This window comes from Roseibium alexandrii DFL-11 (assembly GCF_000158095.2).
GTDB lineage: Bacteria > Pseudomonadota > Alphaproteobacteria > Rhizobiales > Stappiaceae > Roseibium > Roseibium alexandrii.
In genome coordinates this window covers 5,242,775-5,300,256 of record NZ_CM011002.1, presented here as the reverse complement: position 1 = coordinate 5,300,256, position 57,482 = coordinate 5,242,775, and the positions used below count along the sequence as shown (strand labels likewise).

Here is a 57,482-nt window from a genome sequence, read left to right as displayed (position 1 = left end):
CGCAGGACGTGTAGGTATAACTTCAGATGTCGATCGGCTCGAGTTGCTCCTAAATTCGGGACATGATCCAATCCGTAATAACAATCTTTGGTGGGCTCGGCCTGTTTCTGCTGGGCATGCACCTTATGACCCGGGGATTGCGGCAGCTCGCGGGAAACCGGCTCCGCCAGTACATTCAAAATTCAACCAGAACACCCGCAACCGGTGCCCTTTCCGGCGCATTGGCAACAGCCTTGTTACAGTCGTCCAGCGCAACCACTGTCGCGACAGTCGGTTTCGTCAGTGCGGGATTGATGACATTTCCGCAGGCCCTTGGGGTCATTTTCGGGGCAAACATCGGCACGACGATTACGGGCTGGATGGTCGCCCTCCTCGGCTTCAAACTCAAGATCGGCCTGCTGGCCCAGCCGTTGATCTTTTTTGGTGTTCTTTTGCAACTGTTCGGCCGCGGCCGCTGGCAACCGTTCGGCCTGGCGATCGCCGGGTTTGGCCTCCTGTTCGTCGGCATAGATACATTGACGCAGGGCTTTTCTATTCTGGAGGGCCGGATCACTCCGGATGATTTTCCCGGCGATACGTTCCTTGGCCGGCTTCAACTGGTTCTGATCGGAGTGGTGATCACGCTCATCACCCAATCCTCAAGCGCCGGTGTTGCAACAGCACTGGCAGCCCTGACGGTTGGAGCAATTTCCTTCCCGCAGGCTGCGGCTCTTGTCATTGGTATGGACGTTGGAACAACAGCGACTGCAGCGCTTGCAACCGTCGGCGGATCGGTTGCATCCCGCCGCACAGGGTTTGCGCATGTCGTTTATAATCTGATGACCGGTTTGATAGCGTTTTGCCTCCTTGTTCCGCTCGGCTGGCTCTACGCGGCTGCCGGGCCGCACCTTGACCCCCAGATTGCGCTGGTCGGCTTTCACACCGTGTTTAACCTAATCGGAGTACTGGCCGTCGTTGGCGTTACAAAGCATTTCGCACGTTTGATCATATGGCTGATCCCGTCCAAGGGAGCAGACCCGGCCGAGCGGTTGGACGATCGCCTCTTAAAATATCCGCAAGCCGCTTTGGATGCAGCGCGCGCAGCCGTGCAAGATCAGGCAAAACTGCTTTTCGGAGCAGTCTCAGATGTACTTCGGGCAAAGCCAGAAGGAATCCCACTCGTTTCCCCTGATGCATTTGAGCAGACGAACACATCCCTCCGGTCCTATTTGGATCGCATCAAAACAGGGCCGGACGATCCCGCTGCCAATGCAGACCACATTCACCTTTTGCACGCACTCGACCATATGGACCGGCTGACCGACCGGCTCCGCCAGAGCGACCGGATCGAGACGATCCAAACAACAGAGCACCTCACTCGGTTCGGGCATCAACTTTCCGGCCTTGCGGGACGTTTCGTTGAGGCTGACGGTAGCCCTGCCCTTCCCACTGAGTTTGATGCGCTTCGGCAAGCATTTAGAGAAGAACGCCGGCTGACCCGGGAAAATACCTTGAACCAGGCCGCCAACGATCAGGTTGGTCTGGAAGAGGCCATCGCCCGCGTCGACAGCATCCGCTGGCTGCATCGTACAACCTACCATTTATGGCGGATCTCGGTGCATCTCGTGGACGGAAGGAACAGCGAAGCTCCCAAGACCGAAGCGCGTCTTGAGATGGAGATGGAGTTGGACCAAACCTGACCACATATCCGATCAGGCTTCAGTTTAGGCGCGCGCTCAACAGGTCGGAGAGAGCCCGAACACCGCCGCGAATTTGATCCTCCGTTGCCCCGGCAAATCCGATAATCAATCCAGGCTCAGGTGCTGCGTCCAGATAACAGACGGACAACGGTGACACGGAAAAACGGCGGGCTTGCATGCCGCGCGCAACATTCCGATCATCCAAGTCTTCGTTAAAGCGGACAGTCACCTGCACGTTGCCGAGCGGCGGCTCGACTGACACTGCATTGCCCAGCACTTCTTTAAGCGCCGCGACAAGGTCGTTGCCCCGTTGCTGGTAGACGGACCGGATACGTTTCAGGTGCGCCCGGTAATGTCCGCTGTCGATGAAGTCGGCGAGCGCGATCTGGGCATGCACATTGGCCAGTTGCCCCATGTTCCGGAAAACTCCGGCTAACGGACCACAAAGGTCCTCCGGCACAACGGCATAAGACACCCGCAGCCCAGGCAACAGGCTCTTTGAGAAGGTGCCGAGATAGATCACCTCTCCACCACCTGCGAGCCCTTGAAGAGCGGCAACCGGGCGGCCTTCGAACAGAAACTCGCTGTCGTAATCGTCTTCGAGAATTGTCGCGCCCATTCGGGAAGCGTTCTCGATCAAGGCGAGCCGCCGGGCGAGCGGCAACCGGGCCCCGAACGGATACTGATGGGACGGTGTGACGTAAATCAGCCTCGGGTGTGGGCTGTCCTTCTGGAGGCCATCCGGCAGGACCCCATACTCATCCACCGGCAAACCCCGGATATTCAATCCTGCCCCATGAAAGGCCGTCCGCGCGCCCATATAGCCCGGATCCTCAATCCAAGCTGTATCGCCAGGATCCGAGAGTGCCTGGGAAATGCCCGCGAGCGCCGCCTGCATTGATGGAACGATCAGGATCTGGTCCGGTGTGGCACGGACACCGCGCTCACTTGCAAGATAATCCGCAAGGATCGCTTTCAACGGAGGATAGCCTGATGGATGCTGATAGAGCAGATCGGTTGACCGAACCGTTCTCACAGCTCTGCGCAAACAACGTGCCCAGTTTTCATAGGGAAAGATATCCAATGCAGGCGCACCCGGCTGCAGCGCTTCATGGCGCTGACCCCAGCTGTCGCCACGCAGGTTCCTCGCGAGCTGGTTCCCCCGTTTGGAAAGTCCGCGCGGAGGCACAGTGTTGACGCTTTGTATTTTGGCGCCTTCAGGTAAGGTGCCGCCAACAATCACTGGCGCAACGCCTACGCTCACCTCTACGATCCCTTCTGCCTTTAACAGCTCATAGGCCGTGTTGACCGTGTTCCGCGAGATACCTTGCTGCTGCGCAAAACTGCGGGACGATGGCAAACGCATGCCCGCTTTCAAGCGCCCCTGCCCGACCGCCTCGCGCAACGCTCTGTAAATCTGCTGGCTTAGTGGAACAGACGATGACCGGTCCAGGTCACAGACACCTTCGAGCAGTTCTGGTACTTTCATTTTTTCAAAACCGGACCTTTCTATGGAGCCAGATTATCGATCATAACCGGCATACACAAGAACGCGATCCGAGAAGAACACGATGAAACACGAAAAACCCGACCTGCCCCCCTACGCCAAAATCCGGCAAATGAATCGCGGCGGGTATGACAAGGAACTGGCAAACGAAATTCTGGATGCCGGTCTGGTCGCGCATTGCGGCTTCATCCATGAAGGCCGCCCGATGGTTATCCCGATGGTCTACGCACGCATCGGCGACAAGCTCTACATTCATGGGGCCAGCACCACCCGGATTATCAAGGACAACAAGGCCGGTGTCCCTGCAAGCCTCGAGGTAACCCTGTTGGACGGCCTGGTGTTTGGCCGGTCCGCTTTCCATCACTCCATGAACTTCCGGTGTGTGATCGTTCATGGGACCGCGCGTCTCGTAGAAGATCTTGAAGAAAAGAACATCGCCCTTGCCGCGATTACCGATCACATGGCCCCGGGCCGGTGGGCGGAATGCCGCGAGATGTTGCAAAAGGAACTGAAAGCCACCGGTGTGTTGGTTCTCGATGTGGAGCACGTGAGTACCAAGGTACGCACAGGCCCTCCGGTCGACGATCCGATTGATATCGGCACGGACATTTGGGCCGGAATAGTCCCGGTCGCCACCGGTTTCGGCCAACCCTATGCCGCAGCGGATGTACCGGACGGCGTTGAGCCACCGGCCTCCATTCTGGCAGCACGGCAGAAATTTGCCTGACCAAGAAGCTGAAAAAAGAAGAACCCCGCTGCGACTGCAACGGGGTTTTCAATGCCCACGAGTGACCGCCCTGTCACAAGTTAGCTGGACGCCAGGATCCGCTGTACTTTTTTGCAATAGCGGCGGCTGATCGGGTTCATCCGCTTGGCATAGTGACCAGCGTTGTAGCGCAGAATGGTTCCGCACAGATCGCCATTTGCCCGATCATGTGCTCCGGCAAGGTATTTCATCCCCCATTCGAGATTGGTTTCTGGGTGGTAGAGCGCCTTTGTAGATCCGCGATAGCCCATACCGCGCGCTGTCGCCGGCTTGATTTGCATCAGGCCGACTTCGCCGGCAGCCCCGCGCGCCCGTGAATTGAAGTTGCTCTCAACCTCGACAACCGCCTTTGCGATCTTGATCGGCACGCCGTGCTTTTTGGCTGCCTTGCGGATGAGAGACGCATATTTATCTTTGCGGGGATTTCCCGTCTTAGTGGATTTGGCGCCTGAGGAAAGCGATGCAACACTGCGGTTGCCGCCGTATTCATTGAGCACAGTCCGCGGATCAGCAGCGATGGCTTGCGCCGGGATCATAAGAGTTTGGGCGAAAACACACAGCGCCCCAGTAGCTATTTTAATCGACCGTAACATTCGTCCAGCCCGTTTGGTTTTTGATGTAAGGTTTTCGGAGCGGAGAAATGGCCGAGTTATGGGACGAAATTTTGCACTGCAAAATCACGAATTATTACAATATGTTTCAGAATTTTACTGATTTTTGCATCGCAACATCAGAAGAGTCTGCAATTTGTGTCAGAGCTGTGACACATCGCAGACCAAACCGGGGCACAGTTGTGCAGATTGTGCCCGCCACTTTCATCAAGGATTAACGGAAGGAAAGCGCCACTCGGGCGTTCACGAAACTTGGTTCAGCCAGACCTATTTCAAAGACGGCAGCTTGGATAGAAGGTTGTGAAGTGTTTCGATTGTTGAAGCGTCCACCACGCCGTCAACTTTCTCGGGGCGGAAGTGGCGCTGAAAGGCCGTCACCACTTCGCTCGTGCGGCGGTCAAAGCGGCCATTGATGTCGACTTCGTATCCATAAAGCGCCAGCATGGACTGCAACGCTTCAACGGGTTGGCCTTCTTCACCCTCCTGCATGAAGAGCCCGGAACCAATAGGTTCTGGCACCACGTAATGACCAACGCCGGCAGCAGCCAGCTTGTCCCAAGGGAACAATTCACCGGGATCTTCTTTGCGGCTTGGAGCGATGTCGGAATGGGCCAGCACCATCCACGGATGGATTTGATGCCGGGCACACACATCAGCGCAAAGCGCAATGACCGCCTCTATTTGAGGCTCGGCGAAGGACCGATAACCGAATTCATGTCCAGGATTGACCATCTCAACGCCGATCGACCTGGAATTGATGTCCCGCTCGCCCTTCCAGAAACTCTTCCCGGCATGCCAGGCACGCCGGGCTTCCGGGACGCATTGCAAAATAGAGCCATCTTCTTGAACGACATAATGTGCAGAAACCTCAGAACGCGGATCGCACAGTCTTTGCAGAGCCTCTTCCCCGGTCTGCATGCCAGTGTAGTGCAGGATCAGCATGTCAATCGGCGCCTCCGCCGCACGGTCTCCATGGTTCGGAGATGGATGAACGCGTGCCTTGACGCCGGTATCAGTCGCAACGCTCATATGCCCCTTTCCGCGCAGATCTGCGCCCATGCCTCATTCAATGCGGCCAGGCGGTCATTGGCGATCCGGACAAATTCCTCCGGAACTCCGCGGGCAATAAGCCGGTCAGGATGGGTTTCTTGAACTTCCCGCCGGTAGTGAGCTTTCAATTCAGCATCGCTGGCCTGCGCACCAATTCCCAAGACTTCGTAAGGATCCCCGTCTTTGCGGACATGGCGGGCAAGTGCTTTGGAAAACTCACGATCATCCAGTCCAAAAACCTTAGCCACTTCCGAAAGGTAGCTTATTTCGCTCTGGTGCACGACGCCGTCAGCTTTGGCAATGTGAAAAAGGCCATCCAAAATATCAAGCAGTGTCTTCCGGTCATAAGGGAAGAGGTCAGCGAGTTTTTTGGCGTAAACGTCAAAACCCGCGATATCTTCCTGAGCGAGATTAAACAACCGCGCGACGTTCTTTTCTTCGCTCGGGGGCACATCGAAGAGTTCCCGAAAGGCAATCACTTCGTCGGCAGTTACAACGCCGTCAGCCTTTGCCATTTTTGCTGAAAGCGCAATCATTGCCACAGTGAAACCGACTGTGTTCACACCCTCAGGCCGAGCCAACACAAGCTGAACAAGCCTGTCAACAATCTGCGCTCCGCCAGTTCCAATCGCACCGACTATGCTTCCGATGCTGCTCCAGACGCTCACACTTAAACTCCCTTGAGGGTTCGATTGCCGATCATTCAGCCCAAACCCGGAGCAGCTGGAATCGCCGGGATCGACTTCAAAACCCTTCTAACTGCACATCGGGGCTTTGGCTAGCTGGCCTCGAAACCCTGCCTATTCTAGGCATTGGGATCACCTAACAACCTGCTTTTTGACGCAAGCTCGCTGTATTGTTGGAAAACAATGAGATTCATGATGGTTAAAGACTTTTGCCCTACTTTAGCGCAACCGTTTATCCGAAATGGTGCCGAGCTGAATGGCCACGTCATTTGTCAGAAGTAACATTGTTATATTTTTGATATCCATGTCGCTGGTAATGCTTCTGGCTGCAGGCGTCTACGCGAGCAATCGGCTATTGACCCATTGGCTCCTGGTTAAGGGCTTGGAACAGACCTATGCTGCGTGGGCGGATACGGTCTACGACACCTTACAGCCGCGTGAGGTCCGGGACACAGCAGTCTTGCCGCAGACCCTCGATGGCCTGCGTATGACGTTGACAAGTGATGGGCGATCAAACGCGTATCACGAACAAGTCGATACGTTACAGAATTCGTTGCAATCCGGTCATGCGCCGGCCGGAGTCCTTCACTTTTCCATCTTGCCATCTGCCATGGAAACCCGCGAAGGGCCGCAGTCTGCTGCCTGGGCATCGCCCGAGTGGGAGGAGAAAAACCTCTTCCTGGCGCCGCAGACCCTGACAGATGCAAAGGTCGCGGCTTTGAGTTCACCTCGAATTCTGGCCATTCCCGACATGAATACAGTCGGGAAATTCGGGAACAAAGCAGTCATCGTGTATCCGGCCAAGGATGCGAATTCGCGCAGTCTGATTGCCCTGGTAAGCACAGCGACTATCATGAAAAGCCTTGTACCCCTGCTCTTTTCAGTGAGTGCGGCAATCGGAGGCTTGTGTCTCATATCCTTTTTGTTCGCCGGCATTCTGCTCTGGATGCGCTTTCGCGAACAACTGCAGACCAGCAAAAACATTCAGTACCTGGCGCATCATGACACGTTAACCGGGTTGCCGAACCGGGCCGTCTTCAATGCACGTTTGAGTGAAGCGCTCCGTTTTGCCCAGGCGAAGGCATCGAACATCGGTGTCATGATCATCGACGTGGACAAGTTCAAGGAAATCAATGACACCCATGGCCACGGGATTGGAGATGTTTTTCTGCAGATCATTGCGGACCGTTTGAAATCGGTCTTCAGCGGGCATCTGGTTGCGCGTCTGTCAGGGGACGAGTTCGCCGTCATGCTAACCTCGGTCTCGGATACTGGCCGCATGGCACGTTTGGCAGCTGACATGATCAGTGCCACAGATCCGCCCTGCAATATCGACGGCCGGGAAATCAAAATATCCTTGTCCATCGGATTGGCGCGGGCCACCGATGGATCTTGGCGCTCCTCACGTTTGCTTCACTGCGCAGACCTCGCACTTTACCGCGCAAAACACGAAGGTCGGTCCACGTTCTGCTGGTACACACAGGACTTGGATGCGGAAGCTCAGAAACGAAAAGAGATCGAACAGGGTCTGGTCAAGGCTCTCAAGTTCGATCAGTTGAAACTCAAGTATCAGCCTCAATACGCTCTGAGTGATGGCTCATTGAAGGGATATGAAGCACTGATCCGCTGGGAGCATCCCACCAAGGGCATGATGCGCCCGGATTCGTTCATTCCGATTGCAGAAGACACGGGCCTGATCGAAGACATTGGCAATTGGGTCTTGGAGCAAGCTTGCAGGGAAGCTGCGCTGTGGCCCAACTCCAATCGGCGGGTAGCAATCAACATGTCCCCTGCCCAGTTCGCAGCCGGCGACATACAAAAGCGCGTGGCGCGCGCCCTTCAGAGCTCAGGCCTGGACCCGAAACGTCTTGAAATTGAAATCACTGAGAGCTTGCTCATTTCCAATACTGATTCCGTCGTCCACACGCTCCGGCAAATCCGCGATATGGGCGTTTCAATCGCCATGGACGACTTCGGCACCGGTTACTCATCGCTAAGCTATTTGAGCCTGTTCCCGTTCGACAAGATCAAGATCGACAAGGCCTTCATCCAAGATCTTGGCAAGGAAGCCAGCACGGATGCAATTGTTACGTCAATCGTCGGTCTTGGCAGGTCTTTGAATGTCACCATCACCGCAGAAGGTGTTGAAACCGAAGAGCAAGCCATTTTGCTTCGCGCCGCCGGTTGCGATCTGATCCAAGGGTATCTGTACGGCAAACCTGATGACGTAAAGGTTCATGAAACCGTTCAAGCCGATATGACAGCCAAGATTCGCTCAGTGAAAAAGACATGGGCGACACAATCTGCAAAACCGGGTTCAGACCCAGCCACAAATTCTAGCGGGCCGCAGAAAGCCTTCGTCAAATCTGCGAAATCTGACATGGAAAGCAGTAACAGTTTACCGACCGACGCTTCCTTTGGAACACCGGTCGCTGTTCAAGGTTCCTGATACAGTTTGGCTAGGCTGCTCCCTGTTTCTGCCGATCAGACTTACGTTCAGAATATCGATCCACCAAATAGTCAGACCGCCCGCGCACCAACAGTGTGAACTTCATCAGCTCTTCCATGACGTCCACAATACGGTCGTAGAGTGGTGATGGCAGCATGCGTCCGTCATCATCAAACTGGGTATACGCCTTCGGAACCGAGGATTGGTTCGGTATCGTGACCATCCGCATCCAGCGGCCAAGGATCCGCATCTGGTTAACAGCATTGAAAGACTGGGACCCACCCGAGACTTGCATCAAAGCTAGTGTTTTGCCTTGTGTTGGACGGACGGCCCCGGTGCTCAACGGGATCCAGTCGATTTGAGTTTTCAAGATGCCTGTCATAGCGCCGTGGCGTTCGGGCGAACACCACACCTGAGCCTCCGACCAAATGCTCAGATCCCGCAGTTCAGCCACTTTGGGATGACTTGCATCGGCATCATCTGGCAACGGCAATCCTGAAGGGTTGAAGATCCGGGTTTCCGCCCCGAAAGCCGTCAACAGGCGGGCAGCTTCTTCAACCAGCAATCGGCTATAGGACCGCTCCCGTAAAGATCCATAGAGAAGCAGTATGCGCGGCGGGTGATCGAATGCTGCCGCCTGATCCACTTTTCCAGCGGTTACGGGCTTGATGTCCGCAAAGCTCACATTCGGGAGGTCCTCAGGTTTTCCGTCAAACATTTGTGCTCCCGGCGTTGACCACTTCCCCATCTTCCTTTGTGAATGCGCCGATATCGACCGGAAGCAAATCAACGACCCTTTCTGAGGGCCTGCAGAGCCGGACACCCTTGTCGCTCACGACGACAGGTCGGTTGATCAAGATCGGGTGCTCCATCATGAAGTCGATCAACTGGTCATCGGTCCATTTCTCATCGCCAAGCCCCAGTTCATCAAAAGGTGTCCCCTTCTGGCGGAGCAAATCGCGGACTGAAATCTCCATTCTTGCGATCAAATTCACCAGCTCGTCGCGGGATGGCGGCGTTTTCAAATACTCGATCACGACTGGGTCAACGCCAGCCTTGCGGATCATCTCCAGCGTGTTCCGGGACGTCCCACATTTCGGATTGTGGTAAATTGTGATGGTCATTTTAGTGTGTTTCCTGATTGGGGGCGCTGATGGGAAAGCAGCAGATATCGGGATTGTTGCCGCAACAGTCTTCGATGAGAAATCCAAGCAAGGATCGCATCCTCAGATAGTCGACGGAGTAATGGATGTGCCGCCCTTCCCGGCGCGTGTTCAAAAGCCCGGCTTTTTCCAGAGTTGCCAGATGGAAGGACATCCTGGTGGGCGCTACGTCGAGGCGCTCTGCGATTGCGCCGGACGGAAGACCTTGGTCTCCCTCCATCATCAACAGCCTGAAAGCCGCCAGCCGGTCTTCCTGGGCGAGAGCGCCAAGAGCCATAATTGCATCATCTGATCTCATAATTCGATACTACAAGAATTATTGCAGTATTAAAACGAAAAACTGCTTTAGGGGCCGCAGAACCATTTTTACATGGCAGCTGCAGCGCGGGCGGCTTGGTCGTAGTTTCCGGAAACGAGGCGAAGGGTTGCGGCAAGCCGGGAGAGTTCGCTCTCATCGAGCCCAAGCGCTTTCATGGGCTCGACCAGGAGCGCCTCCCGCAAGCGTCGATATTCCATGCATGCGGTCTCACCCTCGGGGGTGATCTCAGCGGTTTTTTCCTTGCCGCGCCGACCAGAGGTAATCAGTCCGGCTTTCTCAAGTTTTTTGAGCGCGTAGGTCACCGTATGCGTGTCTTCGATGTTCAGGACCAGACAAATATCGGACAGTGTCTTAGCGCGCCCGCGGTGATTGACCGAGTGGAGAACCAAGACATCAAGAGGGCCGAGCCCCTCCGAGCCACTGGCAGCCATACAACGGACCATCCAGCGATGATATGCGTTGACCATCATCGTGACGGCAAACTCGATTTCCGAGAGGGCCGGCATGGCACCGGACGCAAGATGAGCGGCCGAAACCACAGGACCAATTTGGGCATCGGAGTTGGGTTTCGGTCGCTCAGTCATTAATCGTTCTCTCAAGTTGTTCTGGAATGCCCTTTTAATTGCTCAACATCGTCTGAGGCAACCACAGGGCCAACCCCGGGAAGGCGACAAGCAGAACCAGCGCCACAACCATCAACAGGAAGAACGGCAAAGCCATACGTGCAACGGAGAAGATGTTGCGCCCCGTCATTCCCTGAATAACAAACAGGTTGAAGCCGACTGGAGGTGTGATCTGACTCATTTCAACGACAAGAACGATGAAAATCCCAAACCAGATCAGATCAAGGCCAGCCTGCTCCACCATGGGCAGGATCACGGATGTGGTTAGAACCACAACGGAAATCCCGTCCAGGAAACAGCCGAGGACAACGAAGAAGATCGTCAGCGCGAATAAGAGCACGTACGGTGACATGTCCATTCCGCCGATCCAGGAGGCCAGCTCCCGAGGGATGCCTGTGTACCCCATCGCGACGGTCAGGAAGGCCGCACCCGCAAGAATGAACGCAATCATGCAGGATGTGCGTGTCGCGCCCAGGAGACCGTCCGCAAAACTCTTGCGGTTCAAGGTCCCGGACACCCAGGACAACAAAAGCGCCAGCACGACGCCGATTGCAGCAGCTTCCGTTGGCGAGGCAAGACCAGCATAGATCGAGCCGATGACGCCAATAATCAGACCAATAACCGGGAAGAGGCGCCGCGTCGCTTTGATCTGCGTCCAGAGCGGAAGCTTTTCTTCCTTGGCCGGCATCTTGTCACGGTTCAGCATCGCCCAAACTGCGACATAGCCCATGAACAAAAGACACAACATCGCGCCAGGCAAGACACCTGCCATGAAGAGCCGCGCAATCGACTGCTCGGTAGCTGCGCCGTAAACGATCAAAATGATCGACGGCGGGATAAGCAAGCCAAGGGTTGCGGACCCGGCCAAAGTGCCGATCGCCAGTTTCTCGTCATAGCCACGGCTTCTCAGCTCCGGCAAAGACATTCGGCCAACCGTTGCGGCCGTTGCGGCGGAAGAGCCTGACACAGCCGCAAATATCCCGCAGCCCAGGATGTTCACGTGCAAAAGGCGGCCAGGCAGGTTCCGCATCCAGGGCGACAATCCGGCAAACATGTCTTCCGACAACCGCGACCTAAACAGGATTTCTCCCATCCAGATAAACATCGGCAAGGCCGTGAGGTCCCAGTGGTGAGACGCGCCCCAGACTGTGGTCGCCATGACCGGCCCGGCTGGAACAGAGACCAGCAGCATCATCGTAGCAAGAGCGACGGCGAACAGCGCAACCGCCACCCATATGCCCGTGGCAAGCGCGGCCAGCATGCCCAAGCCAAGCAAGAAGGATAGAAGAGAAAAATCCATTACTCGCTCCCTTCAATCGGGTCGTCGCGAACGACGGTTTCATAACTTGGCGCTTTTCCGGTCAAGGATGTGACGAGATCATCCAGCAGCGCAATCGCAAGGACGAAGAGCCCGAGTGTCATGACTGCCTGCGGAAACATGAGCGGGATCGGAATGATGCCGAAAGACACTTCGTTGTAGCGGTAGCTGTCCAGTACCAGTGCCAAAGCGTGCCAGGTAAAATACGCAGCGAGAGCGAACGCAACGGCTAGGGCCCAGATATTCAGGAGCCGGGCAACGGCCGGGCCCACACCCTGCAAAAGAATGGAAACCCGGATATGGTCCCCGTTGCGCAGTGTTCCGGCCAGCGCCAGAAAGGATGCGCCGACGAGAAAGAAACCGGCGATTTCAGCGAGCGACGGAACCAACAATCCCAGTGGTTCCAGGCCGACCAGGCCGCGTGCACCGTCCAGCAGCCGCCCCATGACCTGAAGAGATACAAGTAGAGCAATTGTCACAAGACAGCAGGCAGCCAAAACCGTTGCCGTCTTGTACAATCCATTGAGCGCATTTCGCATCCGCTCTCCCCCAATATTTAGCGGCAGAAAGAAAAACGCCGGGCAGTTCAGGCCCGGCGCTTTCCAGTCTTAGTTGGCCTTGTAGGCTTCCAGGATGGCAGTACCATCTTCGCCGGCCTGTTCTTGCCATTCTGTGGCCATTGTCTCACCGATTGCGGCAAGATCTGCAATCAGTTCGCTGCTCGGCTGGACAACGGTGATGCCGTTTTCGGCAAGAACTGCAGTCTTGGACTTGGTCTCAACTTTTGAGGCTTCCCAACCGCGGGTTTCAGCCGTGGCGGCAGCTTCCAGAACTGCAGACTTTTCCGCATCGTTCAACGCGTCAAATGCAGACTTGTTGACGATCACCATATTCTTCGGCAACCAGGCCTGCGTGTCATGATAATGGGTCAGGAAGTCCCAGGCCTTGGAGTTGGCACCGGTGGACGGGGATGTGATCATGGCCTCGACACGGCCTGTCGAGAATGCGGTCGGAATATCCGGCACTTCAATCTGCGTCGGGATGGCGTCTGCCAAAATCGCAAGACGCTCAGTCGCCGCATTGTAGGCGCGGAATTTCAGTCCGGACAGGTCAGAACCTTTTGTCACTTCGTTTTTCGCGTAAATGCCCTGTGGCGGCCACGGCACCGTGTAGAGGAGCTGAAGGCCCTGTTCGGCAAGTTTTTCTTCAAGCGCCGGTTTGGACGCCTGATACAGTTTCCAAGCCTGGTCATAAGACGGGGCGAGGAACGGAACAGAATCCACGCCGAAGACAGCATCTTCGTTTGAAAGACGCGACACCAGAACCTCACCGATCGGTGCCAGGCCCTTACGGACCGCGTTCTTGATTTCTGGATGCTTGAAAAGCGATCCAGCTGAATGAAGTTGAATTGTCAGTGAGCCGCCAGTCTTGTCTGCAACTTCATCGGCGAACGCTGCAATGTTCTGGGTGTGGAAATTGCTATCACCATATGGGGTCGGCATGTCCCACTTGGTTTCGGCAGCAGCGGCAGTAAGGCCTGCAACGCCAAAGGCGGCAGCAGCGGCAAACGTCATCCCGGCCTTTGCCAGGGATCGTGACTTCAACATGATGTTCTCCTCTTAGAAGCAAAGGGGTTTCTTGAACCTGAGCAGGGCAGCATGACGGCGTTTTCTGCGAACGCCCATCCACGGCTGCCAACTAAACGCTAATCCGGAAAAGATAAAACATCAACATTTTATCGATAAATTCTTTTCAAAAATCTCAGAAGCACGGAAAAACAAAGCCTCCCGGGGAGTAACTCGAATTCTCCGACACAGAATTGGATGTTTTAATACAATTATTGAAAGGTAAATTAGGCCTTCTCTACCATACCGCGTATATGTATGTCTTCGCCTCACCTCTGCAATGATATCCGAGGTGCCGCGGAGACCCGTTTTAGGACTGCTAAGGGGTGCTGCTAAGGTTTATCTAGCCCGGTAGATCGGTCGTAGACCTGAAGATCGGTTTTAGAATGGTGGGCGAACTTGGCAAACGATGATGTCTCATGCGGGACAGCTGGTCTGGCCAAAACCTGCCCGCTGCCCCACGACAGCGCGGCGCAGAACGAGAGCAAACAAAACAATCGATGGCACCCCAATCGCCGTAATAGGCATTTGGACGCCCCAGAGGCTTGTAAAAAGGAAGCTAAACACGGCGAGCGCAATGCTTAATTTCTCAAAACTCAGATACCCGCTCTCATTCCCCTGCTGGATAAGCAGCAACACAGGAATAACCAAAAGAGCCAGATCATAGTCCAGCAAGTAAGGCGTAGAGAGGCATGTCCCGATAACCAGTAAACTGCCCTTGAGGGTCATCGGCAGATCCTGGCGCCATGACCACACAACAGCTCCAACCGATGCCAAAGCGAAGCCAACTTGTACAATCATTCCAGCCGTGTTTCCAACCCCGAATTGGCGTAACCAACCTAGAATGGAGGCATATTTGTTTGCCGGCGTTTGGCCGCTTTCCAGCCAGTCGCGAGCAAACGCAATGGTCTCAATAAACGCGCGCCAGACCTCCGCCCCAAAGACAACCCAGCTAGCAGTGGCAAATAACAAGGTCGTCACGGCGGCTGATGCAAATGCTCGGTATTCACGACCGGCCAAAAGTGCAAACGGGATCAAGATTCCCAATTGAGGCTTGTAGCTCAGCAATCCAATCAGAATGCCGGCAAGAACCGGCCGATCACGATCCAGCGCTCCAAGTGCTCCGGCCAATAGCGCAGTATTGAGCACGGCGTTTTGCCCGTGAATGATCCCGGAGATCACTGTCGGAAAGAAAATCAGGATCCAGAGAATTGCCCGGTCACGCAGCAAATACCTGCAAGCCACTGCCAACGCGATGACTTGAAGCGCCTCAAACAAAAGCGCAGAGGGCCGATAAGGCAACATGGAAAATGGCGAAATCACCATCAACCAGGTCGGCGGATAGAGAAATGGGAGTTCTCCTTGACCGAACTCTTCAAACTGAAATGAATTTAGAAGCTGATAATTGTAGGCCTCAACTGCGGCTCCCTGGACCGCAAAAAAACCCGCAGACCAGAAACTCACGAAGTCCGGAAACATGGGACGTTCCGCGAAGACCATCTTTAATATTTCAAACCCAAACCTCAGAACCAGCACAGCCCCAACAAAAGTCAGAGTGAACATGAGAACACTGTCCGCCACTGGATTACTCATGCGCAATCCATAGCGGAACGTTCCCGACTCGGTGAGCGGGTTTGAACCACCAGTACTCTTCATGTGCACATCATCCCGCGCTTTGGCTCCCTCAAAAAGACGCATACAAAACAAGCCTTAAACTCCGGGTAAAAGAAAATTCGATTTTTTCATCGACATTTTATCGATAAAATGTCAGCATAAATCCATCGATGGCGGATAACGCGTCTGCCCGGCAGGTCTATCGCCGGCAGGAAAACATAAAGATGAGGGATAAAATGACAGCCAAGTGGGACTTTTGGATCGATCGCGGCGGCACATTTACGGACATCGTTGGCCGCGCACCGGACGGAACCCTCCATCCACACAAGGTCTTGTCAGAAAACCCGGAAGCCTACCGTGATGCCGCCATTCAAGGCATTCGCGAACTTCTCGGCGTTGAAAAGGGTCAACCAATCCCGTCGGACAAGGTCGCGACGGTCAAGATGGGCACAACCGTTGCCACCAACGCGCTGCTGGAGCGCAAGGGTGAGCGCACCGCCCTCTTCATCACGCGCGGTTTCCGGGACGCGCTGGAGATCGGCTATCAGGCCCGCCCGCACATCTTCGCCAAGGAAATCATCAAGCCGGAACTGCTTTATGAGCGCGTCTATGAGATTTCGGAACGCGTGCAGGCTGACGGCACTCTCGAACAGGCTCTTGATGAAGCACGGGCCCGTAGCGAAATGCAGGCCGCTTGGGACGCTGGGATCCGTTCCATCGCAATCGTCCTGATGCACGCTTACGCCTACCCGGCCCACGAGCAAGCTCTGAAGAAAATCGCCCAAGAGATCGGCTTCCCGCAGATTTCGGTCTCTCATGAAGTCTCGCCGCTGATGAAACTGGTCGGTCGCGGCGACACCACCATCGTTGATGCCTACCTGTCTCCGATCCTGCGCCGTTATGTGAACCAAGTTCAGGAAGAGCTGGGCGAAGGCCCGCGCCTGATGTTCATGCAGTCCTCCGGCGGTCTGACTGCTGCGGACCTGTTTCAGGGCAAGGACGCGATCCTCTCCGGTCCGGCGGGCGGTGTTGTCGGTGCTGTCGAAACCTCGGCAATGGCCGGTTATGACAAGATCATCGGCTTCGACATGGGCGGCACCTCAACGGATGTCTGCCACTATGATGGCGACTATGAGCGCGCCTTTGAAACGGAAGTTGCCGGTGTGCGCATGCGCGCGCCGATGATGATGATCCACACGGTCGCAGCTGGCGGCGGCTCGATCCTCCATTATGCGGACGGCCGGTTCAAGGTCGGTCCGGACAGTGCGGGCGCCAACCCGGGCCCCGCTTGTTACCGCCGCGGCGGTCCTTTGACCGTCACCGATGCGAACCTGATGACCGGCAAACTGGCGCCGGAATTCTTTCCGAAAATCTTCGGCCCGAACCAGGATCAGCCGCTGGATGGCGATGTGGTGCGTGAGAGGTTTGCCACACTGGCAAGCCAGATCGGTGACGGCCGGGCACCGGAGGAAGTCGCTGACGGCTTCCTGAAAATCGCTGTCGAAAACATGGCAAATGCCATCAAGAAGATTTCCGTTCAGCGCGGCTATGATGTCACCGAATACGCCCTGACCTGCTTTGGCGGCGCGGGCGGCCAGACCGGCTGCAAGGTCGCCGACAGCCTCGGCATGAAGACGGTCATCCTGCATCCGTTCTCCGGCATCTTGTCCGCCTACGGCATGGGCCTTGCCGACATTCGCGCTGACCGTCAAAAAGCGGTCGTCAAAACCATGACCGAGGAGCTGCTTCCCGAGCTGGATGCGCTGCGCAAGGACCTCAGCGCCCAGACCGAAGCCGAACTCGACAGACAGGGTGTGACAGAAGACGCCCGCCGGACGGTCGCGACTGCACATTTGCGCTATGACGGCACCGACACCCCCCTGCCTGTTCTTCTCGGCACAGTTGATGAAATGCGCGCAGCCTTTGAGGATGCGCACAAGAAGCAATTCGGCTTTGCCTATGACAACAAGCCGGTGGTGGTCGAAGCCCTTGAGGTGGAAACCGCCGGCGGCGGCGCAGGTCTTGTCGAGCCGGACCTTACCTTGGCGTCCGATGTTCCAGCCGCAGCAAAAGGCACACGGATTTACTCCGAAGGCCAGTGGCATGATGCCGGTATCTTCAAGCGTGAGACCCTCAAGCCCGGTATGAAAGTCATGGGTCCGGCGGTGATCATTGAACCGCATGCGACCATTGCCGTCGAAGATGGCTGGCAGGCCGAGATCAACGCCAAGGATCATGTCATCCTTCACCGGGTTGTGCCGCTCAAGCGGGCCGACGCCATCGGCACCCACGCCGATCCGGTCATGCTGGAGGTGTTCAACAACCTCTTCATGTCCATCGCCGAACAGATGGGTGTCACGCTGCAGAACACAGCCTATTCGGTGAACATCAAGGAACGCCTTGACTTCTCCTGCGCCGTCTTTGATGCCAGCGGCGCCCTGGTCGCCAACGCGCCGCACATGCCGGTGCACCTTGGGTCCATGGACCGGTCCGTTGAAACCGTGATCAAGCTGAACATGGGCAAGATCAAGCCGGGCGATGTGTTTGCGCTGAACGCTCCGTATAATGGCGGCACACACCTGCCGGACATCACGGTCGTCTCGCCGGTTTTCGACAATGCAGGCAAGGAGATCCTGTTCTGGGCCGCGTCCCGCGGTCACCACGCAGATGTCGGCGGCTCCGCGCCGGGTTCCATGACCCCGCTTGCCACCAAGGTGGACGAGGAAGGTGTCCTCTTCGACAACTTCAAGCTCGTCGATCAGGGCCGTTTCTGCGAGGCCGAACTCGTCAACCTGCTGACGGATCACGCCTATCCGGCCAGAAACCCGCATCAGAACGTTGCCGACCTCTCCGCACAGGTCGCGGCCAATGAAAAGGGCATTCAGGAATTGCGCAAGATGGTGTCCCACTTCGGTCTGGACGTCGTTCAGGCCTATATGGGCCATGTTCAGGACAACGCCGAAGAGAGCGTGCGGCGGGTCATCGAAGCCCTGAAAGACTCAGAGTACGAATACCCGACAGACCAAGGCTCAACCATCAAGGTCAAGATCACGGTCGATAAAGACAAGCGCGAGGCAACGGTCGATTTCACCGGCACCTCCGCCGTTAAGCCGAACAACTTCAATGCGCCAGAACCGGTCACCCGGGCTGCAATCCTCTATTGCTTCCGCGTGATGGTTGACGGCGATATCCCGATGAACGCCGGCTGCCTGAAGCCGATCAACATCATCATCCCGGACGATTGCATGTTGCGCCCGTCTTATCCGGCAGCCGTTGTTGCGGGCAATGTGGAGACGTCCCAGCACGTCACCAATGCAGTCTTTGCAGCACTTGGCGCGATGGCAAACAGCCAAGGGTCGATGAACAACCTGACCTTCGGCAACGACACCTACCAGTACTATGAAACCATCTGCTCAGGCTCCCCGGCAGGCCCCGGCTTCAAGGGTACGGACGGTGTTCATGTGCACATGACCAACTCGCGCCTGACCGATCCGGAAGTCCTGGAGTTCCGCTTCCCTGTGCTTCTGGAGGATTTCCACATCCGGAAAGGCTCCGGCGGCAAGGGCAAATGGTCGGCGGGTGACGGCACCAAACGTACGTTGCGTTTTCTGGAAAAGATGGACTGCGCCATCCTTGGCTCCCACCGCACCATCGAGCCGAAAGGCATGGAAGGCGGCGAGAACGGCGAACTTGGCCGCACCGAGGTCCGCCGTCTGGACGGAACGGTACAGCCGCTCAAGGGCTGCGATCAGACCATTCTGGAGCCGGGTGAAGCCGTCACGGTCATCACCCCAACAGCTGGCGGCTGGGGCAAGGCCTAACCTTCTGCCAAAGTTATATATTCGAGGGCGGGGATGATCCCCGCCCTCTTTTGTTTTCTGAGCCCGACTTACGGTTTCCCAAGATGCATTTTCCTAGCCTGCCTCAACATGAAATTTCTTTGTTTTCGCCACAAAGACCCACTCTCACCGCTGGCAATTGATAGGGAAATCCCTACATCTGCTGCAACCGGCCAAAATGGCCCTCAAGAGGAGACGAAAATGCCTGCTGCCGCCCGCCGCCTGCGCAAGACGACAGCCTTCATGATCGTTGCGATCGCAACGATGTTTGCCGCAACTGACTATGCCGAAGCCCGAAAAGGCGGGTTCGGCGGATTTGGCAGCAGAGGCAGCAAAACCTACTCCGCACCGCCCGCGACCAAAACCGCGCCGGAAACAGCAGCACCCGTTCAACGGTCTATGACGCCCCAGCCTGCACAGACACAGCGGACCACTCCGGGCGCTGGCGGACAAGCTGCAAATGCACAGCGCCCTGGCCTCTTTGGCGGGTTCGGAGGCGCCTTGCTTGGCGGCTTAATGCTCGGAGGTCTCGTCGGAATGCTGTTTGGCGGCGGCCTTGGCGGCTTCGCCGGGTTCCTCGGCCTGATCCTTCAAGTCGGCCTTATCGTTTTGCTGGTCAGCCTCGCCATGCGCTTCTTTCGCTCCCGGCAACAACCGGCAACCGCTGGCCCAAACCCTTTTGAACGGGCGCCCAACCAACCAGCACCAGACCAGAACGCATCTCAGGCAACCCCGTTCAGCTTTGGCGGTGGTGGAGCCAGTGGCTCAACTTCTCAAACCTTTGACCAGCCGGCAACCCAGCCTTATGAGGCAACAGCAGCAGACCTTGACCGGTTTGAGGACATGCTGAGCGAAGTTCAGTCCGCCTACGCCAGTGAGGACTATGCCGCGTTGCGCCAGCTGGCAACACCGGAAGCCATGTCCTATCTGGCAGAAGAACTCGGCGAACTCGCCTCAGCCGGCAAAAAGAACGTTGTTTCGGATGTCAAACTGCTCCAGGGCGATGTTGCCGAATCCTGGAACGAAAATGGAAATGACTATGTAACAGTCGCTATGCGCTACAGCGCAGTCGATTACATCGCCAAACGGGACAGTCATGAGGTCATTTCCGGAGACCCGGATGCGCCTTCCGAAAGCACAGAAGTCTGGACATTCGTCCGCAGCTCCGGCGGTGACTGGCTGCTGTCCGCCATCCAGGGAACTGGGTAAACCAGCAAACCCTCCGCCGTGCCCTCCATCCGGCACGGCGGAGTGCTGGGTAAACCTGCCCTTAGGCATAAGTTTCAAACCAAAATCGAAACGCTCGTGTGTCAGCAGCAACGCCCGATGCCGAGAACTGACCACCTTATTTTCACAGGATTGAATTTTTGTAGTTTCGTCATCGTGAATTCTATCATAAATTGCAAAACTTTTTCTTTGAACGATAAAATTTACCGTTTCTTCAACTGATCAGCATCAGTCTACATAAAATTACGTAGCGTTTTTAGGACCTTCCAATCAATAAGCGCAGGAGATTCTGCGATGGCACTTTCACGTCAGGTATCCGCAACGGTTGCAACGAAAATACTTGGGCTGGTCGCCTTTCTTTGTGCTGGGCTCATCGTGGTGGCGGGTGTCTCCGTCTACCAGATGTCCATGATTGGCAAGGAACTGACCAACATTGCCGAAAAAGACATTCCGCTGACAACAGCGATCAGTCACGTTACCAACCATCAACTGGAACAAGCTGCCCTCGTCGAACGTCTCATGCGTCTTTCCGGCCTGGAAGCTGGCGAAGAGAAGCACGCAATTGGCGATGTCAAATCTGCAATCTTGAAACTTGAGGTCCAGGTCGCTGACGAAATCCTGAAAGCTGAGGACCTGGCAAAATATGCCCTGGACAATGCCGCTTCAGAGATTGAAAGGACAGAGTTTGAAAGTGCCCTCAATCAACTCAAACGGATCGAGGCCGAATACGCGCAATACAAGTCACACGTTGATGAAGTCCTGCATTACATAGATGCAGAAGACTTGGCCGCAGCAGCTGCGATCGTCCTCACCTTAGAGGAAGAACAGGAACGTCTTGACCGGGAACTGATCGCCCTTCTTCAGGAAATCGAGCAATTTACTCTGGCAGCGGCTCAGGCTGCAGAAGCCCATGAAAAACAGGCTTTTCAGCAGATCATCTGGACAGCCGTCATCTCTCTTGGTCTCTGTGTGACCGGCTCGGTCCTCTATGCGCGTTTCGGTATTGCTATGCCGTTGAAGGAGGTCTCCAACGGCCTGAAAAGCCTGGCCAATGGCGATACGGACGTTTCAGTCAAAGTCAGGTCGCGCGATGAGATTGGCGCGGTTGCCGAGGCTTTTGAAGTCTTCCGGCAAAACACAATTGAAATGCAACGGTTACAGACCCAAGCCCGCGAAGAAGAAGAGCGCGCTGTTGAGGAGCGGCGGGAGACACGCTTGCGTTTGGCGGACGAACTGGAGCGGGTGATGATGACCAGCTGCTCGGAAGTTCAATCGGCCTTACAAAAACTGTCGGTGCACGCGGATGATCTTGCTCAAATGAGTTCCGATACGATCAATCGCTCCCATACGGTCGCCGCAGCTGCTGAACAATCCACGGCCAGCGTCCAGTCCGTCGCATCAGCCGCCGAAGAACTTGCCGCTTCGATCCAGGAGATTGCCCGGCAGGTTACCTTAGCGAACACATCAACGGACCAGACCTCCAAACAAGCTGAAACCTCGGAAGAAACCGTCTCGTCCCTGTCGGTTGCAGCGAGTGAGATCAATGATGTGCTTAAGCTCATCACGGATATTGCCGGTCAAACCAACCTGCTGGCCTTGAATGCCACGATCGAAGCAGCCCGTGCAGGAGAAGCCGGAAAAGGGTTCGCGGTCGTTGCGTCCGAAGTCAAAGCCCTAGCCACACAAACCGGCCAAGCGACCGAACAGATCGGCTCTCAGCTGACCGGAGTTCAGTCTGGCGCGGCTTCCTGCTCGGTTTCCATTCAAGATGTGGTGCGCTCCATGACCGATGTCCGCGACAAGATCGCTGGCATTGCCTCGGCGATTGAAGAACAGGACGCAGTGACGTCCGAGATCGCCAAGAACGCCTCGGAAGTGGCGCATGGCAGCACGGAGATTTCAGAAAACATTACCCAGGTTAACCGCTCGGCCGAGGCTTCCGGTGAAAAACTGAAAGATGTCGTGGGCGGGGTTGAGCTCGTCGCAACTCAAATCAACACGGTCCAAACAAGCCTTGATGACTTTCTGGGGCATCTCCGAGCGGCTTGAGACCGCCCAGCTGCCTGCTCAATCCTGATTACGGGCCTGGAGCGCCAGCGCAACCAGGGTTTCCCGAAGCCGTGCGGGATCTGCGAGCCGCTCCTTGAACCACAGGCGCACAATCCGATCTCCCGCCACGAGGTCGAGCCCCTCAGGGTCGAGGCAGGCAAGCCGCCAGTTGGCGTCTTCGGCTTTCAGGAGAACTTCGGCATAAAGTTTGATGGCGTCGCGGTGGTCCTCGTTCATGTGATCGACCGCGCCGCTTTCCATCGCCGACCAGGCCTGCACGTCGGCAGCATCGGTCAGAAGATCATCCTTGCCGAGTTCAAACGCCTTGCCGAAGCCACCATTCAGGCTGGCCCGCTGTAGATCCAGGGCAAAGAACGAGAAATCACCGAAATCTACATAAAGCTCGGCCTTGGGGTTGCGAGAGAGGTAGCGCCGGCGCAAACGCGCATGCTCTTCGGTTTCCCGCTCTACACGGCGCGCTTTGCAGAACAAAGAAATTCTCGGATGGGCTAGCGGGTCCCCTTTCCCCGGTTCACCAACCAGCAACGAACAGGCGGGGTTGGCGAGGATCGCACTTGTGTGACCGGACAAAGTGCTGGTGAGGATCACCGGCGTTCCATCAAGATCTGTTGCAACGGCAACCCGGCTCGCAAGGGGACATCCGGTGTCAGGTTCCAAGGCTGCCAAGGCGCCGAAGCGGGCCGTCCGGATCAATTCTTTGGCCAGTTTCCGGGCCTCGTCATCCGTATCCCGGATCACCGACTTTTCGTTATTTGCTTGATTTTCCTGACTATCTGCCATGCGGCCTCCTGCTTGGGACACACAACCTGAGAAACCTGAACACAAGATGAACGGCGATCTCAGGACCGGTTCAGCGCGCTTTGGGCAATGTTGCATCATCAAATCACGGCAGCGCAAATGGCGCGCCCCAAACGGAGAGTAAATCGATGCAAACCTTCGCTAAACGCATCCTGGCCGTTGCCCTGACCGGCGCCCTAATGTTGCCGGCGGTATCTGCCGCAGAAGCAGGCCCGCGCGATGGCTGGCGCCATGGTGGCGGCTGGCATGAGGGCCATCGCCCGCACCGCGGACACAACCGGCATAATCACAAGCACAAACATATTCATAAGCACAAGAACAACAACAACGTTGGCGCGGCCATCGCAGCCGGTGTCATTGGACTTGCTGCCGGTGCAATCATTTTGGGGGCAACCAGCAAGCCGTCCTATGCTGGCCCGCCCCGTGGCCCGGCATATCCCTACCCGCGTGCGCCTTATCCGGGTCCCGTAAGTGGACCGGTCGGATTTCAACCCTGGAGCCCGGCCTGGTACGACTATTGTTCGTCGAAGTACCGGTCTTTCAATCCATCGACCGGAACATTCACCACCTACAGCGGCGTTCAAAAATTCTGCCAGTAAATAGCAGACACTCGGAGGGTGGAAATACTATCCCTCGAGACCTCAATGACCTGAGGCGCACAGCGACAGGCCAGCCGAACTGGCCACCCGCTGCCGCCGCTTTTTGGTTTAAGCGTCTTGCGACCTGCCTAGTCAGCCATCGTCTCGATTGAGGCAAAGCTTTCCGGTTCTTCACCCGCATCAAACGGAGTATCCACCTCGATAACCGTATCTGGGTAGAAGCCGTTAAACCGTGTCCTGAGAGACAGGCTGTATGCGCCGATATGGCCGATTTCGATCCAATCCCCGGTGTCCACCGTCTCTGGAAGCCAGAACGGCCGGGAGAGAATATCAACGCTGTCACAGGTTGCCCCGCAGACCTTAAACGGCACGATGTTGCCGGCCTTGCCAGAGCGTGTGCGCCGCGCAGGGTCCGGGATAAAGCGGGCCGGCAAGGTGATTTTGCCGGTCCAGCTGTCCGAGAGAGACGCCCAAATCCCATCATTGATATAGAGCCGCCGGCCTTTCTTCAAAAGCACCCGGACGATCAGGGATATGGACCTTGCCACGACGACCCGGCCTGGTTCTGCCACCAACGGAATATCGTCAAACGCCCATTCGGCAATGTCTGAGCGGATTTGTCCCATCAACTCTTCAAGGGTCGGCAAATCGGGTACCTTGCGTCTCGGATCATGGCCGTAAACAGCAGGAAAACCGCCGCCAACATCAAGCTCGACAATCGGAACGCCAGCGCGGGAGCGGATCCAATCAGCTGAGGCCAGTGCCCGCTCATAGGTTTCCGGCTCCTCAATCTGACTGCCGACGTGGAAACAGAGACCGCACTTGAAGCCGATCCTGTGAATGCGTTGCAGAAGTTCAACAGCATGTCCCGGCGCAGCGCCAAATTTCTTCGACAACTCATACGCTGCATGGCCCTTGGTAGCGATCCGCACAAACAGTGTGATTTTCGCGGGATCTATATCCAGAGCCCGGACAATCCGGAGGATCTTTGCCACCTCGTCTTCATGGTCGAGTGACATTACCCGGATACCGTATTGTTCCAGGGCGAGACGGATATCGGATTGCGCCTTGATCGGGTGCATGTAGAGCATCTCCGCCTTCGGCGATGCTTCACGCACGGCGGCAAACTCTGCCGGAGATGCCACATCAAAACAATCATACCCCGCCGCCGCCAATTCCTTCAGAACAAAGGGTTCACCGTTGGTTTTTACGGCATATGCTGTTTTCCCAGGAAACAGCTTTTTGAAGTTCTGCGCATCCGCGCGGAGCACCGATGGCCGGAAACAATAAATTGGGTGATCCGGACGCAAGTCCAAGGCAACTTCAGCAGCAGTTTTGTAACGCTCCATACGTGGCTCCGATCGTTTCATCATGACGATGAGAGGAACAAGCCATGGCTAAGATTGCAAGCCGTGACCGGAAATTACTGACAAATGAGATAGGTACAGTCCTTGCCGTGACAGCCCGTATCCAGATGAAAATGAGCTTCATGGTTGGGATCGGCATCCGGCCCCAGTACGGTTGTAAAGCGCTTGCAAGCTGCTGCATGGACTGCCCTTAGAAACTTGCCCGGGGCCGTCTCCGGTTCCGGCCAGTCTTTCATAACCGAAATGACATCCCCATTTGCGAGCCGGAAACCGGATACGTCGACCGCCTTGCCAAGTGCGTGCTCGGAAAGCTTCCCATCCGGGAGATTGTCGCGGCGCCGGCACTGATATCCCGGTCCTGTCAGGAGCCCGGTGACGTCCATGCCCAACTCATTGCGGGCAGCCGGAAGAACATCTTGCCGGATCCAATCCGCCACCACCCGTGCAAACTCGCATGTGATCATGACAGGTCCTGGAAAGGAGATTTCATCTCCGCTTTTCAAGCCGACTTTGGTCACGGCGACAACATTTTCAAATCCGCAGCCGTTGTCCGTCTCGATCGGCACGCGTTGAACAAATGTCACACTCGGCAGGTTGCAGATTTGTTCAGTCACCCGCTGGATCATTGGGTCTGCGGGCTTGCCTGGTTCTGCGTCCGGCTTTTTCCTCGGCAGGTCGACACCTTCAACAAATCGGTCTTGAGTGCCTGGTGCGAGCGGCTTTGAAGAGGGGGCTGGAGGAGAAACTTCCTTACCAAAGGCCGGTGAAAAGGCAGCAAACAAGCTAAAACATAACAAAAAAATCAAAGCCTGCATTTCGTCCGATCCGGCTGCGACGATCACACCGATATCATTGTCGATTTCGGTCCAGAGGTCTATGGTCGCGAACCAGAATGAAGATTGGTACCAAAATGACCCTTGAACTTTATCTCGCTTATGTCGCTGCAACCCTCATCGTTTTGGCCATTCCCGGCCCGACGATCATGCTCGTCGTCAGCTACGCGTTGACGCAAGGACGGAAATCCGCGGCTGCAAGCGTGATGGGAGTGGGCCTTGGAGATGCAACGGCTGCCGCCGCCTCGCTGTTGGGCCTGGGCGCGTTGCTGGCCGCATCAGCGACGGCATTCACAGTGCTCAAATGGGTCGGCGCGGCTTATCTCGTCTGGTTGGGCCTCAAGATGTGGCGCAGCCGTCCGTCGGCGCTCGGGCCCCACACCGTTGCCGACATTCCGGCCGGCAAGATCTTCTGGCACGCCTATGTGGTAACGGCGTTGAACCCGAAGGGTATTGTCTTCTTCATGGCATTTCTGCCGCATTTCATCGCACCGCAGGCCCCCGTCGTTCCGCAGCTGTTCCTGCTGGGGATCACCTTCGTTGTACTTGGGATCGTGAATGCCGCTGTTTATGCGTTCGCGGCAGCAGCCGTCGGCCAGAAACTTCGCAGCCCGTCCTTGCTCAGGCTGATAAATCGTGTTGGCGGCGGATTTCTGATCTCTGCAGCCGCGATGACGGCAACCTTGCAAAGATCAAGCAGCTGAGCTCACAACAACGCCAGCGCTGGAGAGATTTTTCATCGACATGGCAAAGATATGCAAAGGGTTACGGCGTAGTCCTTGACCGCGGCTCACCTGTGGGCAGCAAAAGGCGCTTTCTTCGGTGACTGAGACGATGGCTCGCCTGCCGTTCCTGCCGGCTTGGCGGCCGCGGCCTGAGATGTTTGCCGCAGTACCTCCAGCGATCTCTTGGCACCTTCAACGCTCATGAGTCCAAAGCGCTGGATCGCTTCGTTCAACTCCATTCCACCAATGTTCAGGCGCTGCGCCCGCATCATCAGGATGTCCTTGTAGGCCTCGGCCCTGACATTGTTGGCCTTGCAAAGTATAATAAGCGGTTTGTCGTTCGGGCTGAACAGCAATTGAGACACAGCCGCAGGCGGCAGATCACTCAATCCAGCCAGCAAAAGGGCAAGTTCCGTTGCCTGCCCTGCCTTTGCAAACTTGCGGACAGCCTCGTCGACCATTTGGCGGCCGCTTTTGATGTCTTTGACGAGCGCCTTCACCTGGAGCTTTGCCCGCTCAATCGATTCCAGCTGGTTTTTCTTCTTTTCCTTCGAGGCCTGCGCCAGCATCTGTGCCAGATAATTGTCTTTGCCCAATGCAAGCACTTGTTTTTGAAGCTCTTCGGTCAAAAGCGGCAGAAGAACCTGGCCGACCTCAAGAGGCAGATCTGGCCGCCCGATCAAAGCGGCTTGCACCGCTTCATCCCGGCCAACCTTGTCGACGATTGTCATGAAAGAGTTATCAGCGATTACCGCGCCCTCATTGGCAGCGACCTTCGACAACACGGACGGATCTCCACGATCAACGAGGACAGAAGTTACAGCCTCTTCAATCGGAACTCTTTCTGCGATCGCTTCAAGATGGTCCATGGACGCCGCGGAAGCGATCTCAACCAGGTCCTCAGACTTCAAAACGGGCGAATTCGTAAGGACGGGTTCAGCGACAGCAAGGGTATCTTTCGCCAATTCCAGCATGAGTTGATGCGGCGCAAAATGGTCTTTCGAGACCCGTTCGGCGAGCTCTGCCCGGGAGTCTTCCTCCAGATCGCCCAATAATTTGAGAGCGATGTCCCCGAACAAAAAAGCCGCGTTCTCACCGCGGGCATCACCAGCAGCCAGAAACATCTCAGTCAGCGTTGCAATAAGGCTTTTGCGGCCTGCTGTGCTTGAATCCTTTGCAAGATCAGCAAGCTTTGCCAATTCGGTCATTCTCTCTCCGCAGCGCGCTACGCGTTGATGTGTACACAGTACCGCGACCGGCTTAATAGACCACTACCTGGGATGCCCAGATTTTAGTTGCCTTATTCACGAAATCACTTGGCTGCAACCTGAGGGATAAAACACCGCTGCGATGCAGCATCTTTTTTTCTTCGCTTCTCGTTAAGACTGCATTAATGTCAGCGGCTGTGACCGATGTGACGGGAGGAATACAGATGACTCTTGTACGTAACCTGAACATGATCGCATTCTTTGCAGCCTTTGCGTTTTTGGCTGCAATTGTTCTGGGACTGATCTGAGATCTCGAGGTTGGTCCGGCAGGGAAATAGAATTGTAGCGCCTGCCAAAGCGCTTCAAAAATAGGCTGGACCGGAATTTTTATCTGCAACGAGGAATGAAAAAAGCAACCAAAACAACACCGATCGGCTGCACATAAGAGCAACACGAAATGTTAAGTGCAGCGGAGTGAGTGACTGAGTTGCAGACAACGTGAAAAGAGATTCACGGGGGCGTACAACATGGAAAACCGGCGTGGGCTTAAGAAGCCGCGCCGGTTTTTTCATTCTCTCTCGGGTTTGGGAGCGGGACGCTGCGCGTCTTAGGCTGCCAGTTGCTCCGCAAGCGATATCGCATCCGCGCGCTTGTCCGGATTGACCATCAGCTGATCGGCTGCGATCACGGTCACATCAGTGATGCCCAGGAAACCAAGGAAGTGCTTTAGGTAGGTCGTTGCGAAGTCGATTTCAGACCCGGCCTGTGTACCACCGGACGCCACTGCTATGATCGCCTTTTTGTCTTTCAAAAGACCCACAGGACCGTTCTCGGTGTACTGGAACGTCTCCCGAGCGCGCGCGACTTGATCGATCCAAGCCTTCAAAGCTGCAGGCACCGAAAAATTGTAAATCGGTGTACCAATGACAACCACGTCCGCTGCCTTCAGCTCTGAAACAAGCGTATCGGAAACGGCGAGTTTCAAGCGCTGCTCGGGAGTGCGCTCAGCCGGATCTGTAAAAGTTGCTCCGACCCAGGTCTCATCGATAAACGGCAGACCTTGAGACACGTCGCGGGTCAGGATCTTCGCATCCCGGTTCGCCGTCGCAAGCGACTTGACCAGCGTCTCAGTCAGCTCTCGCGTTACGGAGCCGGTTTTGCGTGCGGATGCGTCAATATGCAGGATCGTTTTAACATCAGAGCTCATCGGTCTCTCCAGAGTCATGTCGCCAGCGGACATCGCCGGTTTGTTCATGAATAAGAGATAATAAACTCAACCAAGATCGACTATATGTTAAATTGTGAACGGTTTATTCGAGGACACGTAACAATCGATCCAATCGGGCTGATAAAAAAATCCCCGGCGTCAGGCCGGGGATCCTGAACGTTGGCCAAGACAAAACGCAGTTTACCGGTAAGGCGCCTTGCCGAATGCATTGATCGTCTCAAGACGCTCCAGATTGATGATCGCTGACAGCATCAAGCGATCCTGGCTCCAGTCCGCAGGCTTTTGGATGGCCAGCCCGGTGAGGAACACCACCGCTGCCATCGGAACAATCACCATGGCCACCAGCCAGGTATGCGGCTTGGCGCGGTCTTGTTCCATCAACGCTTCGACACGGCTGCGGAGCTTTTGGGATGGCGAGCGCCGAAGCAAGCGGTCCTGCACCTCGATCAGCGCGACAGCTGCAACGCTGGATCGGTTTTGGTTCGAAAAGGCTTCGCGCTTTTGAATTCCGGCCTTCGCGGCACGCAACAGGCACATGCAATAGGACTTCAGATCCACTTGCGCGTTCTCCGCGACCTTTTGATCGCAAGCCAGTTCACGCAGGCGCTCGACCTCCGACTTCCAGATGTAAAAGAACGGGTTCCAGAAAAACAACGGGCGCAGAAGTTCCAGACCGATCTCCCACGTCACATCCCCTTGCCGCAGGTGCTCAAACTCATGTTTCAGAACCAGCTTGAGGTCTTCGCTCTGGGTTAGCAACTCGCTTGGCAATACCACGTAATTCCGGGTCAGGCCGCGGGCCGAATACGGAACAACGGCTGTGTCTGAGAGCAAAAGCCGGAGCCTGCCGTGGTCCCGCCAGACATGACATGAGGCCAAAGCCCGGTTCAGCTGAATGAAGCCTTTGGCGAGTTTCAGCCCGAAAAACGTGACACCTGCAAGGAAGACTGACACGATCCCCGCGCCGAGCACCGAGGTCAGGGACAGGATTTCCGAAGACAGCTGTCCTCGCAGGCCCAGAAGAGACTGGAAATCCTGCGCCGGAATGGCAATACCACCCCGCAAATATTGCGAGACGACCATATCAGACAAATTCACGGACATGGCGCCGGGAACAACACCGGCATCCAGAAGGTGACGATAAAGGGCAACGGCTCCCGGGGAGAGCGCGGTGATGACAAACAAGCCATTCAACAGACCGAGCTGAACGGAATAGGCCAGTTTGACGCCCAGTCGCTCCAGGACCAATTTCGCGACCAGCCAAACCACCGCCGTGATGGCGAAAGTTATGTTGAGGTCGATGTAGATATCGAAAATCTGGTTAGGTAGCGTCATCTGTCCTCCTCCTGTCCAGTAACGCTCTTATTTCCTCCAGATCGTTCTGCGAAAGATCGTAGTCGTCGACGAGACGCGCCACCAGCGAGGCGGGCGTCCCGTCAAACAACTTGTCTGACAAGTTTCGCAAGGAACGGGACTGGTAGGAATCTTTGGAGAGCCGCGGGGAATAGATCAGTGTCTTCCCATCTTTTCGGCTGTCCACGAAGCCCTTTTCATCCAGGATCCGCATGATCGTTGCACAGGACGTATAGGCAAGTTTTCTCTCCGGCGGCAAACATGCGAGGACATCCCGCACGGAACCTTCGCCGATTTTCCAAAGTTCAGTCATGAACTCCAGTTCGACTTCGGTGAGCAACTCGTTGCTTTTACGCTTTCTCATTCTCGTCCTGCAATCATGCGGTTCGGATGGAACTTAACATCCCTATTTTTGCACCATCTCTTGCGAAACTTCCACGCCTAATCTTTACGTCCGGCCGGCACTAAACCTTCCAGAAGCAGAAGAAACCCCAGCCAATGCTGATCGCCAACGGCCACCACAGCGGCATCCCGACCAGACCCAGCCAGGCCAGGAAGATATAGGCCGTTCCGAGCAGCGTGATGAAGAGGCGATCGCCGCGGGTCGTGGTCAGGCGAAGAATGCCTACGCGTTCCGCACCACCGGGGAATTTCAGCTCGAGCACCGTCAGGAACCCGATTGCGCTGAAGATGCCGACAAACAACAGGGCCGTCGGCCAGGTCCAGGCCATCCATCCCAGCATTACACCCTCCCCAGGGCAAAGCCCTTGGCAATGTAGTTACGGACAAAGTAGATCACGATCGCGCCCGGGATAATCGTCAGTGTCCCGGCGGCCGCCAGAAGCCCGAGTTCATACCCTGCAGATGACGCGGTCCGTGTCATGACGGCGGCAATCGGCTTTGCCTCAACGGCCGTCAGTGTCTTGGACAGAAGCATTTCTACCCAGGAGAACATGAAGCAGAAGAACGCCGCTACACCGACACCGGACTTGATGGCCGGCAGGAAGATGGTCATGAAGAACCGCGGGAAGGAATATCCGTCCACATAAGCGGTCTCATCCAGTTCCTTCGGCACACCGCTCATGAACCCTTCCAGGATCCAGACCGCCAGCGGCACGTTGAACAGGCAGTGTGCAAGTGCAACAGCCAAGTACGTATCGAACAGACCAACGGCGGAATAAAGCTGGAAGAACGGCAGTGCGAAGACGGCGGCCGGCGCCATCCGGTTGGTGAGCAACCAGAAGAACAGATGCTTGTCGCCCACGAAAGAGTAGCGGGAGAAGGCATAAGCTGCCGGCAGAGCCACACACACCGAGATCACCGTGTTCAGTGTCACGTAGATGATCGAGTTGATGTAGCCCCAGTACCATGTCGGATCGGTGAAGATCTCGATGTAGTTCTCGAACGTCCAGGTCTGCGGGAACAAGGAGAACCCGGAAAGGATCTCGTTGGTGGTTTTGAAACTCATCGCGACGAGCCAATAAATCGGCAACATCAAGAAAAGAATGTACAGGATGGGAACCAGATTTCTCATTCTCATGATGGTTCTCCTCAAGCTTTGTTGTCGTCTTTCGTCATCAGCGTGTAGAACAACCAGGAGGTCAGCAGCGTGATGGCGAAGTAGATGAGGGACATGGCGGCAGCCGGACCAAGGTCGAACTGACCAAGGGCGATTTTCACCAGATCGATGGACAGAAGCGTGGTCGAGTTGCCAGGACCGCCGCCGGTCAAGACGAACGGTTCGGTGTAGATGTTGAAGCTGTCCATGAAGCGGAGCAGGATCGCGATCGTCAGGACCGTTTTCATCTTCGGCAACTGAATGAAGCGGAACACAGCCCAGTTGGACGCACCATCGATCTCAGCAGCCTGATAGTAGGCGTTCGGAATGGACACCAGACCAGCATAGCTCAGGAGCACGACCAGAGACGTCCAGTGCCAGACATCCATGACGATGATCGTCACCCAGGCGGCAACCGGATCCTGGGTCATGTCGTAGGAAATGCCCAGCGTGTGGTTCAAGAAGTACCCGAGAAGGCCGATATCCGGCAAGGTGAAGATGTTCCACATCGCACCGACCACGTTCCACGGGATCAGCATCGGCAGAGCCATCAGAACGAGGCAAACCGGAACCCAAGGCCCCTTCTTCGGCATCGAAAGCGCAATCGCAATGCCAAGAGGGATCTCGATGATCAGGATCATAAAGGTGAAGAAAAACTGCCGGCCAAGCGCATTATGGAAGCGTTCAGACTGCAGAACCTCCTGGAACCAGCGAAGGCCTTCCCAAAAGAAGAGGTTGTCGCCAAAGGTCTCCTGAACGGAGTAGTTCACAACGGTCATCATCGGGATGAGCGCGTTGAACGCCACCAGAAGGAGGACCGGAAGAACAAAGAACCAGGCGCGTTGATTTTGCGTTTTCATCAGGCAGCCTCCTCTGGGGAACTGGCCAGCCAGCCGTCCTTGTAGAGACGGGTCTGGGATTGTTTGAACTGAAGCTTGACGGCCTCACCGGCACTTGGCGCCTCCCCTTCCAGGATCGCGTGAATGCGGCTGTCATGAGCGATGGCTTCCACCACCTTGTGACGGCCAACATCCGCAACCTTGCGGACAACGGCTTCAACGCCCTGTCCGTTGGAGGCAATGGAGACAAACTCCGGACGAATACCGACTTCAGCGCCGCCATCTGCGACGTCCTTGGCCGGACCCTCAAGGCTTACTTGTTCACCGCCGAAGAAGGCAGCGCCGCCTTTCACATTACACGGCAAAACGTTCATGCCCGGAGAACCGATGAAGTGTCCAACGAAGGTATGCGCAGGCCGCTCGAACAACTCGACAGGGGTGCCCATCTGAACGATTTCGCCATCCTGCATCACCACGACCTTGTCGGCGAACGTCAGAGCTTCGGTCTGATCGTGCGTCACGTAGATCATGGTCGCCTTCACCCGCTGGTGAAGTTCCTTCAGTTTGGAGCGGAGCTTCCACTTCAAATGCGGATCGATCACAGTGAGCGGCTCATCGAACATCACGACGTTAACGTCCTGACGAACGAGACCGCGGCCCATGGAGATCTTTTGCTTGTTGTCCGGCGACAGGTTTGCCGCACGGGTGTTCAGCATGTCCGTGACTTCAAGCATCTCGGCAATCGCGGTGACCCGCTGCTTGACGATGTCCTCGTCACGGCCCCGGTTGCGCAACGGGAACGCCAGATTGTCGTAAACAGTCATCGTGTCGTAGATGACCGGGAACTGGAACACCTGAGCGATGTTGCGCTGTGCCGGCGGCAGAGACGTCACGTCCTGATCGCCGAAAAGGATCTTACCTTCCGAGGGAACGAGCAGACCGGAAATGATGTTGAGAAGCGTGGACTTGCCGCAGCCGGACGGTCCAAGAAGCGCATAGGCTCCACCGTCTTCCCACGTCAGATCGATCTTCTTCAGCGCATAGTCAGCATCACTCGTTGGATTTGGGTGATAGCTGTGACGCAGATTTGAAAGCGTGATTTGTGCCATGAAGTCCTCTCCTTACGCCACCAGCTCGCCACTCGGGGCAAAGAAGAAACAGTGGTTCGGATCCAGATAGAAGGTGTGGACCTCACCGACAAAGTACGGATGCACCCCTGGAGACAAAGACACCCAGGACTGGCCGTCCATATCGAAGTGCGCGCTGCTTTCAGAACCGCTCAGCTCAGTGACCTGTACGTGCCCCTCAAGGCGCACCGTGTTGTGCTCGGTCTCGACCGGCATGACGTGGTGCGGGCGGATAGCCAGCATATAAAGTCCGTCGGAAAGACCAGCGGCCGCACCGGAGAGTTTCCAGCGGGTTTGGTCATTCAGGATGACCTCCTCACCTTGCTTAGAGACCTCGGCCGTGTTGATCGGCGGGTTGGAGAACACCTTCGCAGCATCCAGATCTTTTGGCTGCCGGTAGATCTCTGCCGTTGGGCCAAACTGAACAACGTTGCCGTCGGTCATGAGGGCCGTGCGCCCGCCCAGAAGAAGTGCTTCTTCAGGTTCCGACGTCGCATAGACAACGACGGCGCCGCGTCCTGCAAACAACTCCGGAAGCTGATCACGCAATTCTTCGCGCAGCTTGTAATCGAGGTTGGCAAGCGGCTCATCGAGAAACACCGCATCGCTTTCCTTGACGATTGCTCGTGCAAGTGCACACCGCTGCTGCTGCCCGCCGGACAACTCATGTGGGTTGCGCTGCAGATACGGCCCCAGCTTCATCAAGCCGGCGGCCTCTGCTACGCGATCGGCGATCTCCGACTTGGCAACACCGGCCACTTTTAGCGGCGAGGCGATGTTGTCGAACACCGTCATGTGCGGATAGTTGACGAAGAACTGGTGAACCAGGCTGATATTGCGCTTCTGCGCACTCAGGCCGGACACGTTCTTGCCATTGATAAAGATTTCACCGGTCGCGAGACTGTCGAGACCTGCCATCATCTTGATGAGGGAGGTTTTCCCGGATCCGGTTTCTCCGAGCAGAACATTGAAATGCCCTGGTTCGAGAGACAAGGTGGTTTCCTTCACATGGGTGATAGAGCCCACGCGCTTACTGACGTTTTTAAGTTGTAGAGACATTTTTTATGCCCGCGTCCGTCCAGGCCCAAGCGCGATTTTATTGCCGCAGCCGCCTGTCACATTCGGATCGGTGAAGGACCGGGGGCAAGCCCCGGTCCGATGTTTTGGTCAAGACAGACCAGGTGATCACTGCTGCCAGCGAGCAACCAGTTCGTCGTAGTTGACGGTTTCGCCCTGCGGCTTCTCGTTTGCGAGCTTGGCCTTCGGAGCACCCGGCTGAGACAGCCAGTATTCTGCGTCACGCTCTTCATTCAGACGCGGTCCGCAACCACCGTAGACGTTGGCACGCTCATCAGCCTGCTGCATACGGGACATGACGATGTCCATTTCTTGCGCGAGGCGATCCATAGCCTCTTGCGGGGTGAAGGCACCTGAGTTCACGTCACCGATCTGCTGCCACCAGATCTGGGCCAGCTTCGGATAATCCGGAACGTTAACGCCGGTCGGGGACCAGGCAACACGATCCGGGGAGCGGTAGAACTCAACCAAGCCGCCGAGTTTCGGCGCTCGCTCGGTGAAGGACTCGTGGTTGACGGTGCTGTCGCGAATGAACGTCAGACCCACGTGGCTCTTCTTGGTGTCGACTGTTTTGGAAACAACGAACTGAGCGTAAAGCCATGCAGCTTTTGCGCGGTCAACCGGAGTGGACTTCAGGATCGTCCAGGAACCCACGTCCTGATAACCGACCTTCTGGCCTTCTTCCCAGTAAGGACCATGCGGGCTGGGAGCCATACGCCACAACGGGGTACCCTCGTCGTCCACAGTGTTGTTGCCTTCAGACTTCGGCTTCACCATGTCCGCGGTGAATGCGGTGTACCAGAAGATCTGCTGAGCAACGTTGCCCTGGCTCAGAGCCGGCAGAGACTGGTAGAAGTCGAAGCTTGCAGCGCCTGGAGGCGCATAGTTGCGCAGCCACTCATCCCACTTGCGGATCGCGTAAACAGCCGCCGGGCCGTTTGCAGCACCACCGCGGGATACTGATGCACCAACCGGGTTACATGTGTCGGCTTCCATGCGGATGCCCCACTCGTCAACCGGAACGCCGTTCGGCTCGCCTTTGTCGCCTGCACCGGCCATGGAGAGCCATGCATCGGTCATGCGCCAGCCGAGATCAGGAGCGCGCTTACCATAGTCCATGTGACCGTAAATCGCGACGCCGTCGATTTCTTTGACATCCTTAGAGAAGAACTCAGCAATGTCCTCGTAAGCGGACCAGTTAACCGGAACGCCGAGATCGTAGCCGTATTTGTCCTTGAAGGCCGTTTTCAGGTCTTCACGGTCAAACCAGTCTTTACGGAACCAGTAGAGGTTCGCGAACTGCTGGTCGGGAAGCTGGTACAGATCGCCATCCGGACCGGTGGTGAACTGGATACCCATGAAGTCGTCGAGATCGAGACCCGGGTTGGTCACGTCTTTTGCGTCGCCTGCCATCCAGTCGGTCAGGTTGTAGGCGAGCTGCAGACGGGAGTGCGTACCGATCAGGTCGGAATCGTTGACATAAGCGTCATAGAGGTTCCGGCCAGTCTGCATCTGTGTCTGGACTGCCTGCACCACTTCACCTTCACCGAGGATCTGGTGGTTCACCTTGATACCGGTGATTTCCTCAAAGGCTTTGGTCAAAACCTCAGACTCGTAAGAGTGAGTCGGAATGCCTTCAGACAGAACGTTGATTTCCATGCCATCGAACGGTTCTGCGGCCTGAATGAACCACTGCATTTCTGCAAGTTGCTCATCCTTTGTCAGAACGGATGGCTGGAATTCCTGGTCGATCCACTTTTGTGCTGCCGCCTCATCGGCAAAAGCAGACCCTGCTCCTGCAATCACGGCACTGGCCGCAACTGCGCAGAGAAGATACTTGCGCATCTTTATTTCCTCCCATGAGAGTATCTATGCCGACTTTTATCCGGCTGTGACAAATTGGACTCAGGGAAGCCGCATTGTCAAACTAAAAATTTAGTAGATAGTTTGAGTGGGATTATTTGGATATAAGATATTGAAAAATATGGATTTTCTCGAAATAAGATCGTTTGATATTTGCGACTTTTAGGACAAAACGAAACCCGAAACAGCGCAATTGTGACACATATCTGACAAAAAACCAGCGAAATTTGCTTTCGAATTGCTCAAGTTGAAAACAAATTTGAAATCTAATCGACGCTATTCGCACTGCAAACGAAACTAAAATGACGCGGTGCAGCATAAATTGACGGTCATCCGACAGATCTTTGATAACCTATTCAGCGCACTTTCCGGATCAGTTCATGTCCTTTAGGAGCCGCCCGTGCTTCCGGGTTTCCTGGATCACGTCACCAAAGGTCTCAAAACCCTTCGACGTAAGGATTGGCAGCAACTTGCAAAGAGCTTCTGCGGTGGCTTCCGCATCGCCAAGCGCAGTGTGACGGACTTCAGGCCGGATATCGATACAAAGCCGCTCACACAAAGCGTCGAGGGTGTGCACCTCGTTCGAGCCAAACACCACAGCTGACAAAAGCACCGTGTCCAGTATCGGATGGGGCCACTCCAGACCGGCAACCTTCCCGTATTTCTGCAAGAACGCCAGATCGAACGGCGCATTATGGGCAACGATGACCGACTCACGTGCGAATTCATGGAAATCCGCCACCGCCTCCAGAGGCTGGGGCGCATCGGCGACCATGGTGTCTGAGATCCCGTGAACCTTGCTGGAAGCAGGCGGAATAGGTCGGCCGGGATTGACCAATTGATCAATTCGTTCGCCGGGAACCATGCGTCCATTGACGACCCGAACTGCGCCGATCTGCACAATATCGTCCTTGTTCGGCATCAGACCGGTTGTCTCGGTATCGAACACCGTGAAGGAAAGCTCGCTGAGGGAACAGTTTTCAATGGCCTTTTCAGTATCGCGCTCAGTCAGATCAAAGTCATAGATCAACGGGCGCGCAGCTTCCGGCGCTATGCGCGCGTTGGTGCTGTCGATCAAGATCATGAACCCGGAGGCTTCGCTCAACTTCTTCAGGCGCAGCTGAAACGAGAGATTGCCTTTCGTTCCGTGTACCTCAACATCGACTTCCCGCCGGGCCTCCGTCAGCTGCTCAAACCCCGGACGAAGTTCGCTTTCGGCGAAATAGTCGTAGATGGACGAGCTCAGGCGCGGAACATGCACCTGTTTCAAAACATCAGCGGCCTGTCCGTCATAGAGCATGATCTGATGGGTCGGACTGACTAGAACAATTGCAACCGGGATTTCCGTCAGCAGCAAAGCCAGATGTGCCCGCTCCGCTGCGAGCCGCGCGGTTTCTTCGGCGACAATCCCCTCAGCATCCTCTGAGGCTTTCGATAACTCGCCAGTTACGGCTGCAACGGCCGGACCCAGATCACCGAGATAGCGTGCTTCATTTTGATCGACGGAAACCTCCACCCCAGCATGCGCCCTTGTCCGCATGGCCGCGGCAATGCGTTCGACCGGCTTGGCGACATTGGTGTCGAACAAAAACCAGCATCCGGTGAAGATCGCCAGTGAAAGAAAGAACAGAAGGATCCCGGAAAAGGTGAAAGCACCGGCCACACCAGTCTCTGCAGCGCGCCCCAATCCGATGTAAAGAGCAAGACCAATTGCCACCCAGACAGCCGCAGTCATTCCCAGGAACATGAGAAATACCCGCAATCGCAAACTGAGTGACGTCAGCATCATCCCACTCCGCAGATCGTTGACACCATTGGATCGCTCTCCGGCACCTGAACCCACTGGATGCCGTCGATTGTACCACTGTCTTCAAAGGTGACGGCATCAATGAGAGCCGCCCGGCGCGTTTCGGTACAATCGGTCAGCACCGGCAACTTGTTCACCGTCGACCAGCGGCCGAAGTAATAGGCGTCAGCGAGTTTCATCCCCGGCTGAGCGTCATGGGTCTTGATCGACAAGGTGTCGATCGCAACAAACCGCTCGACATAAGGCAGGGCGAAGGTCCAGGGCCGGTAGAAGGACCGGTTTTCAACGGTCTGCGCAACGACGAGACCCTCTGGCAGCGTTTCCCGGGTTCGTTCGTACCAGCCGTATTCACTTGAGATGGTGGTCGCGAGCATCGCAACACCCGCCATGACGGGGGCAAGCCACTTCGGCATCCGCCCGCCCAGCGCCCGGTTGATCAGCATCACAAGCCCTGCGGCAGCAATACCGGCAACAATCGTTGCAATCAGTTCAACAAACATTCACTCCCCCATCCGGATAGCGAGGAGACGCTAAGCCCCTCGTCCGGTGTTTTTAATTCAGCATGCCACGGCCCTGCCCCGCCGACGACTGCATAGTTTTGACCACAACAAAGGCATCACGCAAATGGCTGCGCTCGAAGTCTGACAAGATCGAGGGTTGCATGAAATTGTTCGGCGGCAAGCCCTGCTTGATCAAATCCACCTGGTGCAACAGCCGTGTTTCGGCGATCAGGTCATAGGCATCGATCAGATCCCCACCGCCGGATTGGCTCAACTGACCCTTCTCCTTGGCCTCTACAAGGCGGGCTCGTGTGTTGACGGCCTTGATCTCACCGCGCAGAGCATAGATCCGCCCGAGATCCACCACCGGCACAACACCGTTGTGCTTCATATCCAGGGTGTTCTTGTTTTCGCCGGACCGGATTGTGGCAAGGCCGCGCAGCAGATTGAGGGGCGGCGTATGCTTCAGCGAATTGCTGATCATATGCGCCACGAATATTGAATTGCGGGCGGCTACTTCCAGCGTTTCCTCCTGGAGGTTGGCGAACAGCGGTACGTGCCCGCCGATCGGCCGCAGGTCGAACATCACCGAACTCAGCATTTGCGCCATCGGATCCGGCTTGTCGATCCAGCCTTCAAAGTAGTTTTTCCAGACCTTGACCGGCTGACACCAGCGCGGATTGGTCGCCATCATGTCCCCCGGACAATAGACATAACCGCAGGTGTTCAAACCATCACGGACAAACTTCGCAAGCTCGGCAAAATACCCGGTTTGATCCGCTTCCGTGACGCTGTCATCCAGGAACAGGCAATTGTCCTGATCACTCACGCCTGTCTGCTCCTGCCGCCCCTGTGATCCGCACGCAAGCCATAGGTACGGAACCGGGGCCGGTCCAAGTTTTTCCTCGGCCAGGGCAAGCAGGCGCCGGGTTGTTGTATCAGCAATGTCGGTGATCAACCGGGTCACCACTTCATGACGGTTACCGCTGCCGACCAACTGAACTAAGAGGTTCGGAATACGGGCCGTAACCTTTGCAATCTCTTCGGCCGTTGCCGCACTGGTGATTTCGCCGACCAACTCGGCCGAACTGACTGCTTGAAACCGGGTCAGATCCGTTTGCGTTACGATCCCAGCCAGTTTCCCACCTTTAACAATCGGAACATGGCCGATCCGGCGTTCCATCATCAGGTGCAAGACATCGGAACCGATAGAGGATGGGGCCAGCGTCACCGGGTTCGCGGTCATCACGGCGTCCACGGGTGTCTCTATTGGCCGCCCCTCTGCAAGGATCTTCCCGGAAAGGTCCCGAATGGTGACGATCCCGATCAAGGCGTCATCGGAATTCACCACACACAGCGAGGAGACATGGTTCTCCCGCATTCGTATTGCCGCCAATTGAACGGTATCATCCGCCGCGCATGTGATTGGCTTGCCCGCCATAAAGGTGGAAACCTGCGTGGTTGCCAGGTCTCTTTCCCGCGCCTGTGGTTTCCGGCTCCGGTCGAAAAAACGGGCGAAGGGTTGGTGGTCCCGAATGAGATCTTTGAACAGCCCGGAAGGAACGACCAACAGGGTCGCGGCGGTGTCTGCGGTCGCGATTGTCACCGCAAGTCCGTTTTTCAACAGCCCGCGCTCACCAAAGGAGTTTCTCGATCCAAGGTAACTGAGGACAGCGCCCTGTTCGTCCCGTACTTCGATCGCACCGTCGTAGATTATAAAGAGGCCTGGAATGCTGCTGCCGAATTCGTAGACGGAAGTGCCCGGCTCCAGATCCCGGACATCGATTTGCCCCACGATGGCACTTTGCACATCGGCAGGCAGGGCATCATAAGGATGCACCGATCTTAGGAACTGCAGGATCTGATCGGATGTCAGCGACATGGCACAGCCTTTTGAACCGGAAACAAAAAGTCCTGCCCAGTATGAGCCGGGCAGGACAAGATCGGAACTGGACGGGCCGCCGCAAGCAGCGGCCCGGACAGGTATTAGTGATCCTGAGCTGCTGCGGCTCCGCGCGGGACCCGAATGCTCTGCACGAGCTCTTCGATTTCCGTCGGGATCGGGGCAGACGCCTTGGAGACGAAGTAGGCAACGGTGAAGTTCACCATGGCACCAATTGCACCGAAGGACGTGGACTTGATCGGACCGAGCAGCGGATCAGCATCTGTGAAGGAATTGGTGCCCGGAATGAACAGCCAGCCCTTGTGCAGGAAGATGTAGATCAGCGTGACGGAGATCCCTGCGATCATCCCGGCAACCGCGCCGCGGCTGTTCACCTTGGTGAAGATGCCCATCATCAAGGCGGGGAAGATCGAGGCCGCCGCAAGTCCGAAGGCCAAGGCCACCGTCTGCGCCGCGAACCCGGGTGGATTCAATCCCAAATAAGTCGCGACAACAATCGCGACCGCCATGGCTATTCGTGCCGACAACAGTTCGCCCTTCTCCGAGATACTTGGATTGTAGGCCCCCTTGATCAAGTCATGCGACACCGCCGACGAGATCGCGAGCAACAATCCGGCCGCCGTCGAGAGGGCTGCTGCCAGACCACCTGCAGCCACCAGACCAATCACCCAACTCGGAAGGTTGGCGATCTCCGGATTTGCCAGAACAAGGATGTCGCGGTTGAACTTGGTCAGCTCGTTGCCTTCCCAGCCCTTTTCCGCAGCAACGGCTTGCAGATCGGCATTCTTGTCGTTGTAGTACTGGATCTTGCCGTCGCCGTTCTTGTCTTCCCAGTCCAGAAGACCGGTTTTTTGCCACGTCGACATCCAGTCGTACTTCGAGTCGTTTTCGATCTGCTCCACAGCAACAGCGCCGCCGTTGATACCGCCATTCGGCCACATCATTTCGGTGATGTTGAGACGCGCCATCGCGCCAACAGCCGGAGCTGTCAGATAAAGAAGCGCAATGAAGACAAGCGTCCATCCGGCAGACCAGCGCGCATCGGAAACCTTCGGAACCGTGAAGAAGCGCATGATCACATGCGGCAGGCCCGCAGTACCGATCATCAGGGACAGGGTGAAGAGAACCATGTTCAGCGTGTTGGCATGGTGAGCCGTATAGGACGCAAAGCCAAGTTCTGTGACCACCTGGTCCAGCTTGGCAAGCAGCGGCACACCGCTGGCAACATCATTGCCAAACAGACCCAGACCCGGGATCGGGTTGCCGGTCAGCTGCAGCGAAATGAAGATCGCCGGGATGGTGTAAGCCGTGATCAGAACGCAGTACTGAGCCACCTGCGTGTAGGTCACGCCCTTCATGCCCCCGAAAACCGCGTAAGCGAAAACGACACAGGCACCGATCAGAAGACCGGTTGTGTTGTCAACTTCCAGGAAGCGGCCAAAGGCAACCCCAACGCCGGTCATCTGACCGATAACGTAGGTTGTCGAGGCAACGATCAGGCAGACAACGGCAACGATCCGAGCCGTCTGGCTGTAGAACCGGTCCCCGATGAATTCGGACACCGTGAACTTGCCGAACTTGCGGAGGTAAGGCGCAAGCAGCAATGCCAGCAGCACGTAGCCGCCGGTCCAGCCCATCAGGAACGAAGAGTTGTCGTAGCCGGTGAAAGCGATGAGGCCAGCCATGGAAATGAACGAGGCAGCTGACATCCAGTCCGCTGCGGTCGCCATTCCGTTGGTGACCGGGTGAACACCGCGGCCAGCGGCGTAAAATTCAGATGTAGACCCTGCGCGGGCCCAGATCGCGATGCCGATGTAGAGGGCGAAAGAGCCACCCACAAACAGCAGATTTATCGTAAACTGATCCATATCTCAGGCCGCCCTTATTCTTCGTCCACACCATGCTCGCGATCGAGCTGGTTCATGCGCCAGGCGTAAAAGAAGATCAGCCCGAGGAACACGAGGATGGAACCCTGCTGGGCAAACCAGAAGCCCAGATCGGTGCCGCCGACGGGAATACCGCTCAGCAGCGGGCGCAGCAAAATGCCAAACCCGAAAGAAACCAGCGCCCAGATAACGAGGCTGATCTTGATGATGCGCATATTGGCGGACCAATATTCGTTGTTGGATGAGTTTTCGGACATACAGTCTCCTCCACTTGATCCTGTTAAGGTTCAAACGCCCCGGCGAACGCGGCGCCTCAATCGCGTGTTTTGAATTGGAACCTTGAGCCTGAATGCTGGATGCTGGCTGTGGAGCGGCTGGGCCTTGAACACAGCGACTTCCGGAGATGTCCGGGAAAGTTGCGCCATGACTATTTACAACCGATTTTCTCCATTTGGCACGCACTCAGCACTTGGCCGAGGAACCCCCTTCCCTAGACCTCAATCTGTAACCCCGCTCAAAACGAGGTTCATACTGCTTGTTGACCTATCGTGACGATCGTCACCGAACTTCACTGGAATGCGAGTTTAGTTTTCTATCGATGCGCAAAATATACTCAAGACTACTTACGTAGGCCCATACTTCAGTAGGGGCTTCGTAAGTCTATTAGACTAACGAATTACACTTTAGAAATAAGAACTTGACGCACGCGGAACGCATCAGGAGAACAGCTCTGGACCGGTAAAGTTGACCTGTCTCAGTTGAGCAAAAGGGTGCCCTAAGCGGTCGCGCCCCGGGTCTCAAGTTCATGGATTTCAATCAGTGCCGGACCGGATATTTTAGCCATATCGATCAGCGCGTCATTGAGCTCCGAAACATCCGCCAATCGGATTGACGGCAAGCCATAGCCTTCCGCGATTTTCAGAAAATCCGGGGCGGATGGCGTCACGCCCTCAGGTTCAATCCCGCTGTCTTCCATGAAGGTGCGGATCTCACCGTATCCGTCATTGTTCCAGACAAGGAAAATGACATTTGCCTCGCAGTCTTTGGCCGACCCGATCTCGGCCAGCGAAAACTGAAATCCACCGTCGCCAACGATGCAAACGACCGGAACACCTGGTTCACCGAGGCTTGCCCCCACCGCGGCAGGCGGACCATACCCAAGCGCACCAAAACCGGTGGCGGCATTGAACCAGCCCTTCGGCTGTCCGGCTTCAAAATAGAGATTTCCGGAATAAATGGCTTGCGTGGAATCACCGACGATGATGCAGCCCGGCAGCGTATCGCGAATGGTCTCAAGAACCGCGATCTCTGCCTTCATCTTTGGAGTGAGTGCGGCAAAGGTCTCTTCACGGCAGGCTTTTGAACGCGCCGCGCCGTCACAGTGTGCGCTGTGATTTGGAAGAGCGGACAGAAGATCTGTCACCAGCTGATCAACGGTGGAGAGGATCGAAAGCGCAGCTGATGGTCCTCGGGCCAACTGGTCGGGATCGATGTCGACCCGCACCAGGTTTTCAAGTTCCGGGAAGCAGTTATCGGCATACATGTCGTAATCGGTCTGACCCATCTGCGTGCCAAGCGCGATCACCAGATCGGCATCCGACACGAGTGCGCGCACTGCCTTCAAGCTCGGGCTTGCCGGAATCGACAGCGGATGCCCCGCAAACATACCCCTTGCGTTCACCGTCGTGACCAATGGCGCATCCAAGCTCTCGGCAAGCCGTTGAATCCCTTGAGCTGCCGAGATCGATCCACCACCACACAGGATCACGGGCCGCTTCGCTGACCGGCACTTGGCCGCGAGGTAAGTGACTTCTGCGGCAGCTCCTCGTGGGCCGCTGGCGATGACCGGCTTCCAGGCTTCAATTGTTATCTTTTGCGGCATGACATCGGTCGGGATCTCGATGTGAACCGGACCTGGCCTGCGGGATTTCAGAACAGAGAAGGCCCGTTCCATCACTGATGGAAGGTCATTTGGATCAAGCAGCGTATGCGACATAACGGCCAGTGTTGCCATCATAGCCCGCTGATCGGGCAATTCATGCAACATGCCGCGGCCATGGCCAAGACTGTCCCGCGTGTTCACTCCGGAGATCACCAGCATGGGGATCGAATCCTGATAGGCCTGCGCCATCGCGGTGATGGTGTTGGTCAGCCCCGGTCCGGTGATGACTAGAGCAACGCCGGGCTTGCCGGTCACACGCGCATATCCATCGGCCATAAAGCCAGCGCCTTGCTCATGCCGGGGCGTAATGTGGCGGATGGAAGAAGAAGCCAGTCCCCGGTAAAGTTCGACCGTATGAACGCCCGGAATACCGAACACGGTGTCCACACCGTTGATTTCAAGGAGGTCGATCAGGGCCTCGCCAACAGTTTTTTCAACTACGCCCATTTCTTTCATCCCACATTCGCCGCCAGCTCATCAGCGAACGTCGCGATCCGTCCGGCCGCTTCCCGCAATGTGTCATCTGCGACCGTCAACGAAAGCCGAATGAACCCGGCCGCTTGTTCGCCAAACGAGGCGCCGGGCATGACGGCAACGTGTTTTTCATCCAGAAGGCGCGTTGCAAACGTTTCACCATCCAACCCGGTGCCACTGACATCAACCAGCAGAAACATGCCCGCTTCTGGCATCATCGGCCGCAGGGCACCATGGCCGCCAAGATGTTCCATCAAAATCTCGGCACGCCGCTTGTAGCTCTCCCGCATGCGTTCAGCGGTATCAAACTCGCCGGAAACGGCCATCGCTGTCATGTCCGCAATAAATGGTTGCCCGCCAAAGAGCATGGTTTCGGAGACTGCGAGCAACCGGTCGCAGAATTCCTCCGGACCGACAGCCCATCCAGACCGGAAACCGGGCGCTGCATGAGACTTGGAAATCGACGAGACAGCAATCGTTCGTTCTTGCAGCGCCTCAATATCGAAGGGTGATGCAAACGTGCGGTCGAAGATCAGCTTCTCATAGACCTCATCACAGACGATCCAGAGATCATGACGCTGACAAACCTCGCCAATTGCCGCGATTTCATCTGCGGTCAGCGCTGCCCCTGTCGGATTGTGGGGCGTATTGAGAAGCAGCACTCGGGCATTAGGTGTTACGGCCGCTTCAAGGTCTTTCGGCTTGAGGTGAAACCCATTTTCCGGACGCAAGGGGACCGGCACCATGGCCGCGCCCGTCGCAGCAATGACGCCTTCATATGTCGCGTAGTAGGGATCCGGCACAAGCACCGCATCCCCGCCCTCGACAAGACCCAACATCACCGCAAAAAGCGCTGTCTGCGTACCGGGAAAACACAGGATATTGCGCTCCGAAATGCTTGGTCGGCGTTGTCGGTATTTTTCTGTCAACGCGGCGATGATTTTCGGCTCCCCGCGCCCGTTCGAATACCGGATCCGGCCAGCCCGCATCGACCGTTCAGCTTCATCCAGGAGGGCTTTGTCCGGCATGATGTCCGGCTCGCCAATCGTCAGCTCGATCACCGGTGTGCCCGCATCCACCATTTCGCGGGCCTTCAGATGAACAGTCCATTTTCCGGATCCCAAATGGGTCAACCGGTCGGTGATCGACGCATAACGCATAGTCGGTCTCTCAGGTTTGTTGAGTATCGGCAGCAAGAGAAATGCCGCCCAAAAGGACTTCCACAGACCGGACAGCAATGCCCGGCAAAGGTGTTTCGGAGAAGAGATCGCCCACCAGCGTGCCTTCAAGCCACAAGCCGTCGATCACGCCGTTGATCGCGATGGCAAGCTCCTGACATCGCTTGGTGTCCGCCGCTTGCCCGGCTTCCGTGAGAACATCAGCGACAAGCGCTTCAAGCACAGACCGGAACGCCAGATAGCTTTCCCGGTGGATCTCTGCAAAGTCCGGGTCGACCCGGACATGACTGATGAAGGCTGCCCAGAGTGACAAAGCCCGGCCGTCGGCGACCGGCGGTGTCAGGTTCGCAACAATGAAGTCGTGCAATCGGGCACGGGCGCTCGATTGCCCCTTGTCGGCCGCGTCGGCGACCTTCGACGTCATGCCAGTCATGACTTCGCGATAGGCTGCCTGCAACATCTGATCTTTGCTGGAGAAATAGTGGCGGATGAGACCGGGCGTCACGCCAGCACGCGTTGCCACCTCGCGCACGGTTGCGCCTTGCAATCCAAGCTCGGAAATGCAGTCCAGTGTTGCAGTGATCAGATCCTGGCGGCGCTCGGCTTCCGGCGCTCTATGGAACGACCGCCGGGTCATCTCACCACCCGTTCAGCAATAGTCAAAACCGGTTTTTGGACTTGCAGGAGACAAGCGGCTGCAAACATCGCACTCATTGCACCTCACGCCTCCCGTTTCTTAAGCCGCCGCCCAATAATGGGAGCGAAAGCGCATCATTCGTGCGCTTAGATTCCTGCTTACTATACGACTGAATAATAAGCACACAAGCCCAAATTATACACTTGAATAATTTCTGAGCCGATGCAAAGCTTGACGGAACAACCGGGCAGTCAGCTGGCGCTCTACCGGAAACAACGACAAGCCAGCGGGACAAAAAACACCAACAGCTCCGGCGGCTTAGCTGGGCAATGGCGGAAGAATGGAAGATGTGGCGCCAGCCATAGAGGTGCGAGACCTCTTTAAGCGTTTTGGGCCTCTCGAGGTTCTGAAGGGGGTCTCGATGACGGCCAACAAAGGAGACGTCATCGCAATCATTGGCGGGTCAGGCTCCGGCAAATCCACCTTCCTTCGATGCATCAACATGCTCGAACTTCCAAGTGCCGGATCGGTGACAATACACGGCGAAGCCATTGCCCTGAAAGACGACCGTCATCATGGCTTGCGGCCAGCGGACCGCAAACAGATCGAGCGCATCCGCAGTCAGCTGGCCATGGTCTTTCAAAGCTTCAATCTGTGGCAACACATGACGGTGCTTCAAAACGTGATCGAAGTGCCGGTCCATGTGCTCGGCATGAAACGGGATGAGGCGGTCGAAATCGCCGAAACGCTGCTGCGCCGGGTCGGGTTGCATGAGAAGCAGGACGTCTATCCGGCCTTCTTGTCCGGCGGCCAGCAGCAACGCGCAGCAATTGCCCGCGCCCTGGCTGTCCAGCCGCTGGCACTTCTCTTTGACGAACCCACTTCAGCGCTCGATCCCGAACTGGTCGGGGAAGTGCTGAGTGTGATCGGAGACTTGGCGAAAGAAAACAGAACCATGGTCCTTGTGACACACGAAATGAAGTTTGCACGCGACGTCGCAAGCCACGTGATCTTTTTGCACAACGGTATCATCGAAGAACAGGGACCACCGGATCAGGTCTTTGGCGACCCGAAATCGGAGAGACTGAAACAGTTCATCAGTTCGGTCCACTAGGCCGGATGCTCACGACCACACCGTGAACCGGCCACCAGAGTGCCAAAGCCCTGCCGGGAGGAAAAAGGCAGTCTTCGGCAAGTTCAAAGACCGGTCGTCCCGCACCTCATCGCGGGCTGACCATCCCGAACAATCGGGCAAACACAGTGAAAACAGGGGAACAGCATGAAACACATGATCAAAGCATCTTTTGTGGCAACCGCGGTGAGCGTTGCAGCAATCTCCGGCGCGCAGGCGCAGGACGTCAAGGTCGGGGTTGCCGCAGAACCGTACCCGCCGTTTACCTCCCCGGATGCCAGCGGCAACTGGGTCGGTTGGGAAGTCGAATTCATGGAAGCGGTCTGCGCGGAAGCAAAGCTCAATTGTGTGATCACCCCGGTTGCCTGGGACGGTATCATCCCGGCGCTGACCTCCGGCAAGATCGATATGATCGTCGGCTCCATGTCGATCACCGAAGAGCGTCTGAAAACCATCGACTTCTCCGACAAGTATTACAACACGCCGACCAGCATCATCGGTGCCAAGGGTGACGACTTCGAAGCAACTCCGGAAGGCTTGTCCGGCAAGATCCTCGGCGTTCAAGTCTCCACGATCCACGCGGCTTACGCGGACAAGTACTTCGCTCCGGCCGCTGACGACATCAAGCAGTACCAGACACAGGATGAAGCCAACCAGGATCTGGCAGCCGGCCGTGTCGACGCGGTCCAGGCAGACGCTATCGCACTTGATGCGTTCTTGAAGTCTGACGCAGGCGCGTGCTGCGAATACAAGGGCAATGTCGCTGATGATACGGCCATTCTCGGCGCCGGCGTGGGCGTTGGCCTGCGCAAGGGCGAAGATGAGCTGAAAGAAAAGATCAACGCCGCCATCGCTGCTATCCGCACTAACGGCACCTACGAAGAGTTCTCCAAGAAGTACTTCGATTTCGACATTTACGGCGGTTAACGGCCAGCCTTCCGCTTTTCCGCCGGCGCGCACTTGCGCCGGCGGCCCTCTCCTTTTGAAAAGGTTGCCTGCCGCCAATGGCCGTTGATGCCGGATTTCTCAATCTGAACCTTCTCGCTCTTTCTCCGCCCGGCTGGGGCGGCGTGCTTCTGGAAGGCTTTGCCGCGTCTTTGCAACTCGCCGTCGGCGGGTTCTCGCTCGGTCTCATGATCGGGATTGCAGGGGCCTTTGGCAAACTCTATGGCGGCCCGATCCTCCGGGATCTTCTGGAAGTCTACACCACGGTGATCCGGGCGGTGCCGGAACTGGTCCTCATCCTGCTCCTCTATTACGCCGGCACAGATACAGTGAACGCACTGCTGGGCCTCGTCGGCCTGCCGCGTGTCGACATCAGCGGTCTCGCCGCCGGGATTTTCGTGATCGGCGTTGTTCAGGGCGCCTATCAAACCGAAGTTTTGCGTGGTGCCATCAAGGCTGTGCCACCGGGGCAAATCGAAGCAGCGCGCGCCTATGGGATGTCACCGCTGAAAACGTTGCGCCGCATCACCCTGCCCGCCATGTTGCCCTACGCCATTCCGGGCCTTTCCAACCTCTGGCTGATCGCCACCAAGGACACCGCCTTGCTGGCCGTCGTTGGCTTCAGCGAACTGACGCTGGTCACCCGCCAGGCCGCGGGCAGCACCAAGGCCTATATGCTGTTTTTCTGCGCAGCCGGTCTGATGTACCTGACACTGACGCTGGTCTCGAACCGCGTCATCGCCATCATCGAAAAACGTGCCCGCCGCGGCATAGCGGGGCCGGTGTGAGATGAGCGATACAAAAGTCACCATGCCCGCATATGTGCCGCCGCCCCCACGCCGCTTGTTGGAGCCGCACCGGATCTTCCTGATCGCCTTCTTTGGGGTGATCGTCTTTTGCGCCATTTACTTCATGCGCTGGGACTGGCTGCCAAAATATCAGACACGGCTGCTCTACGGCATTGGCGAGACACTGTTCCTCCTGTTCTCAACCGCCGCTGTCGGGTTTCTGTTGGCCTTGCCGATCGGCCTTGTCCAGGTTACGGGCCCCTGGCCGCTTGCAGCGCTTGCCCGTGGGTTCTGCACATTGATCCGCGGCACGCCTTTGCTCCTGCAACTCTGGTTGCTCTACTACGGCCTCGGATCCGTCTTTGCCCAATATCCGGAAATCCGCCAATCCATGTTCTGGCCGTATTTGCGGGACGCCTGGCCTTATGGCTTCACTGCGCTGATGCTGTCTTTTGCGGCCTATGAAGGCGAAGTCATGCGCGGGGCCTTTGCCGGCGTGCCGCGCGGAGAGCTTGAAGCTGCCCGCGCCTTCGGCATGAACCGCTTCACCATGTTCCGCCGGATCTGGCTGCCACGGGCGTTCTATCGCGCATTGCCGACCTTGAGCGGCGAAACCGTGTTGCAGCTGAAATCGACGCCTCTTGTCGCAACGATCACCGTGGTCGATGCTTACGCGGTCATCACACGGGTGCGCCAGGACACCTTCCTCGTCTATGAGCCCTTGCTGCTGCTGGCGCTAATCTATATGTGCTTGACCGGAATTCTGGTATTGCTGTTCCGCTATCTTGAAAGCCGCATTCCAAGCCGGGGCGCCTAAGCATCCGGCCACTTTTTGAAAGCACTTTTGAAAATGACCAAACAGACCACCAATTTCGATGCGGATCTGGTCGCAACGCGGCATCATCTGCATTCAATCCCCGAAATTGGCCTGTCGGAATTCAAGACCTCGGACTATGTCACCAGCGAACTCACCGCGATGGGCTATGAGGTGACACGGGGTCTGGGCAAAACCGGTGTCGTCGCAACCCTTCGAAATGGCACCTCCAGCCGCTGCATTGGAATTCGGGCCGACTTTGACGCCCTGCCGATCAAGGAAGAGACCGGCGCAGACTATGCCAGCACCCATCCCGGCGTGATGCACGCCTGCGGCCACGATGGTCACACCGCAATGCTGCTTGGTGCGGCCAAACGGCTGGCAGAGCGCAAACAGTTCGACGGCACGGTACATCTCATTTTCCAGCCAGCCGAAGAGAATTTTGGCGGCGCGAAACTGATGATCGAGGATGGCCTGTTTGAGCGATTTCCCTGCGACGCAGTATTTGGCCTCCACAATGACCCCGACCTGCCGTTTGGGGAGTTCCATTTCATCGACGGCCCAATGATGGCGGCAGCCGATGAATGCAAGATCACGGTGATCGGCAAAGGCGGCCATGGCGCGGAACCGCAATCAACCCCGGATCCGATTGTCTGCGGCGCGTCGATCATCATGGCACTGCAAAGCATTGTGGCGCGTAACATCCATCCCATGCGGCAGGCCGTGATCACGGTTGGTGCCTTCAACAGCGGCATTGCTAGCAACGTGATCCCGGAACGCGCCGAGATGAGCCTGACCGTCCGCGCTTTTGACCCGGATGTCCGGGATGAGCTGGAGACCCGCATAAGACAAGTCGCGGAAGGCCAGGCGGCAAGCTACGGCCTCAAAGTGGCCGTTGACTACGAGCGCGGTTATCCTCCCATGGTGAACCCAAGGAAAGAGACAGATTATATGCGGTCGATTGCCCGGCGCTTTGCCGGCGGCGACAAGGTGAAAACCATGCAGGACCCGATCATGGGCAGCGAAGATTTCGCCTACTTCCTTGAAGAGAATCCCGGATGTTTCTTTCTGCTTGGGACGGCCAAAACGGACAACGACCCGCCGCTCCATCATCCGAAATACGACTTCAACGACGACGTCCTGCCCCTCGGCGCAGCGTTCTGGGTGGACCTGGCAGAGGATTTTCTTTCGGGCCTAGACACAGCTGAGTGACCAGATTTCGATTGGCTCACGCCGGCCACGAACGTCATGTACTCCGGCCTCCAAAAAGTCAGGTGCAACAACACTGGGATTGGCGCCTCCTCGCTTCACCGCTTCTATCAACTCGTTGCTGACGGCAACCTGGGCTCCGATTTCCCGGGTCAGCTTTTCCAAGCGGCTGGCGACATTCACCGTGTCTCCGAGAACCGTGTACTCCAGCTTGTGTTCATCACCAATGTTGCCGACAACTGCTGTGCCGTAGTGAACACCGATCCCAACACCAATTGGCGGCGCCCCCTCCCGTTCCCTTTCAGCCTTCCATTCGCCGATCACTTCCGCCATTCGCGCAGCACATCTGAGCGCCCTTTCAGCATCGTTCGGGCGGGTACGTGGAGTTCCAAAGTGAACCATCACCGCATCGCCGATGAACTTGTCGATTGTTCCATCTTGCTCGAAGGCAACCTTCGCCAAACGCCCATGAAAGGCGCGCAACAAAGCTATTAGTTCATGTGGCGGCAGCTTTTCTGAGATCGACGTAAAGTCGACCATATCTGCGAAGAGCACGGCGACCGGTCGGTTGCCGGGCTCGTCCGGCTCCCAGCGGCCCTCCGAGAATTCACGGACGATGTTTGGAGAAAAGTAGCGTGACAACATTGCGCGCTGAGCTTCTGCGGCGACCTGCCGGCGAACAAGCGCACGCGAGCGGACCACCACGATCGTCAGGATCACGGAAATCAGCACCAAAAACACGACCTGATTAGACAATCGTGATAGGCCAACCGCATTGGGGTCAAGGATTTTGGCCAGCGCCATCTCCGGCCCTAAACCTTCGTCAAGAACATCACCAGACGTAAACGGTATGGCGTTTGGCTGTGTTGCGACCCACAAATATCCAAGAGACCAAAACGCGGCAGCTGCAAGTCCTGTCCAGATGACGAGCGTTGGCTTGTAGCTCAAAGCCATGCTGACAACGAACACGCCAAGATAGAGAAAGGCAGGTGTTCTCAAGTTCATTTGCTGTGTCCAGCCTTCAAAATCAAATGGCGTTGGCACAATCAGAACAAAACTCAGTGCTGCCGCATCAAGAAGGATAAAAGCCAAAACGGGAGCGGTATTGGCACCGGTGTGATGCCGCAGGGCGTATGGAACGATCCCTAGGGCAGCGAAGGCAAGGATAGCACTGAGATAAAGTGATGATCGCTCGAAGGGGAGCGTGAGCGCCACCCAAATGGCCAAAAGAACCAGAACCAGGTTCCGTCCCCAAAAGACATAGGACAGGCCGGACGCCTCTTCCCGTGCGATGGCGCCAGCAACGGATTTCGAGACCTGCGGCTTGGCAGTTGGTTGGAAAAAACGCATCAATCCATCCCTTCGGCCGCCCCCGCTGCTCTAGTAAAGGAAAGTGGGCAAGACACAGCCGTTTGCTGCTGTGTCTAGCATGAGTTGATTTTTCAAACGGTTCTTCAGATCAAGAGCTGGAGACCTCATACTTGCCATCAACGCTCATGTAAAAAATGCACGCCTCCGATCCAGCACATGTCACCATATGCGCGGTCACCGACTGCGAACCGAAATAGCTCCTGGATCAAGCGGCGTGGAGTCTTCTGCCGCAGTTGTTTGATGGGTAACAGCGCCCTGTATGACAACGGCCCTCAACCAGTTGTCTCCGCCGGCAATCGCTCCCTTAAAACCTGATGGCAGTCTCAGAAAAGTCCCGTTTCTCTCACCCTCGCTTGGGTTCCCCCAGAGAAAGGCCATTTGCGGCCCATTTTCTCCTTCCAAGGCCCCAGGCGCATCAACCCAAGACACGTCCCCGGCATCGATCCAAACGATATTGTCTGCCTCCACGTTCACCGGGAACTCCCCGTTGGCAAACGCTCTGTCCTTGGGTTGAACCAGATAAGGACCTTCCTGGATTTCCAGGAAAGCGCTGGACAGCCCCGCATCCTCGCGCACTGCTGTGATATGAGACGCGCCAGCGGGTTGCGTCCAGAACGAGCCTGACCCCATCCACATGAGTTCTGCGGACGGATCATCATTGTGAACAGCACCGCTGATCACAACAGCCCGGTATGTGATGTTGTGGATGTGCGGCGGCGAGCTGAAGCCGGGTTTGAACCGGATGATGGTACCGGTCGGCACGTCTTCGCGAATGTCACCCCACAAGACACCTGCTTGCGGACTGGCGTCTCCACGCGCCGGGTTGAGGGGCTGGAACTCAACAGCCGAACTTGGAACCACCTGCACCCCTTCAGCAGACTTCTGATCCTGAGCAGAAACTGAAGTGGCGGTTAGTGTAGCAGCGAAGACACTGGCAATTGCCTGGGAGGAGTAACGCATCTTTTGAACCCTGAGATTTGAAGCGGCGCGGGCCGCATTTCTTCGTCTGCCTCTTTAATTAAGCTCCACTTTCAATTAATAATCGGCTGGAAATCAAAATTACTATTTGGATAAAGAGAATAATGTCCATCGACCTCAAGTCGCTAGAATTGTTCGTTAGGGTCGCCGCGCTGGGTGCAATCGGGAAGGCGGGTGCAGAATTCGGTCTGTCAGCGACGGCTGCTACGCAGCGTTTGCAGGCTCTTGAGACCACAGTTGGAACGCAGCTTCTTCACCGAACCACCCGCGCGGTTTCTCTTTCTACAGACGGTGAGATATTTCTCGCACACGCAAAGCGTATTCTCGGCAACGTTGAGGAAGCCCTCGCCGACATCCAGCCGGATGCGCAGGACATCAAGGGAGACCTTCGAGTTGCGTGTTCTGCATCCTTCGGACGCTTGCACATTGCGCCTCATGTGACAGAGTTTCTTGAACACCATCCTGGCGTAACTCTCCAACTTGCAATGAGTGACTCGGTGGTAGATATCGTCGAACAAGGGTTCGACATGGCAATACGTATCGGCGAACTGGCTCCATCAACACTGAAGGCACGCAAGCTGGCCGAGAGCCCCAGGCTTCTTGTCGCTTCGCCAAAATATCTTGAACGACACAGCGTTCCGACGACCCTAGAAGATCTGAAGCACCACAACTGCCTTGCGCGGGAGGACATGAGAACATGGTCGCTCACAAGCGCCGATGGCACGCTCCATGATGTGAAGATCAACGGTAACTTTTCGAGTACGAGCGCCGAAGCCATCACTGAGGCAGCTCGTTCAGGTCTTGGGATAGCTAGAAAATGCGCTTGGGAAATCGCCGACCAACTCACCAACGGGTCATTGATACCGGTTTTGAAAAACCACACTGTCTCTCCGTACTGGAAAGTGTTTGCTGTGCGCCCACCCTCCCGCCTGCCCTCTGCGCGGGTTCGGGCATTTACGGATTTCTTGGAAGCGAAATTCAAGACGGTTCCAGCGCTTTGCGATCAGGCCTGACAGGCTGGATGCCTTTTCAGAAGAACTAAACGAGAGAAATATGCTGGAGAAAAATGGTGGGCCCGGAGGGACTCGAACCCCCAACCAATCCGTTATGAGCGGACGGCTCTAACCAGTTGAGCTACAGGCCCACGGCGGCAGCCAAACACGATTTGACGCACGCCCTGATTTGCTACCTACACGAAAGGCCCCGGCCTCTCAAGCGGTTTCCCGCCTCCTCAACAACGCAGTGTTTGCCTGACCCAAAGCGCCGCCTCTTTGCGCTTGAACCCGCACACTTATCAGGCAAAAACTTCATTCTGAATGCGCAGCACGGCAGTTCAACAGCCGCTCTTGAAAAAAGAAAGGCTGCACCAGCAGAAAACCGGCGCAGCCTTTACTAATTTGACCTCAGGAAGTTACTCGCCAGCAGCGGGTGCCGCGCCATCCTGTTTCTTGTTCAGCATGTCCCAGTTCTTGTAGAAGACCCGGTTGATGCCTGAAAGAAGCACGTTGAAGATCTTCACGCAGACATTTTGAAGACCGGTGAACGCGCTCGGGCGCAGGACATCCACAAATACGCAGGCGCGCAGGCCGTCTTCACCATTGACCGAGCGATGTTGGATCGTGTCGTCGAAGATGAACAGCGGATCGTCGTGCCAGAAATGCTTCTCGCCATTCACCTCGATGAACACCTCATCGCTCTGGCGGGTGGTCATGTTGTAGAGGAGACGGATGGTGAGGCGGAGCGGGCCGAAATGGAGGGACGTCTTCTCCTGACCGTTGAACAGGGATACACCGATCGTCTTGATGTATTTGAAGTCGCGGTTGAACTCCGGGATCGACTGATCGCCCTGTTCGTCATACCAGCGATAAAAAACCATGCCCCGGCGCTTATCGCCCATGCGGGCCTTCAGGTCGGTGAGGATTTCATCCTGACGATCCTTGAAGACCTGAAGCATCTCTTCGATTTCAGCGCGCTCCTCATCAGGAAACTCGCTCAGCTGCATGCGGTAATGATGACGCTTGGAGATCAGATCAAACAGCAGGTTCACAGGTGACAGCACCCAGGTCAGAAGACCGTTGCCGGAGAAATACTTGGCGATCAGTGCACTGTCGAACCGCTTGTGGCGGGCAAAGTCGATCAAGCCGCACACAATGAAGATCCCTGCAATCCACGGCACGAGCCAAAACAAAATGGCCAGTGGAATGATCACACGCAACAAGCGGCGAACAGCTTTGGAATTCATCGACGACCTCTTGATATTGCGCCTCCGGAAACGGGAAGCAAAAAGCGCCGCACAATGTCACGTCCTGACTGCGCGCGCAAGGACGGGAAACTGCTCATTCCCGCGGTTTGGTCCTCTCCCGAAGAGGTCCATATTCCCCGATACGAACCGGACTTTCAATGGCCCTCGGAGCGGGGTACGGTCGGGCGAAAGAATCTGTAATGCCAATCAGTTTGGCGGGACCTTCGCATGCGCTCACCCCTGTTGACCCTGACCCTCACCGTCTTCCTGATTTCCATGGTTGGCTGGCTTCTGGTGGTCGGGCGGTCGCTGCTTCTGCCGTTCATCATCGCAATCATCGTCTGGTACATGATCAACGCACTGTCGAACGTTTACCGGCGGATCGGCTACGGAAATTTTCATCTTCCCGGGCTTGTGGCGTTTCCCCTCGCCCTTCTGACAATCTTCAGCGTCAGCACATTTGTTCTGGACATTGTCGCCGTCAACCTTACCCAGCTCGCCCAGGATGCACCAACCTATCAACGGCGGCTGGAAGAGCTGTTCACGCAGGCAGCG

General features: G+C 56.3%; 51 protein-coding genes and 1 tRNA gene (1 of these 52 cut by a window edge). 15 read left to right on the top strand and 37 right to left on the bottom strand.

What is annotated here, in order from left to right; genetic code table 11:
- Positions 1-62: 62 nt before the first annotated feature.
- Positions 63-1,679, top strand: coding sequence for a Na/Pi cotransporter family protein (locus SADFL11_RS24435; protein WP_008194243.1), 1,617 nt, complete (start codon positions 63-65; stop codon positions 1,677-1,679).
- A 19-nt stretch (positions 1,680-1,698) separates the two neighbouring features.
- Here SADFL11_RS24435 and pdxR read toward each other — a convergent pair whose 3' ends face one another.
- Complete coding sequence (pdxR, locus tag SADFL11_RS24430; protein ID WP_008189547.1) at positions 1,699-3,168, bottom strand: MocR-like pyridoxine biosynthesis transcription factor PdxR; 1,470 nt, start codon at positions 3,166-3,168, stop codon at positions 1,699-1,701.
- Between the two features lie 82 nt (positions 3,169-3,250).
- On the opposite strand from pdxR, the gene SADFL11_RS24425 reads away from it, so the two are divergent.
- Positions 3,251-3,913, top strand: a complete 663-nt coding sequence (locus SADFL11_RS24425; protein WP_008192638.1) for a pyridoxamine 5'-phosphate oxidase family protein — start codon at positions 3,251-3,253, stop codon at positions 3,911-3,913.
- An 80-nt stretch (positions 3,914-3,993) separates the two neighbouring features.
- Here the strand turns inward: SADFL11_RS24425 and SADFL11_RS24420 are convergent, their stop codons facing one another.
- From SADFL11_RS24420 to SADFL11_RS24410, 3 genes are all read right to left on the bottom strand, one after another.
- Complete coding sequence (locus SADFL11_RS24420) at positions 3,994-4,488, bottom strand: lytic transglycosylase domain-containing protein (protein ID WP_008190181.1); 495 nt, start codon at positions 4,486-4,488, stop codon at positions 3,994-3,996.
- Between the two features lie 342 nt (positions 4,489-4,830).
- Complete coding sequence (locus SADFL11_RS24415; protein WP_040452371.1) at positions 4,831-5,592, bottom strand: N-acetylmuramoyl-L-alanine amidase; 762 nt, start codon at positions 5,590-5,592, stop codon at positions 4,831-4,833.
- Entirely contained in the window at positions 5,589-6,281 is a 693-nt protein-coding gene (locus tag SADFL11_RS24410; protein WP_040450865.1) for a J domain-containing protein, read from the bottom strand. Before SADFL11_RS24410 ends, SADFL11_RS24415 begins: the two co-directional genes overlap by 4 nt.
- Positions 6,282-6,603: 322 nt before the next feature.
- Between SADFL11_RS24410 and SADFL11_RS24405 the strand changes: the two genes are divergently transcribed.
- On the top strand, positions 6,604-8,748 hold the full coding sequence (locus tag SADFL11_RS24405) for a putative bifunctional diguanylate cyclase/phosphodiesterase (RefSeq protein WP_134853131.1): 2,145 nt from the start codon (positions 6,604-6,606) through the stop codon (positions 8,746-8,748).
- A 10-nt stretch (positions 8,749-8,758) separates the two neighbouring features.
- On the opposite strand, the gene arsH is transcribed toward SADFL11_RS24405, so the two are convergent.
- The 8 genes from arsH to SADFL11_RS24365 all read right to left on the bottom strand — a co-directional run bounded on the left by arsH (position 8,759) and on the right by SADFL11_RS24365 (position 15,452).
- On the bottom strand, positions 8,759-9,466 hold the full coding sequence (gene arsH / locus SADFL11_RS24400) for an arsenical resistance protein ArsH (protein ID WP_040450866.1): 708 nt from the start codon (positions 9,464-9,466) through the stop codon (positions 8,759-8,761).
- The gene (gene arsC / locus SADFL11_RS24395; protein WP_008193122.1) at positions 9,459-9,872 is read right to left on the bottom strand and encodes an arsenate reductase (glutaredoxin); all 414 of its coding nucleotides are present in this window, start codon (positions 9,870-9,872) and stop codon (positions 9,459-9,461) included. Before arsC ends, arsH begins: the two co-directional genes overlap by 8 nt.
- Before the next feature lies 1 nt (position 9,873).
- Positions 9,874-10,188 carry an ArsR/SmtB family transcription factor gene (locus tag SADFL11_RS24390; protein WP_008194405.1) on the bottom strand — a complete coding sequence of 105 codons (315 nt, stop codon included), beginning with the start codon at positions 10,186-10,188 and terminating at the stop codon, positions 9,874-9,876.
- 89 nt (positions 10,189-10,277) lie between these two features.
- Positions 10,278-10,814, bottom strand: coding sequence for a winged helix DNA-binding protein (locus tag SADFL11_RS24385; RefSeq protein ID WP_008189441.1), 537 nt, complete (start codon positions 10,812-10,814; stop codon positions 10,278-10,280).
- A 34-nt stretch (positions 10,815-10,848) separates the two neighbouring features.
- Positions 10,849-12,153: a TRAP transporter large permease gene (locus SADFL11_RS24380; protein WP_040450868.1), complete on the bottom strand. Its 1,305-nt coding sequence runs from the start codon at positions 12,151-12,153 to the stop codon at positions 10,849-10,851.
- Positions 12,153-12,710, bottom strand: coding sequence for a TRAP transporter small permease (locus SADFL11_RS24375; RefSeq protein WP_008189020.1), 558 nt, complete (start codon positions 12,708-12,710; stop codon positions 12,153-12,155). Before SADFL11_RS24375 ends, SADFL11_RS24380 begins: the two co-directional genes overlap by 1 nt.
- 69 nt (positions 12,711-12,779) lie before the next feature.
- Positions 12,780-13,778 carry a TRAP transporter substrate-binding protein gene (locus SADFL11_RS24370; protein ID WP_008196228.1) on the bottom strand — a complete coding sequence of 333 codons (999 nt, stop codon included), beginning with the start codon at positions 13,776-13,778 and terminating at the stop codon, positions 12,780-12,782.
- Between the two features lie 435 nt (positions 13,779-14,213).
- On the bottom strand, positions 14,214-15,452 hold the full coding sequence (locus SADFL11_RS24365; RefSeq protein WP_167579031.1) for a glycosyltransferase family 87 protein: 1,239 nt from the start codon (positions 15,450-15,452) through the stop codon (positions 14,214-14,216).
- Between the two features lie 194 nt (positions 15,453-15,646).
- Between SADFL11_RS24365 and SADFL11_RS24360 the strand changes: the two genes are divergently transcribed.
- From SADFL11_RS24360 to SADFL11_RS24350, 3 genes are all read left to right on the top strand, one after another.
- Positions 15,647-19,231, top strand: a complete 3,585-nt coding sequence (locus tag SADFL11_RS24360) for a hydantoinase B/oxoprolinase family protein (protein WP_040452375.1) — start codon at positions 15,647-15,649, stop codon at positions 19,229-19,231.
- A 219-nt stretch (positions 19,232-19,450) separates the two neighbouring features.
- Positions 19,451-20,458 (top strand): Tim44 domain-containing protein, encoded by a 1,008-nt coding sequence (locus SADFL11_RS24355; RefSeq protein ID WP_008196804.1) that lies wholly within the window; start codon positions 19,451-19,453, stop codon positions 20,456-20,458.
- 312 nt (positions 20,459-20,770) lie between these two features.
- Positions 20,771-22,525, top strand: coding sequence for a methyl-accepting chemotaxis protein (locus SADFL11_RS24350; protein WP_008189962.1), 1,755 nt, complete (start codon positions 20,771-20,773; stop codon positions 22,523-22,525).
- 18 nt (positions 22,526-22,543) lie between these two features.
- Here the strand turns inward: SADFL11_RS24350 and SADFL11_RS24345 are convergent, their stop codons facing one another.
- Positions 22,544-23,326 carry a HugZ family pyridoxamine 5'-phosphate oxidase gene (locus SADFL11_RS24345; protein WP_040450869.1) on the bottom strand — a complete coding sequence of 261 codons (783 nt, stop codon included), beginning with the start codon at positions 23,324-23,326 and terminating at the stop codon, positions 22,544-22,546.
- A 146-nt stretch (positions 23,327-23,472) separates the two neighbouring features.
- Between SADFL11_RS24345 and SADFL11_RS24340 the strand changes: the two genes are divergently transcribed.
- On the top strand, positions 23,473-23,943 hold the full coding sequence (locus tag SADFL11_RS24340) for a BA14K family protein (protein ID WP_040450870.1): 471 nt from the start codon (positions 23,473-23,475) through the stop codon (positions 23,941-23,943).
- Positions 23,944-24,071: 128 nt separating this feature from the next.
- On the opposite strand, the gene SADFL11_RS24335 is transcribed toward SADFL11_RS24340, so the two are convergent.
- A complete protein-coding gene (locus SADFL11_RS24335) occupies positions 24,072-25,292 on the bottom strand; it encodes an alanine racemase (RefSeq protein WP_008193984.1) in 1,221 nt (406 codons plus the stop codon).
- Between the two features lie 74 nt (positions 25,293-25,366).
- Positions 25,367-25,924, bottom strand: a complete 558-nt coding sequence (locus tag SADFL11_RS24330; RefSeq protein ID WP_167579030.1) for an extensin-like domain-containing protein — start codon at positions 25,922-25,924, stop codon at positions 25,367-25,369.
- A gap of 296 nt (positions 25,925-26,220) precedes the next feature.
- Between SADFL11_RS24330 and SADFL11_RS24325 the strand changes: the two genes are divergently transcribed.
- A complete protein-coding gene (locus SADFL11_RS24325; protein WP_008197372.1) occupies positions 26,221-26,847 on the top strand; it encodes a LysE family translocator in 627 nt (208 codons plus the stop codon).
- An 86-nt stretch (positions 26,848-26,933) separates the two neighbouring features.
- Here SADFL11_RS24325 and SADFL11_RS24320 read toward each other — a convergent pair whose 3' ends face one another.
- The 18 genes from SADFL11_RS24320 to SADFL11_RS24235 form a co-directional block, all read right to left on the bottom strand.
- Positions 26,934-28,076, bottom strand: a complete 1,143-nt coding sequence (locus SADFL11_RS24320) for a DUF2336 domain-containing protein (protein ID WP_008191751.1) — start codon at positions 28,074-28,076, stop codon at positions 26,934-26,936.
- A 607-nt stretch (positions 28,077-28,683) separates the two neighbouring features.
- The gene (locus SADFL11_RS24315; RefSeq protein ID WP_040452379.1) at positions 28,684-29,283 is read right to left on the bottom strand and encodes an FMN-dependent NADH-azoreductase; all 600 of its coding nucleotides are present in this window, start codon (positions 29,281-29,283) and stop codon (positions 28,684-28,686) included.
- 201 nt (positions 29,284-29,484) lie between these two features.
- Positions 29,485-30,639, bottom strand: a complete 1,155-nt coding sequence (locus SADFL11_RS24310; protein ID WP_008188631.1) for a M56 family metallopeptidase — start codon at positions 30,637-30,639, stop codon at positions 29,485-29,487.
- Positions 30,626-31,021, bottom strand: coding sequence for a BlaI/MecI/CopY family transcriptional regulator (locus SADFL11_RS24305; RefSeq protein ID WP_008191933.1), 396 nt, complete (start codon positions 31,019-31,021; stop codon positions 30,626-30,628). Before SADFL11_RS24305 ends, SADFL11_RS24310 begins: the two co-directional genes overlap by 14 nt.
- 100 nt (positions 31,022-31,121) lie before the next feature.
- Positions 31,122-31,400, bottom strand: coding sequence for a DUF2160 domain-containing protein (locus SADFL11_RS24300; RefSeq protein ID WP_040450871.1), 279 nt, complete (start codon positions 31,398-31,400; stop codon positions 31,122-31,124).
- Positions 31,400-32,197, bottom strand: coding sequence for a carbohydrate ABC transporter permease (locus tag SADFL11_RS24295; RefSeq protein WP_040450872.1), 798 nt, complete (start codon positions 32,195-32,197; stop codon positions 31,400-31,402). Before SADFL11_RS24295 ends, SADFL11_RS24300 begins: the two co-directional genes overlap by 1 nt.
- An 11-nt stretch (positions 32,198-32,208) precedes the next feature.
- Positions 32,209-33,078 (bottom strand): carbohydrate ABC transporter permease, encoded by an 870-nt coding sequence (locus tag SADFL11_RS24290; RefSeq protein WP_208981338.1) that lies wholly within the window; start codon positions 33,076-33,078, stop codon positions 32,209-32,211.
- Positions 33,075-34,163, bottom strand: a complete 1,089-nt coding sequence (locus SADFL11_RS24285) for an ABC transporter ATP-binding protein (protein ID WP_008189340.1) — start codon at positions 34,161-34,163, stop codon at positions 33,075-33,077. The genes SADFL11_RS24290 and SADFL11_RS24285 overlap by 4 nt, the downstream gene beginning before the upstream one ends.
- A 12-nt stretch (positions 34,164-34,175) precedes the next feature.
- A complete protein-coding gene (locus SADFL11_RS24280; RefSeq protein ID WP_040450873.1) occupies positions 34,176-35,240 on the bottom strand; it encodes an ABC transporter ATP-binding protein in 1,065 nt (354 codons plus the stop codon).
- 126 nt (positions 35,241-35,366) lie between these two features.
- A complete protein-coding gene (locus tag SADFL11_RS24275; RefSeq protein ID WP_008193438.1) occupies positions 35,367-37,103 on the bottom strand; it encodes an ABC transporter substrate-binding protein in 1,737 nt (578 codons plus the stop codon).
- Between the two features lie 391 nt (positions 37,104-37,494).
- Positions 37,495-38,907 (bottom strand): 3'-5' exonuclease, encoded by a 1,413-nt coding sequence (locus tag SADFL11_RS24270; protein ID WP_040452380.1) that lies wholly within the window; start codon positions 38,905-38,907, stop codon positions 37,495-37,497.
- Positions 38,907-39,428, bottom strand: coding sequence for a hypothetical protein (locus SADFL11_RS24265; RefSeq protein WP_040450874.1), 522 nt, complete (start codon positions 39,426-39,428; stop codon positions 38,907-38,909). The genes SADFL11_RS24270 and SADFL11_RS24265 overlap by 1 nt, the downstream gene beginning before the upstream one ends.
- Positions 39,429-39,480: 52 nt before the next feature.
- Complete coding sequence (locus SADFL11_RS24260; RefSeq protein ID WP_008196708.1) at positions 39,481-41,310, bottom strand: DUF294 nucleotidyltransferase-like domain-containing protein; 1,830 nt, start codon at positions 41,308-41,310, stop codon at positions 39,481-39,483.
- Between the two features lie 104 nt (positions 41,311-41,414).
- On the bottom strand, positions 41,415-43,199 hold the full coding sequence (locus SADFL11_RS24255; protein WP_040450875.1) for a sodium:solute symporter family protein: 1,785 nt from the start codon (positions 43,197-43,199) through the stop codon (positions 41,415-41,417).
- 14 nt (positions 43,200-43,213) lie between these two features.
- Positions 43,214-43,474 carry a DUF4212 domain-containing protein gene (locus tag SADFL11_RS24250; RefSeq protein WP_040450876.1) on the bottom strand — a complete coding sequence of 87 codons (261 nt, stop codon included), beginning with the start codon at positions 43,472-43,474 and terminating at the stop codon, positions 43,214-43,216.
- 518 nt (positions 43,475-43,992) lie between these two features.
- Complete coding sequence (locus tag SADFL11_RS24245) at positions 43,993-45,606, bottom strand: 5-guanidino-2-oxopentanoate decarboxylase (RefSeq protein ID WP_040452381.1); 1,614 nt, start codon at positions 45,604-45,606, stop codon at positions 43,993-43,995.
- A gap of 5 nt (positions 45,607-45,611) precedes the next feature.
- Positions 45,612-46,793, bottom strand: coding sequence for a pyridoxal phosphate-dependent aminotransferase (locus SADFL11_RS24240; RefSeq protein ID WP_008191431.1), 1,182 nt, complete (start codon positions 46,791-46,793; stop codon positions 45,612-45,614).
- 10 nt (positions 46,794-46,803) lie between these two features.
- Positions 46,804-47,448, bottom strand: a complete 645-nt coding sequence (locus SADFL11_RS24235; RefSeq protein WP_008192000.1) for a TetR family transcriptional regulator C-terminal domain-containing protein — start codon at positions 47,446-47,448, stop codon at positions 46,804-46,806.
- A 340-nt stretch (positions 47,449-47,788) separates the two neighbouring features.
- On the opposite strand from SADFL11_RS24235, the gene SADFL11_RS24230 reads away from it, so the two are divergent.
- The 5 genes from SADFL11_RS24230 (at position 47,789) to SADFL11_RS24210 (ending at position 52,339) form a co-directional block, all read left to right on the top strand.
- Complete coding sequence (locus SADFL11_RS24230) at positions 47,789-48,562, top strand: ABC transporter ATP-binding protein (protein ID WP_040450877.1); 774 nt, start codon at positions 47,789-47,791, stop codon at positions 48,560-48,562.
- A gap of 174 nt (positions 48,563-48,736) precedes the next feature.
- On the top strand, positions 48,737-49,507 hold the full coding sequence (locus tag SADFL11_RS24225; protein WP_407690696.1) for a transporter substrate-binding domain-containing protein: 771 nt from the start codon (positions 48,737-48,739) through the stop codon (positions 49,505-49,507).
- 77 nt (positions 49,508-49,584) lie between these two features.
- Positions 49,585-50,313, top strand: coding sequence for an ABC transporter permease (locus SADFL11_RS24220; protein ID WP_008194755.1), 729 nt, complete (start codon positions 49,585-49,587; stop codon positions 50,311-50,313).
- Between the two features lies 1 nt (position 50,314).
- Positions 50,315-51,130, top strand: coding sequence for an ABC transporter permease (locus SADFL11_RS24215; protein ID WP_008191404.1), 816 nt, complete (start codon positions 50,315-50,317; stop codon positions 51,128-51,130).
- 33 nt (positions 51,131-51,163) lie between these two features.
- A complete protein-coding gene (locus SADFL11_RS24210; RefSeq protein ID WP_040450878.1) occupies positions 51,164-52,339 on the top strand; it encodes a M20 aminoacylase family protein in 1,176 nt (391 codons plus the stop codon).
- On the opposite strand, the gene SADFL11_RS24205 is transcribed toward SADFL11_RS24210, so the two are convergent.
- Entirely contained in the window at positions 52,322-53,686 is a 1,365-nt protein-coding gene (locus SADFL11_RS24205; RefSeq protein WP_008196078.1) for an adenylate/guanylate cyclase domain-containing protein, read from the bottom strand. The genes SADFL11_RS24210 and SADFL11_RS24205 overlap by 18 nt on opposite strands.
- A 195-nt stretch (positions 53,687-53,881) precedes the next feature.
- Entirely contained in the window at positions 53,882-54,667 is a 786-nt protein-coding gene (locus SADFL11_RS24200; protein ID WP_008196219.1) for a DUF4437 domain-containing protein, read from the bottom strand.
- 122 nt (positions 54,668-54,789) lie between these two features.
- Here SADFL11_RS24200 and SADFL11_RS24195 point away from each other — a divergent pair, with 122 nt between their 5' ends.
- On the top strand, positions 54,790-55,698 hold the full coding sequence (locus SADFL11_RS24195) for a LysR family transcriptional regulator (protein WP_008196009.1): 909 nt from the start codon (positions 54,790-54,792) through the stop codon (positions 55,696-55,698).
- Between the two features lie 54 nt (positions 55,699-55,752).
- On the opposite strand, the gene SADFL11_RS24190 is transcribed toward SADFL11_RS24195, so the two are convergent.
- Positions 55,753-55,829 (bottom strand) — tRNA-Ile (locus tag SADFL11_RS24190).
- 267 nt (positions 55,830-56,096) lie between these two features.
- A complete protein-coding gene (locus tag SADFL11_RS24185; protein WP_008194009.1) occupies positions 56,097-56,927 on the bottom strand; it encodes an aspartyl/asparaginyl beta-hydroxylase domain-containing protein in 831 nt (276 codons plus the stop codon).
- Positions 56,928-57,155: 228 nt separating this feature from the next.
- Here SADFL11_RS24185 and SADFL11_RS24180 point away from each other — a divergent pair, with 228 nt between their 5' ends.
- On the top strand, positions 57,156-57,482 hold the start of the coding sequence (locus SADFL11_RS24180; protein ID WP_008195807.1) for an AI-2E family transporter. It continues 741 nt past the right edge of the window; the window shows 327 of its 1,068 coding nt (coding positions 1-327); the start codon lies at positions 57,156-57,158; the stop codon falls past the right edge of the window.

What these genes read in the sequence shown, in the direction of transcription:
- SADFL11_RS24195 (WP_008196009.1), top strand. Translation starts at nt 54,790, where the DNA reads ATGTCCATCGACCTCAAGTCGCTAGAATTGTTCGTTAGGGTCGCCGCG.
- SADFL11_RS24350 (WP_008189962.1), top strand. Translation starts at nt 20,771, where the DNA reads ATGGCACTTTCACGTCAGGTATCCGCAACGGTTGCAACGAAAATACTT.
- SADFL11_RS24375 (WP_008189020.1), bottom strand. Translation starts at nt 12,710, where the DNA reads ATGCGAAATGCGCTCAATGGATTGTACAAGACGGCAACGGTTTTGGCT.
- SADFL11_RS24415 (WP_040452371.1), bottom strand. Translation starts at nt 5,592, where the DNA reads ATGAGCGTTGCGACTGATACCGGCGTCAAGGCACGCGTTCATCCATCT.
- SADFL11_RS24355 (WP_008196804.1), top strand. Translation starts at nt 19,451, where the DNA reads ATGCCTGCTGCCGCCCGCCGCCTGCGCAAGACGACAGCCTTCATGATC.
- SADFL11_RS24345 (WP_040450869.1), bottom strand. Translation starts at nt 23,326, where the DNA reads ATGGCAGATAGTCAGGAAAATCAAGCAAATAACGAAAAGTCGGTGATC.
- SADFL11_RS24425 (WP_008192638.1), top strand. Translation starts at nt 3,251, where the DNA reads ATGAAACACGAAAAACCCGACCTGCCCCCCTACGCCAAAATCCGGCAA.
- arsC (WP_008193122.1), bottom strand. Translation starts at nt 9,872, where the DNA reads ATGACCATCACAATTTACCACAATCCGAAATGTGGGACGTCCCGGAAC.
- SADFL11_RS24235 (WP_008192000.1), bottom strand. Translation starts at nt 47,448, where the DNA reads ATGACCCGGCGGTCGTTCCATAGAGCGCCGGAAGCCGAGCGCCGCCAG.
- SADFL11_RS24260 (WP_008196708.1), bottom strand. Translation starts at nt 41,310, where the DNA reads ATGTCGCTGACATCCGATCAGATCCTGCAGTTCCTAAGATCGGTGCAT.
- SADFL11_RS24230 (WP_040450877.1), top strand. Translation starts at nt 47,789, where the DNA reads ATGGAAGATGTGGCGCCAGCCATAGAGGTGCGAGACCTCTTTAAGCGT.
- SADFL11_RS24215 (WP_008191404.1), top strand. Translation starts at nt 50,315, where the DNA reads ATGAGCGATACAAAAGTCACCATGCCCGCATATGTGCCGCCGCCCCCA.
- SADFL11_RS24265 (WP_040450874.1), bottom strand. Translation starts at nt 39,428, where the DNA reads ATGTTTGTTGAACTGATTGCAACGATTGTTGCCGGTATTGCTGCCGCA.
- SADFL11_RS24380 (WP_040450868.1), bottom strand. Translation starts at nt 12,153, where the DNA reads ATGGATTTTTCTCTTCTATCCTTCTTGCTTGGCTTGGGCATGCTGGCC.
- SADFL11_RS24295 (WP_040450872.1), bottom strand. Translation starts at nt 32,197, where the DNA reads ATGAGAATGAGAAATCTGGTTCCCATCCTGTACATTCTTTTCTTGATG.
- SADFL11_RS24405 (WP_134853131.1), top strand. Translation starts at nt 6,604, where the DNA reads ATGTCGCTGGTAATGCTTCTGGCTGCAGGCGTCTACGCGAGCAATCGG.
- SADFL11_RS24280 (WP_040450873.1), bottom strand. Translation starts at nt 35,240, where the DNA reads ATGTCTCTACAACTTAAAAACGTCAGTAAGCGCGTGGGCTCTATCACC.
- SADFL11_RS24205 (WP_008196078.1), bottom strand. Translation starts at nt 53,686, where the DNA reads ATGCGTTTTTTCCAACCAACTGCCAAGCCGCAGGTCTCGAAATCCGTT.
- SADFL11_RS24220 (WP_008194755.1), top strand. Translation starts at nt 49,585, where the DNA reads ATGGCCGTTGATGCCGGATTTCTCAATCTGAACCTTCTCGCTCTTTCT.
- SADFL11_RS24320 (WP_008191751.1), bottom strand. Translation starts at nt 28,076, where the DNA reads ATGACCGAATTGGCAAAGCTTGCTGATCTTGCAAAGGATTCAAGCACA.
- SADFL11_RS24270 (WP_040452380.1), bottom strand. Translation starts at nt 38,907, where the DNA reads ATGCTGACGTCACTCAGTTTGCGATTGCGGGTATTTCTCATGTTCCTG.
- SADFL11_RS24315 (WP_040452379.1), bottom strand. Translation starts at nt 29,283, where the DNA reads ATGAGCTCTGATGTTAAAACGATCCTGCATATTGACGCATCCGCACGC.
- SADFL11_RS24310 (WP_008188631.1), bottom strand. Translation starts at nt 30,639, where the DNA reads ATGACGCTACCTAACCAGATTTTCGATATCTACATCGACCTCAACATA.
- SADFL11_RS24305 (WP_008191933.1), bottom strand. Translation starts at nt 31,021, where the DNA reads ATGAGAAAGCGTAAAAGCAACGAGTTGCTCACCGAAGTCGAACTGGAG.
- SADFL11_RS24340 (WP_040450870.1), top strand. Translation starts at nt 23,473, where the DNA reads ATGCAAACCTTCGCTAAACGCATCCTGGCCGTTGCCCTGACCGGCGCC.
- SADFL11_RS24250 (WP_040450876.1), bottom strand. Translation starts at nt 43,474, where the DNA reads ATGTCCGAAAACTCATCCAACAACGAATATTGGTCCGCCAATATGCGC.
- SADFL11_RS24370 (WP_008196228.1), bottom strand. Translation starts at nt 13,778, where the DNA reads ATGTTGAAGTCACGATCCCTGGCAAAGGCCGGGATGACGTTTGCCGCT.
- SADFL11_RS24390 (WP_008194405.1), bottom strand. Translation starts at nt 10,188, where the DNA reads ATGGCTCTTGGCGCTCTCGCCCAGGAAGACCGGCTGGCGGCTTTCAGG.
- SADFL11_RS24385 (WP_008189441.1), bottom strand. Translation starts at nt 10,814, where the DNA reads ATGACTGAGCGACCGAAACCCAACTCCGATGCCCAAATTGGTCCTGTG.
- SADFL11_RS24275 (WP_008193438.1), bottom strand. Translation starts at nt 37,103, where the DNA reads ATGCGCAAGTATCTTCTCTGCGCAGTTGCGGCCAGTGCCGTGATTGCA.
- arsH (WP_040450866.1), bottom strand. Translation starts at nt 9,466, where the DNA reads ATGTTTGACGGAAAACCTGAGGACCTCCCGAATGTGAGCTTTGCGGAC.
- SADFL11_RS24325 (WP_008197372.1), top strand. Translation starts at nt 26,221, where the DNA reads ATGACCCTTGAACTTTATCTCGCTTATGTCGCTGCAACCCTCATCGTT.
- SADFL11_RS24420 (WP_008190181.1), bottom strand. Translation starts at nt 4,488, where the DNA reads ATGATCCCGGCGCAAGCCATCGCTGCTGATCCGCGGACTGTGCTCAAT.
- SADFL11_RS24255 (WP_040450875.1), bottom strand. Translation starts at nt 43,199, where the DNA reads ATGGATCAGTTTACGATAAATCTGCTGTTTGTGGGTGGCTCTTTCGCC.
- SADFL11_RS24200 (WP_008196219.1), bottom strand. Translation starts at nt 54,667, where the DNA reads ATGCGTTACTCCTCCCAGGCAATTGCCAGTGTCTTCGCTGCTACACTA.
- SADFL11_RS24365 (WP_167579031.1), bottom strand. Translation starts at nt 15,452, where the DNA reads ATGAAGAGTACTGGTGGTTCAAACCCGCTCACCGAGTCGGGAACGTTC.
- SADFL11_RS24435 (WP_008194243.1), top strand. Translation starts at nt 63, where the DNA reads ATGATCCAATCCGTAATAACAATCTTTGGTGGGCTCGGCCTGTTTCTG.
- SADFL11_RS24240 (WP_008191431.1), bottom strand. Translation starts at nt 46,793, where the DNA reads ATGCGTTATGCGTCGATCACCGACCGGTTGACCCATTTGGGATCCGGA.
- SADFL11_RS24245 (WP_040452381.1), bottom strand. Translation starts at nt 45,606, where the DNA reads ATGGGCGTAGTTGAAAAAACTGTTGGCGAGGCCCTGATCGACCTCCTT.
- SADFL11_RS24225 (WP_407690696.1), top strand. Translation starts at nt 48,737, where the DNA reads ATGATCAAAGCATCTTTTGTGGCAACCGCGGTGAGCGTTGCAGCAATC.
- SADFL11_RS24185 (WP_008194009.1), bottom strand. Translation starts at nt 56,927, where the DNA reads ATGAATTCCAAAGCTGTTCGCCGCTTGTTGCGTGTGATCATTCCACTG.
- SADFL11_RS24335 (WP_008193984.1), bottom strand. Translation starts at nt 25,292, where the DNA reads ATGGAGCGTTACAAAACTGCTGCTGAAGTTGCCTTGGACTTGCGTCCG.
- SADFL11_RS24300 (WP_040450871.1), bottom strand. Translation starts at nt 31,400, where the DNA reads ATGCTGGGATGGATGGCCTGGACCTGGCCGACGGCCCTGTTGTTTGTC.
- SADFL11_RS24210 (WP_040450878.1), top strand. Translation starts at nt 51,164, where the DNA reads ATGACCAAACAGACCACCAATTTCGATGCGGATCTGGTCGCAACGCGG.
- SADFL11_RS24285 (WP_008189340.1), bottom strand. Translation starts at nt 34,163, where the DNA reads ATGGCACAAATCACGCTTTCAAATCTGCGTCACAGCTATCACCCAAAT.
- SADFL11_RS24360 (WP_040452375.1), top strand. Translation starts at nt 15,647, where the DNA reads ATGACAGCCAAGTGGGACTTTTGGATCGATCGCGGCGGCACATTTACG.
- pdxR (WP_008189547.1), bottom strand. Translation starts at nt 3,168, where the DNA reads ATGAAAGTACCAGAACTGCTCGAAGGTGTCTGTGACCTGGACCGGTCA.